Origin of the sequence: Jatrophihabitans sp., from assembly GCF_036389215.1 — a bacterium.
In the GTDB taxonomy this organism is placed as follows: domain Bacteria; phylum Actinomycetota; class Actinomycetes; order Mycobacteriales; family Jatrophihabitantaceae; genus Jatrophihabitans_A.
Window position 1 is genome coordinate 1 of the sequence record NZ_DASVQG010000144.1, and the last position, 57671, is coordinate 57671.

At 68.1% G+C, this 57671-nt stretch carries 49 protein-coding genes, 4 tRNA genes and 1 pseudogene (1 of these 54 running past the window's edge); 30 read left to right on the forward strand and 24 right to left on the reverse strand.

What is annotated here, in order from left to right; genetic code table 11:
• Positions 1-102: 102 nt before the first annotated feature.
• The 4 genes from VF542_RS06940 to VF542_RS06955 form a co-directional block, all read right to left on the reverse strand.
• Complete coding sequence (locus VF542_RS06940; RefSeq protein WP_408650971.1) at positions 103-2196, reverse strand: B12-binding domain-containing radical SAM protein; 2094 nt, start codon at positions 2194-2196, stop codon at positions 103-105.
• Between the two features lie 88 nt (positions 2197-2284).
• Positions 2285-3634 carry a TfuA-like protein gene (locus tag VF542_RS06945; RefSeq protein WP_408650972.1) on the reverse strand — a complete coding sequence of 450 codons (1350 nt, stop codon included), beginning with the start codon at positions 3632-3634 and terminating at the stop codon, positions 2285-2287.
• An 81-nt stretch (positions 3635-3715) separates the two neighbouring features.
• Positions 3716-4072: a hypothetical protein gene (locus VF542_RS06950; protein ID WP_408650973.1), complete on the reverse strand. Its 357-nt coding sequence runs from the start codon at positions 4070-4072 to the stop codon at positions 3716-3718.
• A gap of 61 nt (positions 4073-4133) precedes the next feature.
• A complete protein-coding gene (locus tag VF542_RS06955; protein ID WP_408650974.1) occupies positions 4134-5309 on the reverse strand; it encodes a YcaO-like family protein in 1176 nt (391 codons plus the stop codon).
• Between the two features lie 515 nt (positions 5310-5824).
• Between VF542_RS06955 and VF542_RS06960 the strand changes: the two genes are divergently transcribed.
• The 6 genes from VF542_RS06960 (at position 5825) to VF542_RS06985 (ending at position 16808) form a co-directional block, all read left to right on the forward strand.
• A complete protein-coding gene (locus tag VF542_RS06960; protein ID WP_408650975.1) occupies positions 5825-6781 on the forward strand; it encodes a hypothetical protein in 957 nt (318 codons plus the stop codon).
• A gap of 246 nt (positions 6782-7027) precedes the next feature.
• Positions 7028-9259, forward strand: a complete 2232-nt coding sequence (locus VF542_RS06965; protein WP_408650976.1) for a TOMM precursor leader peptide-binding protein — start codon at positions 7028-7030, stop codon at positions 9257-9259.
• A gap of 45 nt (positions 9260-9304) precedes the next feature.
• Positions 9305-10750 (forward strand): SagB family peptide dehydrogenase, encoded by a 1446-nt coding sequence (locus VF542_RS06970; RefSeq protein WP_408650977.1) that lies wholly within the window; start codon positions 9305-9307, stop codon positions 10748-10750.
• Entirely contained in the window at positions 10747-11556 is an 810-nt protein-coding gene (locus tag VF542_RS06975) for an HlyD family efflux transporter periplasmic adaptor subunit (protein WP_408650978.1), read from the forward strand. The genes VF542_RS06970 and VF542_RS06975 overlap by 4 nt, the downstream gene beginning before the upstream one ends.
• An 85-nt stretch (positions 11557-11641) precedes the next feature.
• Complete coding sequence (locus tag VF542_RS06980; RefSeq protein ID WP_408650979.1) at positions 11642-13759, forward strand: NHLP family bacteriocin export ABC transporter peptidase/permease/ATPase subunit; 2118 nt, start codon at positions 11642-11644, stop codon at positions 13757-13759.
• 16 nt (positions 13760-13775) lie between these two features.
• Positions 13776-16808, forward strand: a complete 3033-nt coding sequence (locus VF542_RS06985) for an ATP-binding cassette domain-containing protein (protein WP_408650980.1) — start codon at positions 13776-13778, stop codon at positions 16806-16808.
• Positions 16809-16873: 65 nt separating this feature from the next.
• On the opposite strand, the gene VF542_RS06990 is transcribed toward VF542_RS06985, so the two are convergent.
• Positions 16874-17632 (reverse strand): MerR family transcriptional regulator, encoded by a 759-nt coding sequence (locus VF542_RS06990; RefSeq protein WP_408650981.1) that lies wholly within the window; start codon positions 17630-17632, stop codon positions 16874-16876.
• A gap of 313 nt (positions 17633-17945) precedes the next feature.
• On the opposite strand from VF542_RS06990, the gene VF542_RS06995 reads away from it, so the two are divergent.
• On the forward strand, positions 17946-18311 hold the full coding sequence (locus tag VF542_RS06995) for a hypothetical protein (RefSeq protein ID WP_408650982.1): 366 nt from the start codon (positions 17946-17948) through the stop codon (positions 18309-18311).
• Positions 18312-18448: 137 nt separating this feature from the next.
• Here VF542_RS06995 and VF542_RS07000 read toward each other — a convergent pair.
• The 6 genes from VF542_RS07000 to VF542_RS07025 all read right to left on the reverse strand — a co-directional run bounded on the left by VF542_RS07000 (position 18449) and on the right by VF542_RS07025 (position 23904).
• Positions 18449-18522, reverse strand: a tRNA-Asp gene (locus tag VF542_RS07000).
• Between the two features lie 93 nt (positions 18523-18615).
• A tRNA-Glu gene (locus VF542_RS07005) sits at positions 18616-18688 on the reverse strand.
• Positions 18689-18782: 94 nt separating this feature from the next.
• Positions 18783-19400: a TetR/AcrR family transcriptional regulator gene (locus tag VF542_RS07010; RefSeq protein WP_408650983.1), complete on the reverse strand. Its 618-nt coding sequence runs from the start codon at positions 19398-19400 to the stop codon at positions 18783-18785.
• Positions 19401-19414: 14 nt separating this feature from the next.
• On the reverse strand, positions 19415-21838 hold the full coding sequence (locus VF542_RS07015; RefSeq protein ID WP_408650984.1) for an amino acid permease: 2424 nt from the start codon (positions 21836-21838) through the stop codon (positions 19415-19417).
• Positions 21839-21947: 109 nt separating this feature from the next.
• Entirely contained in the window at positions 21948-22898 is a 951-nt protein-coding gene (locus VF542_RS07020) for an asparaginase (RefSeq protein ID WP_408650985.1), read from the reverse strand.
• A gap of 28 nt (positions 22899-22926) precedes the next feature.
• Positions 22927-23904 carry a prephenate dehydrogenase/arogenate dehydrogenase family protein gene (locus VF542_RS07025; RefSeq protein WP_408650986.1) on the reverse strand — a complete coding sequence of 326 codons (978 nt, stop codon included), beginning with the start codon at positions 23902-23904 and terminating at the stop codon, positions 22927-22929.
• A 256-nt stretch (positions 23905-24160) separates the two neighbouring features.
• On the opposite strand from VF542_RS07025, the gene VF542_RS07030 reads away from it, so the two are divergent.
• From VF542_RS07030 to VF542_RS07050, 5 genes are all read left to right on the forward strand, one after another.
• The gene (locus VF542_RS07030; protein ID WP_408650987.1) at positions 24161-24646 is read left to right on the forward strand and encodes a tRNA adenosine deaminase-associated protein; all 486 of its coding nucleotides are present in this window, start codon (positions 24161-24163) and stop codon (positions 24644-24646) included.
• The gene (locus tag VF542_RS07035) at positions 24643-25152 is read left to right on the forward strand and encodes a tRNA adenosine deaminase-associated protein (protein ID WP_408650988.1); all 510 of its coding nucleotides are present in this window, start codon (positions 24643-24645) and stop codon (positions 25150-25152) included. Before VF542_RS07030 ends, VF542_RS07035 begins: the two co-directional genes overlap by 4 nt.
• A gap of 43 nt (positions 25153-25195) precedes the next feature.
• Positions 25196-25627, forward strand: coding sequence for a tRNA adenosine(34) deaminase TadA (gene tadA, locus VF542_RS07040; protein ID WP_408651032.1), 432 nt, complete (start codon positions 25196-25198; stop codon positions 25625-25627).
• Positions 25628-25643: 16 nt separating this feature from the next.
• Positions 25644-25731, forward strand: a tRNA-Ser gene (locus tag VF542_RS07045).
• Positions 25732-26247: 516 nt separating this feature from the next.
• The gene (locus VF542_RS07050) at positions 26248-26916 is read left to right on the forward strand and encodes a ScbR family autoregulator-binding transcription factor (protein WP_408651033.1); all 669 of its coding nucleotides are present in this window, start codon (positions 26248-26250) and stop codon (positions 26914-26916) included.
• 43 nt (positions 26917-26959) lie between these two features.
• Here VF542_RS07050 and VF542_RS07055 read toward each other — a convergent pair whose 3' ends face one another.
• The gene (locus VF542_RS07055) at positions 26960-27823 is read right to left on the reverse strand and encodes a ScbA/BarX family gamma-butyrolactone biosynthesis protein (RefSeq protein WP_408650989.1); all 864 of its coding nucleotides are present in this window, start codon (positions 27821-27823) and stop codon (positions 26960-26962) included.
• A gap of 355 nt (positions 27824-28178) precedes the next feature.
• Here VF542_RS07055 and VF542_RS07060 point away from each other — a divergent pair, with 355 nt between their 5' ends.
• Positions 28179-29231, forward strand: coding sequence for a LacI family DNA-binding transcriptional regulator (locus VF542_RS07060; RefSeq protein ID WP_408650990.1), 1053 nt, complete (start codon positions 28179-28181; stop codon positions 29229-29231).
• Here the strand turns inward: VF542_RS07060 and VF542_RS07065 are convergent.
• Positions 29209-31740, reverse strand: coding sequence for a DEAD/DEAH box helicase (locus tag VF542_RS07065; protein ID WP_408650991.1), 2532 nt, complete (start codon positions 31738-31740; stop codon positions 29209-29211). The genes VF542_RS07060 and VF542_RS07065 overlap by 23 nt on opposite strands.
• The gene (locus tag VF542_RS07070; protein ID WP_408650992.1) at positions 31737-32474 is read right to left on the reverse strand and encodes a Type 1 glutamine amidotransferase-like domain-containing protein; all 738 of its coding nucleotides are present in this window, start codon (positions 32472-32474) and stop codon (positions 31737-31739) included. Before VF542_RS07070 ends, VF542_RS07065 begins: the two co-directional genes overlap by 4 nt.
• A 53-nt stretch (positions 32475-32527) precedes the next feature.
• Here VF542_RS07070 and VF542_RS07075 point away from each other — a divergent pair, with 53 nt between their 5' ends.
• Together VF542_RS07075 and VF542_RS07080 are read left to right on the forward strand one after the other, a co-directional pair.
• The gene (locus tag VF542_RS07075) at positions 32528-32902 is read left to right on the forward strand and encodes a VOC family protein (RefSeq protein ID WP_408650993.1); all 375 of its coding nucleotides are present in this window, start codon (positions 32528-32530) and stop codon (positions 32900-32902) included.
• 5 nt (positions 32903-32907) lie between these two features.
• Entirely contained in the window at positions 32908-33468 is a 561-nt protein-coding gene (locus tag VF542_RS07080; protein WP_408650994.1) for a GrpB family protein, read from the forward strand.
• A 22-nt stretch (positions 33469-33490) separates the two neighbouring features.
• Here the strand turns inward: VF542_RS07080 and VF542_RS07085 are convergent, their stop codons facing one another.
• Positions 33491-34402: a LysR family transcriptional regulator gene (locus tag VF542_RS07085; protein ID WP_408650995.1), complete on the reverse strand. Its 912-nt coding sequence runs from the start codon at positions 34400-34402 to the stop codon at positions 33491-33493.
• Between the two features lie 69 nt (positions 34403-34471).
• Here VF542_RS07085 and VF542_RS07090 point away from each other — a divergent pair, with 69 nt between their 5' ends.
• The 6 genes from VF542_RS07090 (at position 34472) to VF542_RS07115 (ending at position 42500) form a co-directional block, all read left to right on the forward strand.
• Positions 34472-35419 (forward strand): EamA family transporter, encoded by a 948-nt coding sequence (locus VF542_RS07090; protein WP_408650996.1) that lies wholly within the window; start codon positions 34472-34474, stop codon positions 35417-35419.
• An 81-nt stretch (positions 35420-35500) separates the two neighbouring features.
• A complete protein-coding gene (locus tag VF542_RS07095) occupies positions 35501-38656 on the forward strand; it encodes an FtsX-like permease family protein (RefSeq protein ID WP_408650997.1) in 3156 nt (1051 codons plus the stop codon).
• Positions 38656-39588, forward strand: coding sequence for an ABC transporter ATP-binding protein (locus VF542_RS07100; RefSeq protein ID WP_408650998.1), 933 nt, complete (start codon positions 38656-38658; stop codon positions 39586-39588). Before VF542_RS07095 ends, VF542_RS07100 begins: the two co-directional genes overlap by 1 nt.
• Positions 39585-40304, forward strand: a complete 720-nt coding sequence (locus VF542_RS07105; RefSeq protein WP_408650999.1) for an ABC transporter ATP-binding protein — start codon at positions 39585-39587, stop codon at positions 40302-40304. Before VF542_RS07100 ends, VF542_RS07105 begins: the two co-directional genes overlap by 4 nt.
• 35 nt (positions 40305-40339) lie before the next feature.
• The gene (locus VF542_RS07110) at positions 40340-40732 is read left to right on the forward strand and encodes a DUF2237 family protein (RefSeq protein ID WP_408651000.1); all 393 of its coding nucleotides are present in this window, start codon (positions 40340-40342) and stop codon (positions 40730-40732) included.
• 37 nt (positions 40733-40769) lie between these two features.
• On the forward strand, positions 40770-42500 hold the full coding sequence (locus tag VF542_RS07115; protein WP_408651001.1) for a DEAD/DEAH box helicase: 1731 nt from the start codon (positions 40770-40772) through the stop codon (positions 42498-42500).
• 92 nt (positions 42501-42592) lie between these two features.
• On the opposite strand, the gene VF542_RS07120 is transcribed toward VF542_RS07115, so the two are convergent.
• Entirely contained in the window at positions 42593-43054 is a 462-nt protein-coding gene (locus VF542_RS07120; RefSeq protein WP_408651002.1) for a hypothetical protein, read from the reverse strand.
• 176 nt (positions 43055-43230) lie between these two features.
• On the opposite strand from VF542_RS07120, the gene VF542_RS07125 reads away from it, so the two are divergent.
• From VF542_RS07125 to VF542_RS07140, 4 genes and pseudogenes are all read left to right on the forward strand, one after another.
• The gene (locus VF542_RS07125; protein WP_408651003.1) at positions 43231-44076 is read left to right on the forward strand and encodes a ZIP family metal transporter; all 846 of its coding nucleotides are present in this window, start codon (positions 43231-43233) and stop codon (positions 44074-44076) included.
• Between the two features lie 188 nt (positions 44077-44264).
• The gene (locus VF542_RS07130) at positions 44265-44885 is read left to right on the forward strand and encodes a nucleotidyltransferase domain-containing protein (protein ID WP_408651004.1); all 621 of its coding nucleotides are present in this window, start codon (positions 44265-44267) and stop codon (positions 44883-44885) included.
• Positions 44882-45295: a DNA-binding protein gene (locus VF542_RS07135; RefSeq protein WP_408651005.1), complete on the forward strand. Its 414-nt coding sequence runs from the start codon at positions 44882-44884 to the stop codon at positions 45293-45295. Before VF542_RS07130 ends, VF542_RS07135 begins: the two co-directional genes overlap by 4 nt.
• A 1026-nt stretch (positions 45296-46321) precedes the next feature.
• Positions 46322-46968 (forward strand): annotated as a pseudogene (locus VF542_RS07140) (Shedu immune nuclease family protein).
• A 17-nt stretch (positions 46969-46985) separates the two neighbouring features.
• On the opposite strand, the gene VF542_RS07145 reads toward VF542_RS07140, so the two are convergent.
• Entirely contained in the window at positions 46986-47507 is a 522-nt protein-coding gene (locus VF542_RS07145; protein ID WP_408651006.1) for a hypothetical protein, read from the reverse strand.
• A gap of 667 nt (positions 47508-48174) precedes the next feature.
• The gene (locus VF542_RS07150) at positions 48175-48921 is read right to left on the reverse strand and encodes a hypothetical protein (protein WP_408651007.1); all 747 of its coding nucleotides are present in this window, start codon (positions 48919-48921) and stop codon (positions 48175-48177) included.
• A 354-nt stretch (positions 48922-49275) separates the two neighbouring features.
• Here VF542_RS07150 and VF542_RS07155 point away from each other — a divergent pair, with 354 nt between their 5' ends.
• Positions 49276-49701, forward strand: coding sequence for a hypothetical protein (locus VF542_RS07155; RefSeq protein ID WP_408651008.1), 426 nt, complete (start codon positions 49276-49278; stop codon positions 49699-49701).
• Positions 49702-50365: 664 nt separating this feature from the next.
• Here VF542_RS07155 and VF542_RS07160 read toward each other — a convergent pair.
• Positions 50366-50453: transfer RNA gene (locus tag VF542_RS07160), tRNA-Ser, on the reverse strand.
• 50 nt (positions 50454-50503) lie between these two features.
• On the reverse strand, positions 50504-51088 hold the full coding sequence (locus VF542_RS07165) for a hypothetical protein (RefSeq protein WP_408651009.1): 585 nt from the start codon (positions 51086-51088) through the stop codon (positions 50504-50506).
• A 106-nt stretch (positions 51089-51194) separates the two neighbouring features.
• Here VF542_RS07165 and VF542_RS07170 point away from each other — a divergent pair, with 106 nt between their 5' ends.
• Genes VF542_RS07170 through VF542_RS07185 form a run of 4 tightly spaced genes read left to right on the forward strand, consistent with a single transcriptional unit; the run spans position 51195 to position 54407 of the window.
• Positions 51195-51989: a DUF1206 domain-containing protein gene (locus VF542_RS07170; RefSeq protein ID WP_408651010.1), complete on the forward strand. Its 795-nt coding sequence runs from the start codon at positions 51195-51197 to the stop codon at positions 51987-51989.
• The gene (locus tag VF542_RS07175) at positions 51986-52705 is read left to right on the forward strand and encodes a phosphatase PAP2 family protein (RefSeq protein ID WP_408651011.1); all 720 of its coding nucleotides are present in this window, start codon (positions 51986-51988) and stop codon (positions 52703-52705) included. The genes VF542_RS07170 and VF542_RS07175 overlap by 4 nt, the downstream gene beginning before the upstream one ends.
• Positions 52702-53580 carry a diacylglycerol/lipid kinase family protein gene (locus VF542_RS07180; protein ID WP_408651012.1) on the forward strand — a complete coding sequence of 293 codons (879 nt, stop codon included), beginning with the start codon at positions 52702-52704 and terminating at the stop codon, positions 53578-53580. The genes VF542_RS07175 and VF542_RS07180 overlap by 4 nt, the downstream gene beginning before the upstream one ends.
• Positions 53577-54407, forward strand: a complete 831-nt coding sequence (locus VF542_RS07185) for a phosphatase PAP2 family protein (RefSeq protein WP_408651013.1) — start codon at positions 53577-53579, stop codon at positions 54405-54407. Before VF542_RS07180 ends, VF542_RS07185 begins: the two co-directional genes overlap by 4 nt.
• A gap of 68 nt (positions 54408-54475) precedes the next feature.
• On the opposite strand, the gene VF542_RS07190 is transcribed toward VF542_RS07185, so the two are convergent.
• The 4 genes in view from VF542_RS07190 to VF542_RS07205 are tightly spaced (each overlapping or abutting the next) and all read right to left on the reverse strand, a layout consistent with a single transcriptional unit that may run on beyond the window.
• A complete protein-coding gene (locus tag VF542_RS07190) occupies positions 54476-56386 on the reverse strand; it encodes a PEP/pyruvate-binding domain-containing protein (protein WP_408651014.1) in 1911 nt (636 codons plus the stop codon).
• Positions 56383-56901, reverse strand: coding sequence for a dCTP deaminase (locus VF542_RS07195; RefSeq protein ID WP_408651015.1), 519 nt, complete (start codon positions 56899-56901; stop codon positions 56383-56385). The genes VF542_RS07190 and VF542_RS07195 overlap by 4 nt, the downstream gene beginning before the upstream one ends.
• Positions 56898-57422 carry a dCTP deaminase gene (locus tag VF542_RS07200; protein ID WP_408651016.1) on the reverse strand — a complete coding sequence of 175 codons (525 nt, stop codon included), beginning with the start codon at positions 57420-57422 and terminating at the stop codon, positions 56898-56900. The genes VF542_RS07195 and VF542_RS07200 overlap by 4 nt, the downstream gene beginning before the upstream one ends.
• A protein-coding gene (locus tag VF542_RS07205; RefSeq protein ID WP_408651017.1) for an AAA family ATPase crosses the window boundary here: on the reverse strand, positions 57413-57671 show its final stretch. The gene runs 278 nt beyond the window's last position; the window shows 259 of its 537 coding nt (coding positions 279-537); its start codon lies off the right edge, out of view; the stop codon is at positions 57413-57415. The genes VF542_RS07200 and VF542_RS07205 overlap by 10 nt, the downstream gene beginning before the upstream one ends.

The following is a 57671-nucleotide window of genomic DNA, read 5'->3' on the forward strand; positions in this document are numbered from 1 at the left end:
GGTCGCGGGTCCCGTGCGCGACCGCGACCAGTACTGGGACATCCGATCGCGTCATGTCTCGAAGCTACTGGCCAGTGGTCCTTGCCCAGCTGCCGGCCAGTGTCATGGCACCCCCGCCGGCTGCCGGTTGTCGAGATCGGCCTGTCCGCTCGGCGGCCTGATATCCGCGGGGTCCAGCACTCGGCGAATGATCCCCTGTCGAGCCAGGCTGAGCCACAATTGGGTGACGGAGGCGTCGTCCACCATCCAGGCTCGCTCTCGGGCCGCGCGAAGAGTCACCGGCATGGTGAACACCTCCAGGAACATCTTCAGCCGTTCCGGCAGCAGGAGAATGGCTCCGTCGGCTCGGCGGAAGGCGAGGCGCGACATGTCGATCTGTGTGGTCGGATCACCGTAGAGGGCCTGGTAGGAGTGCTGAACCGCCTCTGGCGGAGCCGGAATGAGTTCACCGTTGAGGACGAAGAATCGATCCAGGTCTTCCACTCCGACCGAACGAGCATCATGCAGGACACTGCGGACACCGGTTCCGAACCTGTCGTGGAAGAAGAACGAATGGGGGGTGTCGGTGCCTCCGAGCCATGGGCGCTCGTAATGCCCGCCGGGCGCTATCCGCCGTTTCTCCTTCGCCGCTTCCGGACGTGCCTCCTGGGAGATGGGCTCGTCGAACAACAACATGCGAGCGATGTCGGAGCCGGGGATCGCCCTGATGTTCGACACTCCGAACCGCCCCGGCTGCTTGGCGACGATCGCGCCTGAGGTCAGCTGGAACTCGCCCAGCCCTCCGAAGGTCCACAGTTCACGATTGTCCACCAGGAAGTCGACGCTGTCCCTGGCCTCGATGAGAGACTCCGTGGGAAATCCCGTGAACCCCATCATCTGCACGCCGATCCCCGCTCCATGCATCGCGGAGATGGTTTGTCTGACCTGGATGGGACGGGTTCCCTTGTCGATCAGATCCAGAATCCGCTGGTTACCCGACTCGAACCCGACCGAGACAGCGACGCAGCCACTGCGCCGCAGGACCTCCGCACGTTCTGCCGACCAGTATTTCTCCAACCGGATCTCGGCACCCCACCGGATGTCGAGCTGCTCTTCCACGACGCGCTCGGCGAAGCGCAGGATGGTGGCGGGAGCAAGCACATCCACCGAGAAGTAGATGAACTTTGCGAATGCCGAGATAGCGGTGACGTCACGCATCATCGTGTCGACGTGATCCTGTCGCCACGGGCTCGTTGGCCCCTCGGTGTTGAGGCCGTAATCGCAGAACGTGCACTTGTTCCAGTAGCAGCCGCGGGTAGGCGAGTAGTAGACGAAGCGTTCCGGGCTGAGGTAGAGGTCCCACGGCAGGCCGTGGTAGTCGGGAACGGGGAGGTCGTGCAACGGCTCGTAGTGCAGCAGCGTGAGCGGGCGCGGGGCTCCGTATCTGGGATGCAGCCGGACGTTGGGGTGAGAGGTCGGAAGCGTTCCGGCACCGATGCACTCGAGGATGCTGGTGTATGCGGTTTCGCCTTCACCGATGACGATGGCGTCCAGGTCGTGAAAGATCTCGAAGACGGTTGCCTTCTCCTGCGCGTACTTCCAGACGTCGGAGACCTCGGTCCCGCCGGCAATCACGAACGCCGAGGGCAGGCTTTGCCGGATGAGCCGGCTAAGCCAGAGCGCAAAGGGCAACTGCCAGGCGTAGGTGATGTTGATGCCCACGATGTCATAGCTACCCGCACGCAGCCGCGGCAGCAGCACGTCGTCGTAGTAACACTGGAACGGACGGTTCAGCCGTGCAAGGGCCCGGACGTCGGTGAGCGCCGCACGTGAGCCGATCGCGAATGCCGTCGGCAGTCTTGCCTCGAACCCGTTGTGGAACTGACCGGCGAATCCCGTCGAACCCAGGCAGTTCATCCACGCCGTCACGTCGTTGACTGCCTGCTGGTAGTAGCCGTAATCGTAGAAGAGGCCGGGGTCACGCAGCACTGTGGCGGCCCTCCGCACGGCGGCAGGGTCTGGTTCAGCCACCCGCAGCAGGCTAGCTCGAACAGTGTCCTCGGACTGGTAGGGCCGGCCGTCGGAGATGTCCTGCGACCGCAGGCACTGGTGCATCCAGTCGATGCCGGCGGCACTGTAGGAGAAGTGGAATGCTTCGATGTTGGTGTCGATCAGGTCGGCTCCCGGATGCCCTCGGGCGCGAGCATAGGAGTCCAAGTAGGACAGTGAGTGGTACCCCGAGGTCGGGTCCGTGATCGGTGGGTAGAGCAGGGCGACACTGGGCCAGGACGTCACGTGCGGGCTCCTAGGTCTCGGGTGGCAGCGGGGCTCCGGCCAGTGTCAGCAAGGCGATGTAGGGCTCGGCGACCCGGCGGAAGGCAGCGAGGCCGGGCAGGCCTCGATCCCACACGGCGGGTTCGAGCTCGTCGACGGCACAACTCCACAGGGCGGCGAAGTGCCGGTCCACCGCCTCCGCCCGAAAGGTCCGGCGTACGGTGCCGTACTCATTGGTCGTGGTGGGCATCAGGGAGTTACATCTGGCAGCCGCGGCCGCTGCCTTGCGCGCCCAGGCCTGGTGGGCCGGTGTCGTCATAGCCGGCGGAACGCAGGCCGAGTTCAGCAGGTGGGCAGGCCAGGTCCCGAAGGCGCGGACAAGCAATCTGGCCGTCGCCTCCTCGACCGGTAGCCGCGACTCCCAGGGCGCCAGCCAACCCGCCGGCAAGCTCAGTGCTTCGCGGTCTATTCCCCGTTGGGAAGCAGCGCACACAGCGCGGGCCTCAGCGGTCGGATCATCGGAGGGAACACCGGCGATGGACGCCAGAACCTGTTGGCGGTGCTCGGCGACATAGTTGGGATGCAGCAACATCGTCACGATGGTGGTATCGAGATCGCTGACCCAGTGCCCGGCTGTCTGACGTCCGTGAAAGCGTTGGGCCCAGGCTCGGGTGAGGTGAGTGCCGGTATTGGTGACGGGTGTGTCGCCGTCGCCCGCCGGGCGGAGTTCCGGGTGGCCGGCAGCAGCCATAGCCAGCAGCAACCGGGCGTCCTCGGCCTTCTGGTCCTTCCCGTTAGCCCGGGCCCACGCACTGAATCGCTCGACAGTGTCGGCGGCCATCTCCTGCCTGGCCTGAACATCCAGCGCGCGGAGACTGCGGGATCGAAACGGTATTCGCTGGGCGATGGAGAGTAATGAAGCACTGTCCGCTTCGGTCAGAACGCCGGCGCGGACAGCCTCGCGCAGAACCACCCTGATCGACACCAGCGGTTCACTGAGCGCCCGGTATTCCTCTTCGGCTGAGCAATGGATGATCGCGACCTCGTCATCACCGGTTACGACCTCGTCGCGGTAGAGCCTGAATACCTCCCCGACACCGCGCATGCCGTACCTCCACAGCTCGGCAGCGCGCAGCGCGCCCATGCTGCTGCTACCGGCGACCGTGACGCCTCGCTCGAGGACCATCAGGATTTCCTTGTGCCGCACCGGTGCTGCTTGCAGGAAGAGACCGTCGATGATGAGCACCCGATCTCCCGGTTCGGGGTCCAGCCCGAGCAGGTCCCCGTGTCGCACCGGCGGCAGGATGGTGGCGGCAGGAAGAACCTGCCTTACCTCATCCTTGGGCAGGCTCGGCCCGATGAATACGAAATCCTGCGCCATGGCGGTCGATCCTTCGAGTCGGTACCCGCGGTGTAATGATCCGCTGCGCGCCCCCCTGACGAGCGCGCAGCGGACCGGTCCTCAGAGGATGACGATGAAGATGATGTTGTTCGTTCCGGCACCGACGGCATCCAGCTCGGCCTCGGTCAGTTCGTTGACGTCGACCAATGGCGTCGCCGGGATGTGCAGCACGTGCATGCCGGGTGTCTTGGTCCACGCCTCGACGATCTCGTCGCGGGTGAAGAGGGTGGCCGGCTGGGATCGGTCCAGGCGTACCGTCGACCCCGGCGCGACCGGCAGACCCTTCTCGATCGCGTAGCCGGTCGGGTCGGCAACCACCCGGCGTTCCTCCTCCTCATTGGTCCACACATCGGTCATGACCTGTGAGTAGGTGCGGACGAAGGCGGTGCCGAATTCATTGCCGTTCTCATTGCTCATCGCTTGCTCCTTTATCGATAGGGCAGGTTTACGTGCGGATGGAGCGATCGACGACTGCGGTTCATCTCCTTCCTTGCGGGTCGCCGGAACTGTTCTCGATCGCCTCGTGCTCGAAGAGGCGTAGGCCAGGGGCGTAGGCCTTGCAGACCGCTACTCCGATGTCGGGATGTGTCAGGTCGAGCGTGAACGGCTCCACTCCGGTGACGGCGGCGATCCGTTCGGCGCAGTGATGCACCACAGTCGCCAGATCGGCGTTCTGCATCCAGGCAGGTACCGAGCGCTCGGTCAGTGAGTCGGCGGTGCCGCGGACCGGCTCGATCAAGGGCCGGCCGGGCTGGTAGGCGTTTGCATCGATGTCGTCGCGGGCACCGGATACCACGCCCAACCGGGACTGTGCGGCCTCGGCCAGCGCACGACCAGCGGCGAGGTCAGCCTCGACGTGGCAGCCGAATCCCCCGCTGCGTATCGGCACGTCGCTGGACCAGATCTCAGCGGCATAGCACGGTATCCCGACACGGTTGGTGATATCGCAGAGGATGATCCGGCAACCGGCACCTCGCAGTGCCGTGTACACCGCCCTGGCATCCGGATCTCGAATGGTGGAGGGGTCCACGTAGCGGCGGTCACCCGGTGAACTCAGGCTGTGGTCCGTTATGCAGTCGCGCTCGATCAACTCCAGCAGGGCGTGGAGGACGGCCTCCTCGGTGTTGTTCCCGCTGGCCAGCCCATTGCTGGTCGTGTTGAACAGCCTGCGTCCCCAACCATCAGGCCTCGTGAAGTCAAGGGTGACGGTGTCGAACGGCACCAGGTGCGCCGAGCCGGTCAGGACGCCGTAGCCGGTGACCCAGTCCAGCACAGTGGCGGCGGTCAGCGGGGAGCGCGGGGCGAGGTTGAGAGTCCGGGGATCGTAGTGCAAGGCAAGATCGCGGCTTGCCGCGCGGAACTCACTGGTGCAGATGGGGTTCTCGGCGTGCCATACCTCGATGCTTTCCATGATGGCACTCACCCGAGCTTCGACCAGGCGCAGGCCCGTGCCGATGCTGACAGCATATGTAGAACCGACCGGTCGGTATGCTATGGCGACCGGCAGGCCGATCTCGTCCAAGCCGGTGATCTCAGCGACGCGGGTGATCCCGAATCGCTCGCACAGCGGGTATACCCGTTCCCAGGTGAACTCCGGGCTCACCGCCCTGTACGAGCCCGAACGGCGGGCAACCCGATCGGTTACTGAGGTCATTGATGGTCCTCGGCTGAAGAGAGAGATGACCAGTGACAAGGCTGGACATGCCGGGAGCGATCGCCGAAGCTGATGCGCAGATTCGGCTTGCCCCCGGTTGCTTGGACTAGACGCTACGAACACCAGGTTGGCTCGGCAATACCGGCGCTTCCATGGCATGAAACTCGGCCGTCAGAGCGTGAGAGCTGACCAGCTGTACGGGAAGGTTGGTGCGAAGCCGACATCGGCCCCAGCTCGCGCACCACCAGCGGGTCCGCGTTCAGGGCACGAGATCTGTTCGCTGCCACCAGCTGATGTGATGGTCGCAGTAATGACGCCATGAGGTGCTGCCGTACCTGACGCCGTTGCGGCAGGAATACCCGCCGAGGCTCCGCGCTCGGATGCCGAGCACCCAGACTGGTGAGACGACAAGGACGGGGTCCGGTACCCAGCGCCGTCCGAGGTTGTAGCGCGGGGGAAGGGGCGCCATGGTGGCTACCAAGCGGTGGCAACTGGGGTTGTCAGCCTGTCTGGTAATGGCTGCTACAGCGATGGCCGGTTGCGCCGATCGGTCGCCGGCCATTTCTCGTGTCAGTGCCAGCTCCAGCGTCCCCGGCCTGATTGCGGCCAAGGCATCGACGATCCTCAGTTCCTTCGACGCCGCCGACTCGGCCGCCACGGTCTCGGGAGATATCGAGGCGCTGCGAAGTCAGGAGACAAATCCGGCGCTGCAGTCCAGCATTGCCGCAGCACGGCGAAATGCGGCGGCGAAGCGGGTGCAACCCGGTTACCGGCACACCAACCCCACCTTTGCCACGCCGACCGGAGATGCCTCCTGCTTCATGGTCGCGGCCACCCTGCAATCAACGGGCACCGAATTGGGAGTCACGGATTTCAGTCAGTTCGTGGCTACTCCTGACGGGTCCTGGCGCCTCAGCCACAACGTCCACATCGGTCAGGAGGCAACGGCCGAGGTGCACGCCATCGGGTCGAAGCCGGCCATCCAGCTGCCTGGTCCGATACCCGCGGAGCGGTTGGACCAGGTGGCAGCCGAGATCTTCAACCGGAGTACCGGCAGCACAGCTCACGTGCGGACGCTGGTTGCCGAGAGTCCGGTACTGGACAAGCAGCTCGCCGTCGGGTGGCAGATCTACCAGCAGCAGATGAACAACTTCGGAATGAAGGTGACGCGAACCCGGAGCAGCGCGACCTGGTCGAGGTGCACAGCCCAGGCCGACGACGCTTACCTGAGGTTCCTCACGATGCAGATGACGGACACCGTCACGCCGGTATCCGGTGGGCAGGCGAAGGTGACGCTCAGCCCGCGCAGTCCGGACCTTGCAGCACTCGGGCGTTCGGTTCCGGTCAGCGGTACCCAGATCAGCATCGCCCGGGTGGAGGCATTCCTGGTGTCCCTGCCTGCCTCGAACGGCCCGGCCACCGTGCTCGGGCTGATGGACGCGCCGATAGCGCTCAGCAGCACCACCTCCTGAATATGGGCAGACCTATCTGAGAGCGCAGCTGCCGGCCGCACGTCACGCGAGGCGTAGAAGTCACTGCCCCGGCGGATGCGCAATGGGCACAACGGTGCGGATCGATGCAATCGTCGGCTCCTCGCCCCCAGGGACCGGACAATCATCGGCAGCACAACCGCACAGATGGGAAGACCGATGTTTCGTCCGCGGCTGAGATCGGACTACACATCGGTATGCCTGGATTCCCCGGACGGCATTTCCGTGTTGATCACGGGAGAAGCTCGTACCCTGCTCATCGAGGGCGCGGTCACCGCGGATCTGCTGGAATTACTGGACGGCACCCGGCACACCCACGAGCTCGTACAGCAGTTGAGCGAGCGGTATCCGCCGAGAGCGGTCGGCGGGGCGATACGCAGGCTGACCGAACTCGGAGTTCTCGCCAGTGGCGGCACTGCCCAGGACTCGAGGACAGCGGCTGCCTGGGATGCCCGCGGCACCGATCCAGATCTGGCAGAGGCCTGGCTGCGCAACGGCCGGGTCACCCTGATCGATGCGGGGGCGCCGACCGCGGCGGTCATCGCTCGAGCCCTGGCTGACGCCGGCCTGGCGGTGGACCGGATCGAGTCGCACGCGATCACTGCCAGCCGGCTCGCCGCGGCCGATCCGGGCAGTGAACTGGTGGTGCTGCCCCGGTCCTACGTCGATCCGATCCTGGCGGGGATCAACCAGGTCTGCCTCGACCTCCAACGGCCGTGGACGCTGGCCCGCCCCCATGGGCTCACCCTCCTGCTGGGCCCCCACCTGGTTCCCGGCCGCACCGGCTGCTGGCAGTGTTTACTCCAGCGGTGGCAGGAGAATGAGCAGCTGGAGAACTATGTTGCCGCGCAACGGCCACAACTGCCGCGGCTGGATTCAGCCAGGGCCGCGCACGCCTCGACGGCGTCGGTGCTGGCGGGCCTGCTTCTGGCTGAACTGCCGGTGCTGGCTGTGAACCGTAGCTCACCTCGGATCACCGGACGCATGATCGCGCTCGACACGCGTGATCTGACGGCGAGCGAGCATGTCCTCGTGCATCAACCCCAGTGCCCGGCCTGCGGAAGCCCTGAGCTGGTGCGGCAAGCCACCGGGCGCGTGGTGATCTCCTCGGCCGCGAGCACCAGCGACGACAGGGAACCGTCACGGACCCTGAGCCTGGCCGAGACCTGGGACCGGCTGCAGCATCACGTCAGCCGGTATTTCGGCGTGGTTTCCAGGCTTGCGCCGGTAGCGATGGCCGGTGCTGCCGGTACTCATACCTACAGTGCTGTGCACAACTTCGCACTTGCGCGAAGTGCCACGACCCTGCGCATGAATCTGCGTGGTCAGAGTGGTGGAAAGGGTCGCACGGACCTGCAGGCCCGGGTGGGCGCCGTCTGCGAGGCGGTAGAGCGTTATTGCGGCCTGTGGCGGGGTGAGCTACCCACCCGGCAGGCAAGCTATCTCGAACTGGGACCCGAGGAGGCGGTGAACCTCCGCCAGCTACTGCACTATTCCGATGACCAGTACGACCAGCGGGAGAAGTTGAATTCCTCGCTGGCTCATTTCCACCGAATTCCACGCCGCGCCCCGGACGACCTGGTGATGAGCTGGACCACCGGGTGGTCGCTGACCCACCAGGTGGCCCGGGCGATCCCGGCGGCATATTGCTGGTACGGCCATCCCGAACTCGAGAGCCTGGGCGTGACCGGCGCGGACTCCAATGGTTGCGCGGCGGGCAACACCCTTGCCGAAGCGGTGTTGCACGGTTTCTGCGAGCTGGTCGAGCGGGACAGCGTGGCGTTGTGGTGGCACCATCGATCCAGGGTTCCTGGCGTCGACCTGGACTCGTTCGCCGACCCCTGGATCACGCAGTTGCGTCGCCGCTACGAGCAGGACCACCATCGGGACCTGTGGGCGCTGGACCTCACCGCGGACCTGGGCATTCCCGCGTTCGCGGCTGTGTCGGCATGCCGGGCTCGGCCGACCGAGGACGTCCTGGTCGGCTTCGGCGCCGACCTCGATGCCGGGGTTGCGCTCAGCCGGGCGATGGCCGAGGTCGATCAGTTCCTGCCGGCGGTTTCCCGATACGAGGCGGGGTCGACCCGGTACGGATTGTCGGAGCCCGAGGCGCTCCGGTGGTTCATCTCGGTCCGGGTGGCCGAGCATCCCTGGTTGGTTCCGGACCCGGACGTGCCCGCCACCACCGCCGACCGGCACCCCGACCGGACGTCGCTGGAGGTAGCCGACGGTGTCGCGCACTGTGTCCGCATCGCTGCTGCCGCAGGGCACGAGGTCATCGTGGTCGACCAGTCACGTCCCGACATCGAGCTGTCGGTCGCCCGGGTGATCGTGCCGGGGCTTCGCCATTTCTGGCGCCGCCTCGGGCCGGGGAGGCTGTGGACGATTCCAGGCCTGCTCGGCAGGGAGCCACTCGCGGCGTCCGAGCATGAGGTGAATCCGATGAACGTCTTCTTCTGAAACCAGGTGCCACCCATGGTCGTACCACTACCCAGGATCGAGCCAGTGGAACCGTCGGCGGGCGAGGCCGTCGGCGTGCGGGAACTGTTCCGGCTGCGGCCTGATGCTCGACTTGTCAGCGGGGCCGATGGAACCCTTGCGCTTCGGCAGAGCCGGTTCGAGGTGGTGGTGGATCCCTCCAGCATCGCGCGGCGCGCCCTCCTGCTCCGCCTTGCCGAGACGTGGCTGGACGAAGAGGAACTCGATCGGCTGCTGGTCTCCAGCGCCGGCGAACAGGGCGTCCTGCAGGGCCAGGTCCTGCTCCGGCGGCTGGCCGCGCATTCATGGCTCTGCCGGCGGCTGCAGACGGGTGAGCGTCCGCTGCTCGACGTCGTTCCGCAGGGCCTCGGCGCCACCAGTCGGATGTCGGCCGAGGCAGCCCAGCCGGGGGTCAGTTACCGGTTCTCCCGGTTCACGGCGGCTCTGAGCGGGCCGAACGGTCTGAGCCTGCGCAACCCGCTTGCGAACGTGACGATCGAACTCGCCGAGCCCGCGCTCGGCTGGGCAGTTGCGCTGGCCGCTTCCACGGGCTGTGACCAGCAGGACATCGAGCGCACCGCGAACCTGGAGGGCAGCGCGGCAGCCGGCGTCCTCGATGAGCTGATCCGGGCGCGGGTCCTGGTCCGGCCGCTGGAACTGAAGGCTGAGCAGAGCGGGCCGCCACAGGTGTTCTGGGAGCCTGAGGAACTCGCCGTCCACCACAGGTCGCGGGCCGGCAGGCATGTGCTGCCGGTGGGCGGCACGTACCGCTTCCGGGATCGGCTTCCTCCCGAATCGCTCGGCAGCGGGAACCCGGAGGCCGCGGGGATCGCCCTCCCGGTGCCGGATCTGGCCGAGATCTCGGCTGCGGAGCCGAGCCTGAGCGCGGTGGTGGCGGCTCGGCGCACGCTTCGCGAACATGATGAGTCGCTGCCTATCACCGTCGAGGAACTGGCGCAGTTCCTCTACCGGGTGCAACGCACCTGGGACGTGCGCGAGGTCGAGGGCATGCAGGTCGGGCGGCGTCCGTACCCGAGCGCGGGCCAGGTCTGTGAACTGGAGATCTATCCGCTGGTGAGTAGCTGCGCCGGACTGGCGCCCGGGCTGTATCACTACGACTCACTCGGCCATGCGCTGGTACGGGTGGCGGACCCGAACGGGCACGCCGTCAGAGTCCTGAACTTTGCCAAGGCGGCTTCAGGCGCGTCGGGTACTCCGCAGGTACTGATGGTGGTGACCGCCCGGGTACCCCGTTTGCTGTGGAAGTACGAGGGACTTGGCTACTCGCTGATGCAGAAGGACGCCGGGGTATTGATCGAGTTGATGTATCTGGTGGCCACCGCGATGAAGCTGGCGCCGTGCGCACTGGGCTCCGGTGACTCGGAGGGTTTCGCGGCGTTGTCAGGCCTGGATCCGCTTGCCGAGCCGAGTATCGCCGACTTCATGCTCGGCTCGGTGTTGGAGGAGGTGTGAGATTCCGGCAGCAGGCGCTGCGCAAACTCGAAGGTCCCGAGCAACTCGATCAGGTGGTTCGGCTGGCCAGCGCTCCTTCCTGGCTACTCGCCGGCCTGTTGAGCGTCATCGTGCTGACCGCGGCGGTGTGGGCATCGGTGAGCACCGTGGCACGCACCGTACGGGCGACTGGGGTGCTGATCCACTCCAATGGTGTTTCCGACCTCGACGCGACCAAGAGCGGTGGGGTGGTCAAGGTCTGGGCGCAGCCCAACCAGCTGATCACCGCAGGCGCCCCGCTTTACACCCTGCAGCGCACCGAGGGCTCGCTCGAGACGATCAATTCACCCTGGGATGCCTACGTCGTCGGAATCCTCGTCTCGGAGGGCCAGCTGGTCCAGCCCGGCAGCAGGATCGCCTCCCTGGAGCGCGTCGATACCCCCGGTGACGCCTTGCGGGCCGTGGTATTCGTCTCCGCCGCGGCTGCGCCGATGTTGCGGGCCGGCTTTCCGGCCGACATCTCGGCCAAGTCGGTTCCCACCGCGGTGTTCGGCACGCTCAGCGGCACCGTGGCCTCGGTAGGAGCCTTTCCCGAGACCCAGGAATCGCTCCGGGCCTTTCTCGGTGGCGGAGTCGACTCGTCGGCGATCCTGTCCCATGGCAGCGTGATCCGGGTGACGGTCACCCTGGCGACGGTGGCCGGCTCGTCGACGACCCTGCGCTGGTCCAAGACCGCACCACCGTTCCAGTTGAACTCCGAGAGTTCGGTGACCGCCCTGTTCACGGTGGCCGAGGAGCATCCGATGAATTGGGTGCTCGGGCGATGAGGCCCCGGCGCGCGAGGCGAGTTCGCCCATGAACGTCATGGAGCTTCGGACCAGTCGACCTGACGGCCTTGCCCGGCGTAAGCGGGTGCGCACGCCCACGGTGATCCAGATGGAGGCCGTGGAATGTGGTGCTGCGGCGCTGGGAATAGTGCTGGCCCACCACGGCCGCCACATCCCCCTGGAGGAGCTGCGGCGAACCTGCGGTGTCAGCAGGGACGGGTCCACCGCCTCCAGCGTGCTGAAGGCAGCGCGCAGCTACGGCTTGTCCGCGCGCGGTTTCCAGATGGATGTCGCCAACCTGGGAGAGCTGGCACTGCCGGCCATCCTGTTCTGGAAGTTCTCCCACTTCGTAGTTCTGGAAGGCTACGGCCGCACCGTCCGCTTGAACGACCCGGCGATCGGCCCCAGGTCGGTCAGCTGGGAGGAGTTCGACGGCTCCTTCACCGGCATCGTGCTCACCCTGGAACCGGGACCGGACTTCCGTTCCGGGGGCAGGCCCTACCGGGTGCTGTCCGCTCTGGCCGGTCGGCGTCCCCAATTCAGTTCGGTGCTGCCGTTGGCCGTGCTGCTCGGCGTGCTCATCGCGGTCGCCGGGTTCACGATGCCGGCTCTCACCAGGATGTTCGTGGACCGGGTGCTGCTCAGCGGTGGGGAGGGGGAGCTGGCCGGGCTGATCGCCGCCACCGGGTTGGCCGCCGCGGTCACCCTCGCCGCCGCGGTGCTGCAACAGCGACTTCTGGTGCGGACCGAAGCGACGTTCGCCCTCGGCACCGCCGCGCGCTTCTTCCGGCATCTGTTGCGACTGCCGCTGGAATTCTTCGACCAGCGCCAGGCAGCCGATCTCACCAACCGGGTGCGTAGCAACGACGTCGTCGTCGACATCATGGTCCGGAGGCTGGCCTCGACGGTGGTGGACTTTGCGCTGGTCCTCACCTACGGCGTGTTGTTGTGTATGTACGACGTCACCCTCGGCCTGCTCGCCATGTTCTTCTCGGGCCTGAACGTCGTCGTATTGCGTTACGTGTCCACGATCAGGTCCAGCGCCGTGGCCGGCTTGCAGGCCGATCGGGGCAAGCTGTTCACCGCCGTCTTCACCACGATCCAGATGATCGAGACGCTCAAGGCCAGCGGCGAGGAGCAGGCGGGTTATCAGCGCTTCGCCGGCCGGGCCGCGGCAGTGACGTCGGCCCAGCAAAGGCTGGGTGTTCCGGCTGCCATGATGGCAGCAGTCCCCGCCTTTCTGGCAGCGGTCAACGCAGCACTGGTGCTGTGGCTGGGTAGTTTCCGGGCTGTCGAGGGTGCCCTGAGCATCGGCGTCCTGGTAGCGATGCAGGGCCTGATCACCTCGATGAATCGGCCGATCACCAACCTCACGCTGCTCGGCACTCGCCTCCAGGAGATGAGCGCGGATCTGAGCCGCCTGCGAGATGTCGAGCGCTATCCCCGGCGAACCCACGCCGAACCGACCACTCGGGTGCCGGAGATCGATGGCCATCTGCGGATCGACCGAGTGACTTTCGGCTACAACCCGCTGGCCGCTCCGCTGCTGGAGGACTTCTTCCTGGATCTGCCCGCGGGTAGCCGGGTGGCACTGGTCGGCGGATCGGGGAGCGGTAAGTCAACCGTCGGGCGTTTGGTGGCCGGGCTGTATGAGCCCTGGTCCGGCTCGGTCACCCTGGACGGCAGGCGGCGGCAGGAGATAGGCCGCGAACTATGGGCAGCAACCTTCGCCATGGTCGACCAGGACCAGCTGTTCTTCGAGGCCAGTGTCAGGGACAACGTCACATTGTGGGACCACTCGGTGCCCGACGAGGACATCGTCTGCGCTCTCACCGACGCCGCGATCTATTCCGAGATCTCCCGGCGGCCCGGCGGACTGGCCAGCATGGTGTCCGAAGGTGGCCGGAACTTCTCCGGAGGCCAGCGGCAACGGCTGGAGATCGCACGCGCGCTGGTGCGCAACCCGTCGGTGCTGGTGCTCGACGAGGCCACCAGCGCGCTCGACGCCGAGACTGAGCGGCTGATCGACCGCAACCTGCGCCGGCGGGGGGCGACGTGCCTGATCGTGGCGCATCGGCTCTCGACGATTCGCGACTGCGACCTGATCGTCGTGCTCAAGGCGGGGCGGGAGATAGAGCGCGGCACCCATGACGAACTCATAGCCGCGGACGGGCACTACGCCCAACTCGTTCGCCAGCAGTGAAGGATCAGTGGTTCGGATGCCGACGACGGTCGAGGACAGCGGCTGGGCGACCCTGCACGAACTCGCCCAGGAGCCGGTAACCGGGCCCGTCTGGCTCGACGGTGACGCCGGTGCGTATCTCGTGTCCGGCGGACCGGCGGACCTGTTCGCGGTTCGGCGTACTCGACCGGGTGTGCGTGCGCGCCGGCACTTCGTGGCTCGGGTGCCGGAGTTCAGCGTCGTTCCCGCTACCCGGAGCATCGGGTCGTGGCGACTGGAACTGGTCGGGTTGCCGGAAACCGAGGTGCGAGCCTGCGCGCGATCACCGGTAGCGGAGTCCGAAGCCGCCGTCGCCGCCGCGCTGACCCAGCCGGACCCGCCACGTGAGCTGACGGCGCTGCAGCAGGCGGTGGTGACCGGGCTGGATCACGCGCTACTGGCGATCGCGGACTCCGTTCGGGACGGCCAAGCCCCGCGGAACTCGATCGCGCTGCAGCCGCGGCAGATATTGTCCGTGAGTGCTGGCAGCGCGATAACCGGAAACGCCCGGGTGTGGTGGGTCCGGGCGATCGGCGGGGTGCTCACCCGCAACGAGGGCGCCGCGGCAGAGACCGTGGCCGACGGAGAACTCACCCTGTTCGCCGGCCGCGACTGGCTGGTGGCAGGTTCGGACTGCACCGTCGAGGCGGTCTCCACCGCCGACCTGCTGAGCAGCGGTCAACTGGGCGTGTCGCTCGAGCACTTCGGTGCCGCCCTGCTCACCACGGTGGCGGCGCGGGCGGGACGGGAAAGGTCCCGCAACGAGGCAGCCCTGGCCGCCCGTAAGCGGGCGGACGCCGCTGCCGTTGCCGGAGCTGCCCGTTCAGCGGTGGGCGTGCTCGGCGCCCGGCTCCACCGGATCGAGCCCGATCACGATGCCAGGCAGCGGCTCGACCTCTACCGTTACGCACGCGCGGTGCTGACGATCGTCACCGAGCGAGGTCCCGTCCGGGTGAGATTGACCGAGCCGCCGGACCGGCGCAATCGGGCGACGACGCACCCGGACGCGATTCGAGCGATCTGCCTCAGCTCCGGCTTGCACATCCGCGAGGTGAAGTTGCCTCCGCGATGGTGGCGAGAAGACCTCGGCCCGCTGATCGGATGGCGCCGACACGGCGCCGACACCCCCGTTCGCGCGGTCGCACTGGTGTTCAAGCACGGCAGCTATGTCGAGGTGGATCCCGAGACCCGCAGCTCACGGCGGATAGAACAAGGGCCTGCCGCCGAGTTCGAAGGCACAGCCACCCAGGTGCAGGTGCCACTTCCGATCGGATCGACGTTGCGCCAGGCCCTGACCCATGGCCTGGCCGGCAGCCGGGCCGACATACGGGGCACCGTGGTAGCCGGGCTGATCACAGCAACGCTGGGTCTGGCAACGCCGGTGATCAGCGGAATCCTGCTCGGGGACCTCGCTCAGAACGGTTCGGTGCGTGGCCTTCGCACATTCCTTCCCTTGCTGTTGTGCTCCGCCTTCATCTCCGCTGGTGCCCTCATCGTGCAGAACCTGCACGTCCTGCGGCTGGAAGGACGCGCTGAGGCCGGCACCCAACTCGCGCTGTGGGACCGCATCATGCGACTGCCCGTGCGATTCTTCCGTTCGATGACCAGCGGTGAACTGGCCAATGCCGTCCTCGGCATCTCCTTCGTCCGGGAATCGATCAGCGGGATCTTCGTGCCGTGCGTGGGAGCATCCTTCGCGATCCTCGGCGACCTCACGCTGATCTTCGTCGTTGCCCCGATCCTCGGATTCTTCGCCCTGGGACTGATCGCGGCCTGTGCCGCGCTGGTAGCGGTACTCGGGCGGCTCGTCATCAGGCGGGCGCGGTCGGCGTTGCCGCAGGAGCACCATGCGACTGCCCTGACCAACCAACTTCTCGGCGGCATCACCAAGATCAAGCTGGCCGCGGCCGAGGACCGGGCATTCGCCCAGTGGTCTGAAGCGCATACCGGCGCGCGCGGCATCCTGCTGCCGGTGCGGCGGGTACAGGCGATCGTGCTGGCTTGGACCGCGGTGCTGCCGATCCTGGGCCAATTGCTGTTCTTCCTCACGCTGGCCGGCCCCCTCGAGCACAGGGTGAGCATCAGCAACTTCTTCGTGGTCAACGTGGCGTTCTCGCTGCTGCTCGGCGCGATGCTGGTTCTGGTTGCGGCGAGCATCGAGATCGTCGCGGTGGTCCCGCGACTGGAGATCCTGCAACCCATAATCTCGGCGGAGTCCGAGCAGCGCAGTGATCTCATCTCCCCCGGGGATCTCAGCGGTGACATCACGCTGGCAAGCGTCTCCTTCGGCTACCTGCCGGACGATCCGCCGGTCATCGAGGACGTGTCACTGCACATCCGTCCCGGCGCATTCGTCGCCATCGTCGGGCCCAGCGGATGCGGCAAGTCGACCCTTCTCCGCCTGCTCCTCGGATTCGACGCGCCACGCTCGGGCTCGGTTCACTACGACGATCAGGACCTGGAGGAGTTGGACGTCCAAGCCGTGCGGCGGCAGTGCGGCGTGGTGCTGCAGGACGGCCAACTGTTCGCGGGCAGCCTTCGCGAGAACATTTCCGGTGCCGGCAATTTCACGCTGGAAGAGGCATGGGAGGCAGCCGCCTTGGCGGGAATCTCGGAGGACATAGAAGCCTTCCCGATGGGAATGGCAACCATGGTGCCGGTCGGTGGCGGGACCCTGTCGGTGGGACAGCGGCAACGCGTCCTGATCGCCAGAGCCCTGATACACCGGCCGCGCATCCTGTTCTTCGACGAGGCCACCAGCTCGTTGGACAATCGGACCCAGGAGATCGTGACAGCAAGCACGAAGAAGCTGGCCGCGACGAGAATCGTCATAGCCCATCGGCTGTCTACCATCATCGACGCCGATCAGATCGTGGTGATGGATCATGGCCGCATCGTTCAGACGGGCGATTACCAGAGCCTCATGAGTGATCGGGACGGGTTGTTCGCCAAGCTGGCGGTGCGTCAACTGATCGAGCTGCCGGGCAGCTGGTCGGCCGATGGGGAGTTCCGGCCGGATCAGCCGGCCTGACTCCGAAGGGCGAACTCGACCTGACGGCGCGCTCGACCTGGCGGCGCACGCGACCTCAGGGTGGGTCAGCCGACATCGATGGCGGCGGCCGACTGGTCCATCGGAAAGCTGACACCTGAGTGCTGCGCTATCAGATCGGGCACCCGCGCCTGCCCGCTGCGTTCCACCGTCGACTGAAATGCCTCGGCGAGCAGGATGGTGATGCCTTGGGTGAGTGCGGTGGTCTCCCGGTCGAGATCCTCCCAGGAGGTGAAGCTGGCTCCTTCGATCGACGGCAAGGTGGTGACCAGGCGCAGCCCGACCTCATGTACCAGCTCATCGGCCTGCGTCTGGACGTGGTCCAGGATCTCCACCAGGGCCTGCAGTGCCACGCTGGGGGCTACGCCGGCCCGGCGCAGGGTGAAAGCTGCGCGGAGCAGGCGCGGGCGCGTGGTACGTACGGTGCCGTCATTTCCTCGGGACAGCACGCCGTGCCGAAGCAGGCCGTTCGTCAGGGCAGGATGGTCCACCCAGAACCGATCGAGGTTCGCGCTGCAGGTCTCGCCCTGCTCCGAGCCGTCGCGCACGCCGAGAATCGACGCTATCGAGACGAGATTGAACCCCTGGCGCTGGAGATTCTTGATCGCCTCGATGCGCCTGATGTGTTGTCCGTCGTAATAGGCCACCCGGCCGATGCGAGTGGGTTGGGCAAGCAGCCCACGCGCCTGGTGTGCGCGGATGTTGCGGGCGGACATGCCTACCCGGTGTGCGAACTCTTCCACCGTGAGCCGAATTCCCGGATCGGACAGCTCGGGACTGACTCCGGATGGCAGAGGAGCAGTCATCAAACCTACCTAAACAAATGCGCCTGCTGATCGAGCCGACTACGCAGCGGATTCATCGCGTCGCTGTCTGCAGCGGCAGACTCTACCGCCGAATCAGTTAAATGCATATACGACTCCTGCTGTCTGTTTCGTGGGTTCTGACGGTAAGCGGTGACCTTTGCACGGATCGAAGCTCGCGCCGGCGAGTGGAGCGGCGGCGGCCGGTGTAATCGGGACCGGTTCCTAGCCAGTGCATCCCTGCACAGCGACGATGGCCAGCAGCAGCTCGCGGCGGCAGCCACTCGGCTCCGGCGCATCTTCGGAGGAGACCACCATGGAACCCAGCAGCAGGTCCAAATTCGTCACGGCTTACAGCCGCCTGGTCGCAGATGTGTGGGCCGAGCCGGACAAGGAACGACAATTGGAAGCAGATCCGCGCGGGTTTATCGCCGGGTACGGGTTGGAGGTCCCGGACGGGGTGAAAGTGACGTTGCTCCGCGATGTCGGCGATGCCGAACCGGACCTTGACCAGCAGGTCCAGACCTGGCTCCAAGCACCGGAAACCGGGGAACTCATCCTGGTCGTCCCGGCCCTGGACCCGGTGGCGGAGTCCGAGCTCGACGAGCACGAGCTCGACGCCGTGGTGGCCGGACTGGATCTGAGCTGCGCCTGCTGCTGTCCATGCTGCTGTACGACCTGAGGCCACCAGTCCCGGCCCGGCACAGCAACAGCTGAGACAGCACAGCGAGGACAGCAACAGCGAGGACAGCAACAGCGAGGACAGAAATGGCCAGGACAAAGCAAGAGGCCCGTCGCCTGGGCGAACGGACCTGCTTGCGACCCCGACGGGACTCGAACCCGCGACCTCCGCCGTGACAGGGCGGCGCGCTAACCAACTGCGCTACGGGGCCTAGAAGGAACCTCTAGACCTGCGTGCTCACCGGCAACTTTCCGGACGAGCCTGCGAAACCATACTACGTGCAGCACCGATCGTGCCTGCCGCGTACCCCCAACGGGATTCGAACCCGTGCTACCGCCGTGAAAGGGCGGCGTCCTAGGCCACTAGACGATAGGGGCTTGCTCGAACAGCCGTCCCAGTTTAGCGAGGCCGCCAAGCTCGCCCGGCACAGGGCCGCGGAGCCGGTCGTGCCGGTGCCGCGTGCGCACCGGCTCAGTGCGGCGCCAGCCCGGTCAGCACCAGCTGCACCACCGTCTCGGGCAGGTTGACCCGGTCAGCCCGGCCGGGCCGGTACCACTCGGTGAGCGAGTTGATCATGCCGAAGATCAGCCGGGTGGCGACGGCGGCGTCGAGCCGGGAGTCCACGTCGCCGTCGCGCTGGGCCTGCAATACCAGATTGGCCACCAGCTGGTCGAACTCCCGCCGCCGGCCCAGCGCGGCCAGCTCGGTGGGGCTGTTGCCCCGCACCCGCAGCAGCAAGGTGACGTAGGGCAGCTCGTCGAGCAGCACCGCGACGGTGCCCCGCAGGACATGGGTCAACCGGTCCACGGCCGGCCCGGTGGTCGCCCCGGGCTGGGTCAGCACCGCGAACAGCCCGTCCAGCGCCCGGTCCAGGGCCAGCGCGAGCAGTTGCTGCTTGCCCTGCACGTGGTGATAGATCGAGGACTTGCTCAGCCCCGCGGCGGCAGCCAGGTCCTCCATCGAGGTGCCCTCGTAGCCACGGCTGGTGAACACCGTCACCGCCACGTCCAGCAGCGTCTCGGTGGTGTAGGCGGGGCGGTTGCCGCGCATCCGCTGGTGCTTGACCTGCTGGCCGCCCGGTTCCGGCATCGCACCCGCCGCCCTCAGTGCGACTTGGCGTCGGCCGGCAGCAACTCATAACGCGGATTGGCCAGCGCAAGGTGACCCTTGTATTCCCCCACAGTGCCGGTCACCCGGACCATCGAGCCCGGCTCGATCCCGGGAATCCGGGTGCGGCCGAAGAACAGCAGCCGCATGCCCCCGGTGGAGTCGAAGACCTGGGCCTCCAGCGACTTGCCGGCCGTGGTGCCCACCTGCACGATCTTGATCCGCCCCTCGATGGTGACCCGCTGCTTCCACTTCACCGCCGCGATCGGCAGCACGCCGTTCTCGTCCGGCTCGGCCGCCAGCTCTGAGCCGGGGTCCGCGTCCTTGCCCGCGGTCACTGCCCGCAGGGGGTGGTCCTCGGCCAGTACCGGTTCGGCGCTCAGGGCGGGCCGTTCCTTGGCCTTGGCGCGCTGGCGTTCGAGCTCCTGTTCCTGCGCCTCGTTCAGGGTGGTGTCGAAGGGCACGATGGTCGCCGAGACGTGTGGCAACTTGGCCATGGCGCCGGCGATCCGGTCGGCCGTGCGGTCGTGCAGGATCCGCTGCGAGACCCGCCGGAACGTCCGGCGCGGCAGCAGCACGGTGACCTCGGCCCGATCGCCCACCACCACGCTCATCGCGGTCTCGGCGACCGCCCGGATCAGCCGGCGGTCGGCGCACTCGACCACTTCGAGCGGAACCCGGTCACCGAGCCCGCGCTCGATCCAGGACCGCTCCAGGTCCGCGGCCCGGTCCCCGTCGAGGGAGATGTGCACCGCTCGCAGATCGGTCGGGCGCAGGCTGCCGGCATACCGCAGTCCCCGCACCACGGCCAGATCGAGCCGGTCCACCAGCACCAGCACGACGTGGCGGGGATAGTTCGGCAGCGACGCCCCCTTGCCCAGCGCGTTCGTCACCAGGTTCAACGCACGCGCCTCGTCACGGTACTGCTGGTTCAACCGCATCAGGACCAGCCACATGATCGGCGCCAGCACCAGTACCAGCCAGGCGCCCTCGGTGAACTTCACCACCGCCGTGATCAGCACGATGGTCAGGGACAGCCCACCGCCGGAGGCGTTGATCCACCACTTGTGCTGCCAGCCCGGTTCCTTGTGGATGGTGTGGTATTTCGCCATTCCGAAGCCGGCCAGCGTGAAGCCGGTGAACACCCCGAGCGAGTAGAACGGCACCAGCTTGTCGACGTTGGCCTTGCCCGCCACCAGCAGCGCGATCGACAGCAGGGTCAGGATGAAGATGCCGTTGCTGAAGGCCAGCCGGTGGCCGCGCCGGGTCAGTTGCCGCGGCAGGAACGAGTCCTCGGCGACGAAGTTGGCCAGGAACGGAAAGCCGGTGAACGGAGTGTTGGCACCGGTGATGAGGATCAGGGCGGTCGCGATCTGCACGACGACGAATCCGGTGTCGCCGAGCCCTCCGTTGCCGAAGGCGGCCCGGGCGACCTGGGAGATGACGGTCGGGCTGCCGCCTTCGAACGGGGCGGCGTGGGTCTCCATCGACAGCCAGCCGACGCCGCACACCAGGAATGCCAGCATCGCCGACATGATCCCCAGGGTTCGGCGGGCATTCGGCCCGGCCGGGGACTTGAAGGCGCTGACCCCGTCCGAGATCGCCTCCAGGCCGGTCAGCGACGCACCACCGTTGGCGAAGGCCTTGAGCAGGTAGAAGATCGCCAGCGAGGAGAAGATGGCGTGCCCCTGGTCGTGGATCGGGAGCTGGTTCTCGCCACCGATCACCCGGTCGGTGCCGTACTTCGGCAGCTCACCGAGCAGCTCGCGGACCACGCCGATGACGATGACGATCGTCACCGAAGTGAAGAAGAAGTAGGTCGGGAACGCGAAGGCCTTGCCTGCCTCCCGGATACCGCGCAGGTTGCCGTAGGCCAGCAGCAGGATGACCACGATGCACAGCTCGACCTTGTACTGGCTCAGCTCGTGCACGGTGGAGGTGATCGCGGCCACCGCGGCGGCGACCTGCACCGCCACCGTCACGATGTAGTCGATCAGCAGGGCGACCGCGGCGATCTGGGCAGTCTTGTACCCGAAGTTCTCCCGGCAGACGACGTAGCTGCCGCCGGCCCGGGTGTAGACCATGACGACCTCGCGGTAGGAGAGCGTCATCAGGGTCAGGATGATCAGGATGACCGCCGTCATCGGCGCCAGGATGTGGAAGCCGGCCAGCCCGAACACCCCGAGCAGGACGATCAGCATCTCTTCGGTGCCGTAGGCGGAGGATGAGATGCAGTCCGAGGACAACACCCCGAGCGCCGTCTTCTTCGACAGCTTCTCCTCGTGCAACTGCGAGGACACCAGCGGCGGCCCGAGCAGCACCCGCTTGACCCGGTAACCCAGCCGCTCCGGAACCGAGACGCTGGCGGCAAGGGCCGGCGCCGCAGCCTGATCGGTCCGAGTGGACGGGACATGGGTCATGGCCAGAAGGCTACGACGTCCTGTATGTGGGCGTGCCTCCAGGCGCGCGGAGTGCGCTTAGCCCGTCCAGGCGCGCGGAGTGCGCCCAGCCCGTCCAGAAGCGGGACGATCAACCGACCACCGGCCGCAGCCACCCCACCGGGTGCCCGCCACCGAGCACCGGCCGGGTGCCGAGCTCGTCCAGGGCGGCTCCGCCGACACCGAGCTGGCGCAGGCCGATGACTACGGCCAGCTCCGCCGCCCGGGCGGCGCCGTCGTCGATCTTGAGCGCCACCGCTGCGCCGTCGGGCAGCGCCGCGACGAAGACTCCCTCCGCGCCGTCCTTGGCGATCAGGCCGGGGACGGCCTGCATCAGCCGGGTCACGCTCCGCCCGGTGCCGCCCAGCAGTTCGGGGTGGCCGCGCATCGCCTCCGAGAGCCGGCGCAGTTCGGCCGTACCGGTGGCGATCCGGCTGAACGCGCCGGCGAGGGCGGTCAGGCTGGTGGCGAACAGTGGCGCGCCGCAGCCGTCCACACCGGTCGCGGCGATCGGCTCACCGGTCAGTTCGGCGACGGTGCCGGCCAGCAGTTGCTGTAAGGGATGGGCCGGGGCCAGGTAGCCCGATACCGGCCAGCCGTTGTGCAGGCAGGCCAGCAGCATCCCGGCGTGCTTGCCGGAACAGTTCATCGCCAGCCTGGACTCGGCGTGCCCTGCCGTCAGGTAGGCGCGGCGCTCGGCCTCGCCCAGCGGCAGGTCCGGCGGGCACTCCAGGTCGTCCTCGGTCAGCCCGGCAGCCTGCAACTCGTTCGCGATCAGCTGCAGGTGCTGAGGCGATCCGGAGTGCGAGGACGCCGCCAGCGCCAGCTCGAGAGGCCCGAAGTCGACTCCGGCGCGCAGCATTCCGACTGCCTGCAGCGGCTTGAGCGAGGATCGGCCGTAGACCGGCTGGGCCGGATCGCCGGCGGCGAACCGGACCCGGCCATCGGGGGCCAGCACGACGAGGTGGCCGGTGTGCACCGACTCCACCACGCCACTGCGCTCGAGCTCTATCAGGGGCACGCCGGTGCGGAGTCTGATCACGCCCCGATTGTGGCCGACTCCGCCCCGATCAGCGCACCGGGCGCATGCCCAGCAGTCTCAACTCGCCGAGGTCCGGGCCGTCCTTCTCGACCACCGCGGTGATCCAGCCGCCGTCGCGACCGTGCTGGCGCAGCGCCTCGGCGTCGACGGGCAGGTCGACCGGGCCGAACTCGCGATGTTCCCACTCCATCCGCGCCCGGTGGCCGGCCTCGGCCAACGACCGCACAGAGCCGCCACCGGCCAGGACGTCGCGGCTGGAGGTCAGCCAGGCGATGGCATCGTCGAGCGCGGCGACCAGGCCGGGGTTGCCGTCGCACCAGGTGGCGACCAGGTCCGGCCGGGTCCGGGCGACCCGGCTGCCGGAGGTGTAGGAGCCCGCGGCCAGCGAAAGGCCCAGCTCGCCGCCGCGCAGGCCGGTCAGCGCCAGGGCCTCGGCCAGCATGTGGGGCAGGCCGATCACCCTCGCGATGGCGACATCCTGTTCGACCGCGGTGGTCGGCACCGGCCTGGCACCGAGGTCACACAGCAACACCGCCAGCGACAGCCACGCCTGCAGGTCGGTGTCGGGTTCCAGGGCCAGTGCCCAGGGCGCGTCCCGGAACAGCAACGGGTGGCCGGCCAGGAAGCCGGACTCCTCGGTCCCGGCCAGCGGGTGCCCGCCGACGAATCGGGCGCCCGGCAGGCGCCTGCGCACCGCCTGCAGCACCGGCACCTTCAGGGTGCCGACGTCGGTGAGGACGGTGTTCGGGGCAACCCAGGGGCCGATCTCGACCAGGGCGGCCTCCAGGCGCGGCAGCGGCATCGCCAGCACGATCAGGTCAGCACCGGCCACGGCCTCCGGCGCGCTGGCGGCCACGGTGTAGCCGGCGCCCCGGGCGGCGCTCGCTTCGGCCGGGGCGGGGTCGTATCCGCTGACCACGTACCCGCCCCGCGCGAGCGCTCGAAGGATGGAACCGCCGATCAGGCCGAGCCCCAGCACGGCGATGCGGTCGAACGAATCTGGCACCATTCGAACGTATAACCGGCAGCGGTCGGATAGTTACCGTTGGTAGCGCAGCGTAACCGTACCGATGCCAGGCCGACACCCGATAGGAACGAACCGGCCGCCGGGTGATCTACCCGCCGTCGGGGACCGCCCGGCCGTACCCGGGCGGCCGTGGGCTTTGTTGCGCACCCGATCCGTGCCAGGATCTTCCAAGGTCAGTTCGCTACTACGTCGGCTCGACACCGTTTGGTACAAAAGCGTGCGGAGGGGCTGGGTCATGGGAGAAGGCAGTTACGCCGTAGCGGCATTCCGCGAGGGTGGGGTGTGGCGCTGCGACGCACTTCCCTCGGCCGTCCTGGGTGATCTGAGCGTGCTGCTGTCGGCACTGCGCAGCCAGCCTCCCGAGGGCGGCCCGTTCGTGGTCGCCAACGTCGATGACGAGTTCTTCCTGATCGCCCGCTCGCACGGGCCCCGGATCGATCTGCTGCTGTCGGACCTGACCGCCTCGGTCGAGTTCCCGCTCGCAGCCCAGGTGCTCAGCCGGCTGGGCGAGGACCCGCCGGAGGACGACGAGCTCGACGAGGTCTGGCCGATCGGCGAGCTGGACCTGTTCAGCGACCTGGAACTGGGTGAGGACGAGATGGAATCGATTCTCGACGACCTGGACGCCTATCCCGAAGACATGCTTGACGCCGTGATCCGCCGGATCGGGTTGGAGGACGAATTCCGCAGGGCTCGCTCGGCCGGACGGGTGGCACTGTGAGCTACTTCGCGCTCGCCCTGCTGGCCAAGGACCAGGCGCGGTCCGGGTGGCTGCTGGAAGAGGTCGACCTCGACGGGTGCGAGTCGATCGACGACGTCTGCGACGTGTTGCGTGACTTCGAGCATCCGGTGCGGCTGCTGGCACTGGAGCAGGACGACGAGTACGCCGTGCTCGCCAGGTTGGATGTTGCCGCTGACCGTGCCGCGGAGCCGATCCGGGTCTTCCTGTCCAATGGCCACGCCGCCGATGACTACCCGCTGGCGCAGCTGTTCGCCGACGGGCTGCCCGAGGTGGGTGGCGATCCGCTGGACGGTGACGAGGACGCCCCGACCGGTGTGCACGACGCCGCGCCGTTCGGAGATCCGCAGGTGTTGGCCGACCTCGGGGTGCCCTCGGCCGAGCTGATCGAGCTGGCGGTGCACGAGGGCACCCTGCCGGCGGACCTGATCGAGACGGTGTGCGAGCGGCTGGGCTGCCTGAGCGAGTTCGAGGCCGTCCGCGGGTGAGCTGGGCCGGTTGAGCGCACCCGAGACCGACTATCACGAGGCGATGGGCGTCGCCCTGCTCGAGGCCGGGTCGGCGCTGGCAGCGGGCGATGTGCCGGTCGGGGCGGTGGTCCTGTCTGCCGAGGGCACGGTGCTGGCCACCGGGCACAACCTGCGCCGGGCGAGCGCGGACCCCACGGCCCACGCCGAGGTACTGGCGCTGCGGCGGGCCGGTGAGGTGTTGGGGGACTGGCAGCTGACCGGGTGCACCCTGGTGGTGACCCTGGAGCCGTGCACGATGTGCGCGGGTGCCGTGGTGCTGGCGCGGATCCGGCGGCTGGTGTTCGGCGCCTGGGACGACAAGGCAGGCGCGGTGGGCTCGCTGTGGGACGTGGTACGCGATCGGCGGCTCAACCACCGCCCGGAGGTGGTGGCCGGCATCCGGCAGGACGAGTGCGCCCAGTTGCTGACCCGCTTCTTCGCCGACCGCCGGTGACTGTATTGTCGTCGGCGGTGGCGTGTCCGAGCGGCCGAAGGAGCACGCCTCGAAAGCGTGTGAGGTGAAAGCCTCCGTGGGTTCAAATCCCACCGCCACCGCCATCGATCACCTGTGATGACCACGTGCGTGATGACCACCGTGCCGCTCAGCACCGTGGTCCTGCGTCAAGCACGAGATAGGGCCGGCCGGAGTGGAGTCAGGTATCGCTGCCGACAATTCGCCAGCGTAAAGTTTCATTCCTAAACTAAGCACCGCATCGAACCGGAATGATCTGTCTGATCGGGGAACGTGTGTGACACGCCGCGGAATCGCCACAAACAGCCAAGAAACCGTCCGGTCGACATTCAGGTTAGTGGGCAGAACGCTCACGAACGACGGGGCCGGCTCTGGTAAGCAGCGCCTGGAGTGTCAAAGTTGGCGCGGCGCTGCAGGAGTTGACCTGACTCCGCGCGCCGCTGGGTGAAGAGTAGCGTGACCTCTACCCAAAAGTAAACCGACCAGCCGGTCTTTTATCAGCCCGACTCCTGTCAATCCAGGCAAACCGGGGGAAGCAGCGGCTGAAGCCGGGGCGGATACACTTCACGACTTTCAAGATCAAGGAGAATGTGCCGGTGGCGATGCAGCAGCGAGCGGTCCTGACTCGCGGACGGGTCCTGATCGCCGCTGCGGAGGTTTTCGCTCGGACCGGTTTCCTGGCAGCCAGCATGAACGACATCGTGGAAGCCGCCGGGGTCACCAAGGGCGCCGTGTACTTCCACTTCCCCAGCAAAGAGGCGCTCGCCGTCGCGGTCGTCGAGGAGCAGTTCGCACAGTGGCCGCCCTTGGTGGCCGGGATCATCGAGCACTCACCCGACGCGCTGACCAGCATCGTCGCGCTGACCTATGAGGTGGGCAGCAGGTTCCGGGACGACGTCCTGATCACGGCCGGCGTCCGGCTGTCCTTCGAACGGGAGCTGGTGCATGCCGCAATGCCCACGCCGTTCGTGGGGTGGGTCGCCATCCTGCAGGATCTGTTCAGCCAGGCCCGACGCGAGGGCCACCTGCGGGCCGGGCTGGTGCCGGCCGCTACCGCCCGGGCACTGGTCGGTGGCTTCTTCGGCATCCAGCACGTGTCGGAGGTGTTGACGAACCGGGTGGATCTGGAATCCCGGCTCGACGAGTTCTGGAAGGTCTTTCTGGTCGGGGTGGCCGCCGAGCCTGATTGGGCAGGCACCCAGCGCGCGGTGCGGCGGGTTCGGGCCACGGTTCGCCGGACACCGAGCGCGGCGGAGCCCGAGTTCGAGTAGACCGCTGGGTCCGGCTGTTCCGCCCGCGGGGCGACATGCAGGCTCAGGGTGCCGTTCGCAGGAACCCCGATGCGGTATCACGGCCTCGCTGTTGCACCACGAACTCGGTGGTGTCACTGGAGATCCGCCGCAGCACGATGTCAGTCTCCGGGCCCAGTTCGGTGAACGCCGAGCAGTCCAGCATGCAGCCGATCAGCCGGGCTCCGTCGCCCCGCTGCTCCGTCACGGCCTGCCAGGCGGCGTCGATGATCAGCATGCCGGGCGCGTGATCCAACGGGTGGTCGAAGTAGACCGGGTGATCCAGGGGCACGACCAGCCGTCGCCGGCTACCCGGCCGCGTTTCGGGGCTGAGCAGGACGTCCTCAGCGGCCCGAACCGAGGAGGCCCTTCGCGCTGGGATGGCGTTGCGCCACCGCAGTTCCTCCCAGTTGAGCCTGATTCCGCTGCGAGCTCGCAGGGCGGCGTAACTCTGCGCCGAGATCCACCGGACGGTCCCCCGCCCGGTGGCAAAGGGCAGCCCATCGGCGGCGAAGGACAGCTCGATGGTCATACCGCGCAGCCGCCCGGTCCGCATGATCAGGTCCCGGCAATCGACGGTGATGGCGATGTTGGTCGCCGACCGAAGCGCTCGCGGTTCGCAGCGCTGATCAAGGACGAAACTGACATCTCGCATCACCGACTGCTGGTCGAAGCCGACATCGAAGGCGAAGTGCGAGACGGCCAGACCGGTCTGCCTGATCGATTCCAGGATCAGCATCGGATCATGGCGCCCCTCGTGGTCCGGGCGGTACACCCGATGGGATCGGGGCCACTGGGCCGCTACCAGCAGTTGCGTCTCGCCCAGCCTGATGAGGTCGGTGAGCAGCACCTCCGCGATCGAATCCCGGTGCACCAGGGCGCGGTTCACGGTGTGTTCCCATTGCAGGGTTCTGTGGGTCTGCAGAGCCGTATCGGTCGTAAGCAACGAACCTCCCCCGGTTAGCAGATGGTTGTTTGACGGTCGTAACCGCTGGTAATTATCTGCAGACCACTTTACGCCGGTTAAACATAAAGCTGTGTATATCAAGGTTTTGCGCGGCCAATCTGCTGCCCAATCCTGCTTTTATTACGGGCAAAGCGTTCTAAATACCCAGGCGTACTCGGCGGCACGCTATGCGGATGAGCCGCGGACGGCCGCCTGCTATGGATAACGCCCAGGTACCTTGCAGGAATCGGCTCGCTCGGTTCAGATTTGACCGCGGCGACAGCGAGGGAGAGTTGCCATGGCCGCCAGCATGAAAGACGTGGCACGGCTGGCCGGCGTATCGATCAAGACCGTGTCCAACGTCGTCAACGACTACCCGTTCGTCAGCGCCGACACCAGATCGCGGGTGCGGGCGGCACTGGACACGCTCGATTACCGGCCCAACACCTCAGCCCGGGGCTTGCGTACCGGCCGGACGGACCTCATCGCGCTGGCGATTCCGGCCCTGGACGAGCCGTACTTCGCCGAAATGGCCAGCCTGATCGTGGACGCGGCCGAGCAGCGCGGTTGGACGGTGTTGATCGACCCGACCGGCGGCGACCGCAGTCGGGAGAAACTGGCAGCCGGCGGCTCCCGCTCCAACCGGATCGACGGGTCGATCACCAGCCCGTTGGCGCTGACCGGAAACGATGTCGCCGGGCTGGCGCGGCAGCGGCCGATGGTGCTGCTCGGTGAGCGGTTCGCCAATGCCACCACCGACCACGTCGCGATCGACAGCGTGCGGGCGGCGCACGAGGCGACCCGGCACCTGATCGACCTGGGCCGGCGGCGGATCGCCTTCCTCGGGGCGCACACCCGGATGCGCACGGCCGTGGTCCGGTTGTCGGGCTACCAGGCCGCCCTGGCCGAGGCGGGCCGGCACCTGGACCAGGACTTGATCGTCCGGGCCAGTCCGTTCGGCCGTGCCCAGGGCGCGGCGGCGATGGCCCGGCTGCTCACCGCGAGGAAGCCGCCGGATGCGGTGTTCTGCGTCAATGACCTGCTGGCCATAGGCGCCATCCGGATGCTGCTGTCCAGCGGGCTGCGAGTACCCGAAGACGTCGCGGTCGTCGGCTTCGACGACATCGAGGAGGCCAGGTTCAGCACCCCCAACCTGACCAGCATCGCGCCGGACAAGCGGGAGATCGCCGAGGTGTCGGTCGATCTGCTGTGCCGCCGGATCCGCGACGGTGCGACCGGGCCGCCGGTGGACGTGGTCGCCGGGCATCGCCTGCAGGTGCGGGAATCAACCACCGGCACCGCCCCGCTCACCACCGGCACCGCCCCGCTCACCAGCGGTCCACCCGGGTGATCCGCAGCACCGCCTCGCCGGCCTCGTCGCTGGCGGCGAGGTCGACCTCGGCGCTGATCCCCCAGTCATGGTCGGCATTCGGATCCTGGAAGGTCTGCCGGACCAGCCAGCGCCCTGGCTCGACAGTGACTCCGAACAGGCCCGGGCCGCGGGCATCCTGGCCGGTGCCGATCCGGTCGTACTCGCTGAAGTACTCCTCCAGTGCGTCCTGCCAGGCCTCGGCATCCCAGCCCGCGCCGGCATCCAGTTCGGCCAGTTCGGCGTAGCGGCGTCGGGCGGCCAGCTCGACCCGGCGAAACATGGCGTTGCGCACCAGCACCGTGAATGCTCGGGTATTGGCGGTCAGCGGCCGGGTCGGCGCCGTCAGCACACCGGCGGCCTCGGTGGCCGCCATCGGGTTGGTCAGCTCCTCCCATTCGTCGAGCAGGCTCGAGTCCACCTGGTGCACCAGCTCACCCAGCCAGCTGGTCAGGTCCTCGACCGCCTCGGTCCGGGCAGCGTGCGGAACGCCGGCTCGCAGGGCTCGATAGGCGTCACTGAGGTAGCGCAGCACCAGGCCCTCGGAGCGGGTCAGGCCGTAATAGGAGACGTACTCGGAGAAGCTCATGGCGCGTTCCCACAGATCGCGCACCACCGACTTCGGGGAGAGCTGATGGTCGATCAACCAGGGATGGCCCTTCAGGTACATCTGGTAGGCGGCCTCCAGCAGCTCCGCCAGCGGGCGGGGGTGGGTCACCTCCTCCAGCAGGACCATCCGCTCCTCGTACTCCACGCCCTCGGCCTTGAGCTGGGCGACCACTTCGCCTCGGGCCTTGGACTGCTGGGCGTACAGCACCTGTCGCGGGTCTTCCAGCGTCGCCTCGATCACCGACAGCACATCCAGGGCGAAGGTGTCGGAGTCGACGTCGAGCAGTTCGATGGCGGCCAGGGCGAAGGTGGACAGCGGTTGGTTCAGCGCGAAGTTCGGCGGCAGGTCGACCGTGAGCCGGACCGTCCGGCCGGTGTCGTCGGGCGCTTCCAGCCGCTCGATCACCCCGGCCCGCAGCAGCGACCGGTAGGCCTGGATCGCTGCCCGGACGTGCCGTCGTTGGGCCGTCCGCGGCTCGTGGTTGTCCAGCAGCAGTGACCGCATCGCGGCAACGGGGTCGCCGGGGCGGGCGATGACGTTCAGCAGCATCGAGTGCGAGACCTGGAAGTGCGAGCTCAGCGATTCCGGCTCGGCGGCGATCAGCCGATCGTGGGTCGCCTTCGACCAGGACACGAACCCCTCCGGCGCCTTCTTGCGCTGCACCCGGCGGCGTTTCTTCTCATCATCGCCTGCCTTTGCCAGCAACCTGGCGTTCTCGACCTCGTGCTCGGGCGCCTGCACCACCACCGTTCCGGCGGTGTCATAGCCGGCCCGGCCGGCCCGGCCGGCGATCTGGTGGAACTCCCGGGCCTGCAGCTGCCGGCTCCGGCGGCCGTCGTACTTGCTCAGCGAGGTGAGCACCACGGTGCGGATCGGAACGTTGATGCCGACCCCGAGGGTGTCGGTGCCACAGATGACCTTGAGCAACCCCGCCTGGGCCAGCTGCTCGACCAGCCGCCGGTACCTGGGCAGCATGCCGGCATGGTGCACCCCGATGCCATGGCGCACCAGCCGGGACAGCGTCTTGCCGAAGCCGGAGCTGAACCGGAAGTTCCCGATCGCGGCGGCGATCAGGTCCTTCTCCGCGCGGGTGCAGACATTGATGCTGGTCAGCGCCTGGGCCTGTTCCAGCGCCGAGGCCTGGGTGAAGTGCACGATGTAGACGGGGGATTGCCGAGTGCCGAGCAACTCGGTGATCGTCTCGTGCAGCGGGGTGGTGACGTAGTAGTGAAACAGCGGCACCGGGCGCTGTGCCGAACTCACCACCGCGGTGGGCCGTCCGGTGCGCCGGCTGAGATCTTCGGAGAAGAAGCTGACCGATCCCAGGGTCGCCGACATCAGCAGGAACTGCGCCCGGTGCAGTTCCAGCAGTGGAACCTGCCAGGCCCAGCCCCGGTCGGAGTCGCCGTAGTAGTGGAACTCGTCCATCACCACCAGGCCGATGTCGGCCACGCTGCCCATCCGCAGGGCCAGGTTGGCCAGCACCTCGGCGGTGCAGCAGATGATCTCGGCCTGGCCGTTGACGCTGGCATCGCCGGTCATCATGCCGACCCGGGAGGAGCCGAAGATATCGCACAGCGCGAAGAACTTCTCGCTCACCAGCGCCTTGATCGGGGCGGTGTAGAAGCTGCGCCGGTTGTTGAGGAGCGCAGCCAGGTGGGCTCCGGTGGCGACCAGCGACTTGCCCGAACCGGTGGGCGTGGACAGGATCACGTTGGATCCCGACAGCAGCTCGATCAGAGCCTCGGACTGGGCCGGGTACAGCTCGAGCCCCTGCCCCGCGGCCCAGCCGGTGAACACGTCGTACACAGCGTCGGGATCGGCGCCGGTCAAGGCGCCGGAGTCCAGCAACGCGGCCAGCGACTGCCCGGGTGGCGTCATGGCGCTCTCAGCAGGCGGGTGTCCAGCGGCTGCTCGGTGACCGTGCCGTCGGGTGACCGGCTGACGTAGTAGGCGGTCTTGCCCTCCGTCTCGGTCACCGCCTCGACGAAGTCGCTGCCGCGGTAGAGCACGCCGGTGCCGTCTTCGGTGGCATATCCGGACGCCAGCGTGCCGTCGGCGATCAGCGAGTGGTACACCGGCCGGCGCTGCTCCTCGGAGTCGTAGTGCACGCCGTTGGAGAACGGAACCAGCGCAAGCCCATTGGTCACCGGGCGCAGCCGGGACCCGAACGAGTCGGTGGTGCCCCCGCTGTGCCAGCAGATCGACCCGGCCGAGACGCCGGTCAGCACCACGCCGGCCTGCCAGGCCTCGCGCATCGCCAGGTCGATCCCGTGCAGCCGCCACATCGCCAGCAACCCGGCCACGCTGCCGCCGAACACCCAGATCACGTCCTGGCTCAGCAGCAGTTCCCGGGGGTCCTCGACGTTGGGCATCGGGAACAGCGCCAGGTGGCTGGGGGAGAAGCCGCGCTGCACGGCGGCGTCATAGAAGCACGTGACCTGCTCGGAGTTGTCCCCCATCGCGGTGGCCAGGAAGCACACCCTGGGCGCCCGCCCGGTGACCCCGGCCAGTTCGACGGCGTAGTCGGTGAGCGGGCCGACCTCCCAGCGCAGCCGGGGCGATGGCACCAGGCCGCCGGAGGTGGCGAGGATGGTCGGAACGGCAGCCGTCATGGCCGCAATCTAATCGACCGGCCGGCCTTGATCGATAGGCGCATCATGGCGTTATGGACATCCTGAGCAGCCGGTTGCTGCTGCACCCCCGTGACCTGGCGGCCAGCCAGCGGTTCTACCGCGACATCCTGGGACTGGCGGTGTACCGGGAGTTCGCTGCCGGGTTGGTGTTCTTCCTGGGCAACGGGTTGCTGGAAGTGTCCGGCCACGGGTCCGAGGGATCACCGGGCGGCCTGGAGCTGTGGCTGCAGGTCCGCGACGTCGGGGCCGAGCACACCCGGTTGGCGGCGCTCGGGGTGCCGGTGCTGCGCGCCCCTCAACTGGAGCCCTGGGGGTTGATCGAGATGTGGATCGCGGACCCCGACGGCGTCCGGATCGTGCTGGTGCAGGTGCCGCCGGACCACCCGCTGCGAAGGGACCAGCGCTGACCACCATGCCGACACCGGATCCGGACTGGCCCAGCTGGGCGAGCGAACCTGTCGAGCTGGTGGCACCCGACCCGACCTGGCTGGCGCGTGGGCGCCGGGCCGGGCAGTCGCTGGACGAGGCGCTGGGCGCACTGCTGGTATGCCCCGTGGAGCACGTCGGCTCCACCGCGATCCCGGGACTGCCGGCCAAGCCGATCCTGGACCTGCTGGCCGAGGTGAGCGACCTGGCCGTCGCCGAGCAGGTCGCCGGCCTGCTGGCGCCCCAGGGCTGGCACTACGTGCCGCCGGAGTTGGACGGCCGGCCCTACGAGCGGTTCTTCGTCCAGGTCCTCGACGGCCACCGGGTCGCTCACCTGCATCTGCTGCGGGCCGGTTCGCCGCAGCGGACAGACCTGGTGCGCTTCCGCGATCTGCTGCGCGGCAACCGGCACCTGGCCGCCGACTATGCGGCGCTCAAGGCAGGGCTCGCCGCCGCGCATCGCGATGACCGGGAGCGCTACAGCGCGGCCAAGCACGGCTTCGTCACCGACGTCCTGCGCGGGCAGCATTCGCGCGGCGCCGGCTGATCAGCGGCTGATCAGCGGCTGGTCACCCCGGCACGACGGCTCGCATCCGGGCCGCGGCGATCGCCACGATCGCCTGGCTGGCCGGTGACAGGGTGGCGCCCTGGCGATGCACGATCGCGAACTCGTCGTAGATCCGCGGCCGCAGCGGTGCCCACCGCAGCTGGGGTGAGAGCCGGTCGCCCAGCAGGTGCAGCAGGCCCCGGGCGGTGACCGTGTCGGCGAGGCCGAGCGCCGCCACCTCCAGAGCGGTCTCGATGTCCTCCACCTCGATCCGTGGCCTGAGCGTCGAGCCGGTCGACTGAACCGCCCGGGCCAGCTGCCGCCGGGTGGAGTCCTCGTTGCCCCAGCTGGCCTCTGACAGCACCAGTGTTGCCGCCGCGAGCTCAGCCGCCGTCACCGGCTTGCGGACCCGCAGCGGATCAGCGCTGACATAGACGACCTCGTCACGGATCAGCGGCTGGACCTGCAGCCCTTCATCAGCGATCGGCAAGGCGATCATGGCCGCCTCCAGCCTGCCGTGCCGCAGGTCCCGCAGCACGTCCATCGAGTTCTGGCCGATCAGTTCCAGCCGCACCCGGGGATGCGCGCGCAGCACATCGGCCACCAGCGCGCTGCCCAGGTACAGCCGGGCGGTTCCGAACACCCCGAACCGGATGGTCCCCTCCAGGACCTCGCGCACCGAGGCGACCGCCCGGCTGGCTTCGGCGACCGCGGTCAGTGCCCGCTCGGCGTGCGGCCGCAGCACCCGGGCCGCCTCGGTCGGCAGCAGCCCACGGCCGACCCGGTCGAACAGCGGCGCGTTGAGCCCCTGTTCCAGCAGCCGGACCTGCTCGGAGATCGACGGTTGCGCAAGGCCCAGCTCGGCTGCCGCCGCGGTGAACGAGCCATGCTCCAAGGTCGCCAGGAAGCACCGCAACTGGTGAAGTGATATCAAGGAAATGCCTTTGAGAAGGAAAGGAAGCCAAGGCTACCTCGATTGGTGGCTCGCTCGTACGGTAAGCCGGTGAGCCAGACCGCCCTTGCCGCTTCGGTGCCGGCGCCGACCGTCCAGCCGGCGACCGGCCGGCCGGCGTCCGTTCGCGGAGTCGGGCTGTGCCTGCTCTCGGCGGTGGCCTTCGGCCTGGCCGCGTTGTTCGGCAAGCAGTGCTTCGCCGCCGGGTTCAGCGTCAGCTCGATGCTGGCCGCGCGGTTCGGCATCGCGGCGCTGGTGTTCTGGCTGATCGTGGGGATCCGCCGGCCGGCGCTGCCCGGGCCGCGGCTGCTGCTGAGCTGTCTGGCCCTGGGCGGGGTCGGCTACGCCGTGCAGGCCGCCTGCTATTTCAGTGCCCTCACCAGGATCGATGCCTCACTGGTCGGGCAGATCCTCTACGTGTACCCGGCGATGGTCATGGTGCTGGGGTTGGCGTTGCGACGCGAGACTGCCAGCCGGCGGAAGTTCGCCGCCCTCGGCTGTTCGATCGCGGGCCTGGGCCTGCTGCTCGGCTACGCCGGTTCCAACGGCCCGGTGGCTCCGGCCGGGGCGCTGCTGGCCTTCTGCTCCGCCATCGCCTACGCCCTCTACATCACCGCGGCCAACGGGCTGCCCGAGGACTTCGACGTGTACCTGCTCTCGGCGCTGGTGTGCAGCAGCGCGGCGGTCAGCGTGGCCGCGTTCGGGCTGACCACCGGCTCGCTGCGGCTACCGGCGCAGCCGACCGGGTGGCTGTGGCTGCTGCCGATAGCGCTGGTGTCCAGCGTGATCTCGATCGGCTGCTTCCTCGCAGGGCTCCGGCTGGTCGGCGCCTCGACAGCCGCGATCCTGTCCTGCCTGGAGCCGGTGGTCACCGCGGCCTCGGCGATCGTGGTGTTCGGTGACCGGTTCAATGCCGGGCAGGTGGCCGGGGCGGCGGTCGTGCTGGCGGCGGTGATACTGCTGCGCCCGGCCGCCGGCACGCGCCCGGTCAGTAGCTGACTCCCAGCTGGTAGGTGGTAGCCGTCGAGGAGTAGCGGTTTCACGCGGATGTCGACGCCACGGCCCGCTAGCCTGACGCCCATGAACGGCGGCTGGTTGGGTTTGCGCTCGCTGCGCCACCGGGCCGGCCAGTCCGTCCTGGTCGCCCTGCTCTCGATGACCGCCATCGCCGCCTGCGCCGCGGGGCCGATGTACGAGCGGGCCGTCGAGCAGGCCGCGATCCGCTCCCAGCTCAGCCACACCGGCACCGCCGAACGGGGCGTCACGATCACCGCTGGCTCGGCCGGTGAAGTCCGGTCCTATCTGCCGGTCGGAGCGGAGCAGGCGCTGTTCACGACGCCGGTGATGGGTTTCCAGACCGCCGTCTCGGTAACGGCGGCGCATTCGAGCTTCGACGCGATCGCCGCCGGCCGCGATGACCTGTGCGGCAGGCTGCGGATCACCGCCGGCCGGTGCCCGGCAACCGGGTTGGAAGTTCTGGTCAGCAGCTCCAGCAGCCGGGCGCTGAACGTCGGCGTCGGCGACCGGCTGCAGCTGATCGGCCGGGGTGGCTCCGCGGCCTATGAGATCGGAACCGCCCGGGTGTCCGGGCTCTACGAGCCCTTCGACCCGGCCACCGACTACTGGTTCGACCGGGCCTACTCGACGGCAGCCGGGGTGGTGCGCGAGCCGCGCGGAGACATACCGGATCTGCTGCACTCCGATGCCCTGCTGCTGACACCGGCCGGCATCTCGGCGTTCGAGGCGGCGCGCCGCTCGGCGACGGCCGGCAGCAGCACGCCGTTCAGCTACTTCGCCGACCTTCCGGTGCCGGCGGGCCGGATCGGCATTGACACCAGCCGGCGGCTGCTGCAGGCGATCGACGCGATCACCGCCAGGATCGATGCCGCGCATCCGGCCGGCGATCCCAACCGCGGCAGCGTGCGGTCAAGGCTCGTGCCGTTGCTGGAACAGGCCGATGCTGGCCGGCGCCAGAGCCGGGCGATCATCCCCACGCTGGCGGTTCAACTGGCGCTGGTGGTGCTGGTGGTGCTCGGACTGGTGGTGGCGGTCGGCGTCGACCAGCGCCGTCCCGAGCTGGCACTGGCCCGATTGCGCGGCCAGAGCAAGCGGGACGCGGCCGGCCCTTACCTCGGCGAGATCGCGGTGCTGGTCACGGGCACCCTGGTTCCAGGGCTCGGGCTGGCCTGGTTGGGGTGCTGGCTGCTCTGCCGGTGGTGGCTGCCCGCGGGTGTCACGCCCGAGTGGCGCTGGCCGGTGCTGCTCGGCGGAGTCGCGGTGGCCCTGGTGGAGGTGGCGCTGGCGGTGCTGCTGGCCCGCCGGGCGACCGCCCAACCGATCGCGCAGCTACTGCGGACGGTCGCACCGACAGCGACCGGCCGCGGTGCCGGCGCGGCCGAGCTGGCTCTGGCGGTGGCCGCCGTAGCCGGTGTGACGGTGGCCCTGACCGGTGATCGCAACAGCGCGATCTCACTCCTCACACCCGGCTTGATCGCGATCCTGGCGGGACTGCTGCTCGGCAGGCTGGCACTGTGGGGGGCCCGGATAGCCGGGCACCGAGCCCTCTGGCAGGGCCGGCTGGCGGTTGCCGTGGCCGGCCTGCAGGCGGCCCGCCGGCCAAGCTTTCGCCGGGTGCTCACCCTGGTGTGCGTGGCGGTCGCGCTGCTGGTGTCCAGCGTCGACCAGTGGCAGGTCTCGGCGGTCAACCGGACGGCCCGGGCCGGCGCCGAGGTCGGCGCGGCGGTGGTCCTGGACGTCCGGGCGCCGACGGCGGCCAAGCTCCGGTCGGTGGTCGCCGACGCCGATCCGGCCGGTGACTACGCGATGGCGGTCATCACGCAGCGCCCGGACGGTGACTCCAGCCCGGTGCTGGCGGTGGGCCGCCGGCGGCTGAACGTGATCGCCGACTGGGGCTTTGCGCGCGATATCCCGTCGCAGGCGCTGCTGGACCGGCTGGTGCCCGCGAACCGGCCGGCTCCCATCGTGTTCACCGGCCGCCAGCTACGGCTGCGATTGGGCTCCGCCCAGGTGGTCAGCGACGACCCGACCTCACCCGAGTCGCCCCAGCCGGTCTCGCTCCGGCTGCGCCTGCGGCGCCCGGACGGCTCGCTGACCACCACCCGGCTGCCGGTCCGCGCCGGCACGGTCCCCGGCACCGCGCTCGGCGGCTGCGAGCAGGGTTGCACGCTCAGTCAGATCGAGCTGGTCCGGACGGTGGGCGACTTCCTCGCCGTCAAGGTGGCCATCCAGCTGCTTGGCCTGGATGTCAGCTCGAGCGCAGCAGGCAGCTGGCGGCCGGTGCCGCTCGGTGGCGCCCAGGACTGGCGCAATGCCGAGGAGGCGGCGGCTGCGGCCGGCACCGCGGCCACCACCTCGTTCACCGCCGGGCCGGCCGGCGGCCTGGTCCTGCACGCGGTCAGCCATGGGTCCGAGGCGACACTGCAGCACCTGGACGTCCCGGTGAACCTGCCCTGCCTGCTCGCCGGTCCCGGCGCCGGGACCAGCGGTGACAGCGATGATGGCGCTGCCGCGGTCCTGACCCACGGCATCGACGGAGAGTCGGCCAGTTGCCAGCCGGTCGGGTCGCTGGCCTTCCTGCCCCGGGTCGGCACCGGTGCGCTGCTGGTGGACCTCGACCTGGCGATCGCTGCCAGCCAGTCCGAGCTCACCAACAGCACCGCCAGCATCTGGCTGCGCACGGTCGACCCGGCCCGCGAGCGCCGGCTGACCGAGGCCCTGACCGCTGCCGGTATACCGGTGAGCGCGCGGTCGACGGCCGCCGAGCGGCGATCGGTCTATGACCAGTCCCCGCCGGCCTGGTCGATCCGGGCGGCGCTGGCCGCCGGGCTGGTCGCGGTCCTGCTGGCGGCCCTGATGATCGTCATCGTCGCCATGACCTCGCGGCGCTCACGCGGCTATGACCTCGCGGCGTTGCGGCTGCTCGGCTTGCCGCTACGCCTGCTGCGCCGCGCGGTGCTGATCGAGCAGCTGCTCGGCGTGCTGGCCGGCGTGCTGGCCGGCGCCGCGGTGGGGGTGGCCGGCGCCCGGCTGGCACTGCCCGCGCTGGCCCTGTTCGTCAGCCCGTCGACGGTGCCGCTGCCCAGTTACCGCACCGCGTGGCCGGCCGTCCTGCTGGTGGCCTGCGGCGCGCTGGCATTGCTGTGTTGCGCCGCGGTGCTGGCAACGGTCCTGGTGCTTCGCGCCGTCTCGCCGGCCGTCCTGCGGGAGGGGCAGTGATGGCCGGGGTGAGAAGGGGGCTGTCGGTCTCCGCGCACGGCCTGGTGCACATCTACCGGCTGGAAGGCAACGACGTGGTGGCGCTGACCAGCGTCGACCTGGAGGTGCCGGCGGGCCAGCTGGTCGGGCTGCTCGGGCCGTCCGGCTCGGGCAAGTCCACCCTCATCACGCTGCTGGCCGGAGTGCAGCGGCCCAGCGCCGGCCGGCTGCGGGTGGGCGAGCACGACCTGGCCGTGATGGAGGATGCCGACCTCGACCGGCTGCGCGCGATCGAGGTGGGGGCGGTGCTGCAGGGCGCGGTGCGCAACCTGCTGAGCTACGCCTCGCCCGCGCAGAACGTTGCCTTCGCCCAGAAGGCTGCCCGCCGGCTGGGCGCCTGGGAGCTGCCCAGGCCCACCGAGGTGCTGGACCTGCTGTCGCTGGCCGACTGCGCCCACCACCGGTTGGTGGAACTGACCCCGGGCCAGCTGCAGCGACTGGCGGTCGCGGTCGGAATGGCGACCTTGCCGGGGCTGCTGCTGACCGACGAGCCGACCAGCCAGCTCGATCATCGCTACCGCGACGAGGTGCTGCAGGCCATCGGCTCGGTGAACCGGTCGGTCGGCACCACGGTGATCACGGTGACCCATGATCCCGAGGTGGCCGCCCGGATGCCGCGCACCATCACCATCCGGGACGGCCGGATCGGGGCCGAGGGGCACGGCGGTGAGGACTTCGCGGTCCTCGGCCGGGACGGGTCGCTGCAACTGCCGCCCGACGTCCGGGAACAGATCCCCCCGGGAACCCTGCTGCGGGTGCAGCTCAATCCGGACGGCACGGTGCTGCTGGACCCCCGTCCCGGCCGGGATCCCCGTCCCGGCCGGGATCCCCGTCCAGACCGGGACCCCCGTCCAGGCCGGCCCGCCGGTGGCCTGCCAGGTGCCGCGCCATGACCGCCGCGACCGGCGGCGCGACGGGCGGCGCGATGGACGGCGTCCTGCGCGCCACCGGCATCGAGGTCCGCTATGGGATGGTGGTCGCCGTCCGGCCGGCCGATCTCGTGCTCGGCCCGGGGCAGCTGGTCGCCGTCACCGGCCCGTCCGGGGCGGGCAAGAGCTCGCTGCTGGCTGCCCTCGCCGGGCTGACCCCGCCGTCCGCCGGCACGCTGAGCGTGGCCGGTCAGCCGATCACCGGCCGCGATCAGGCCGTCGCGGCCGGAATCGTGGTGATACCGCAGGGCAATGCACTCCTGCGGATCCTGACCGCGATCGAGAACGTGGCGGTGCCGCTGGTCGCGGCGAGGCTTCCCGACGCCCGGGACCGGGCTGAGGCGGCGCTGCTGGCACTGGGCCTGGACGAGGCCGCCGACCAGTTGCTGGAGGAGCTGTCCGGAGGGCAGCAGCAGCGGGTCGCGGTCGCCCGCGGGCTGGCCGAGCGGGGTTCCTACCTGCTCGCCGACGAGCCGACCAGCGAACTCGACGCGGGAAATCGAAGCCGGGTGATGGCGTTGTTGCGGGGCGAGGCGCGACGCGGAGCCGGGGTGCTGGTGGCCACCCACGATCCGGAGGCGGCCGCGATGTGTGACGCCGAGCTCCGGCTGGACGAGGGCCGTTCCACCTGGGTGCGCGAGGACCGCCCGAATCCGGCCGCAACCGAGCACGGCGGCTAACCTCCACTACGCCCGACCGGTGCCAAACTTGCGGTGTGAGCGAGAGCCGGAACGTGCTGGGTACCGAACTCGAGGAGTGCGGAACCGATCCAGTCACCGGTTTCTACCGGGACGGCTTCTGCACCTCCGGTCCGGAGGACGTCGGCAGCCACACCGTCTGCGTGGTGCTGACCGTGGAGTTCCTGCAACACCAGCGCCAGATCGGCAACGACCTGATGACGCCCCGGCCGGAATACCACTTCGCGGGCCTGGGCCCGGGCGAGCGCTGGTGCGTGGTGGCAATGCGGTGGCTGCAGTCCTACCGGGCGGGGGTTGCGGCGCCGGTGGTGCTGGCGGCGACCAATGCCCTGGCGCTGGAGATCATCCCGCTGGAGCTGCTGCGCGAGCACGCGATCGACGTGCCGGCGGACCCCCGCTCACTGACCTGATCTTCTGCTGCGTCCCGCTCCACTAGATTGGACGCTGATGAGCACCGCTGAGGACCACTCCCACGTAACCTTCGCTGACCTGGACATCGACGAGCGGGTGCTGCGAGCGCTGGCTGATGTCGGCTATGAGAACCCGTCGCCGATCCAGGCCGCCACCATCCCGGCGCTCATGACCGGCCGGCACGTCGTCGGCCTGGCCCAGACCGGCACCGGCAAGACCGCCGCGTTCGCGGTGCCGATCCTGTCCCGGATCGACCTGAGCCAGCGGGCGCCGCAGGCGCTGGTCCTGGCGCCGACCCGCGAGCTGGCGCTGCAGGTGTCCGAGGCGATCGGCAAGTACGCCCATTACCTGCCCGGCCTGAACGTGCTGCCCATCTACGGCGGGTCGAGCTACGGCGTGCAGCTGTCGGGCCTGCGCCGCGGCGCGCACGTGGTGGTCGGCACCCCGGGCCGGGTGATCGACCACCTGGAGAAGAAGACCCTGGACCTGACCCAGCTGCGCTTCCTGGTGCTGGACGAGGCCGACGAGATGCTGAACATGGGCTTCGCCGAGGACGTCGAGACGATCCTGAAGGACACCCCGGCCGACAAGCAGGTGGCGCTGTTCTCGGCGACCATGCCGGCCCAGATCAGGCGGATCGCCAAGCGGTACCTCACCGACGCCGCCGAGATCACCGTCAAGACCAAGACCGTCACGGCGGCCAATACCCGCCAGCGTTACCTGCAGGTGGCCAACCCGCAGAAGATGGACGCCCTGACCCGGATCCTGGAGATCGAGCCGTTCGAGGCGATGATCGTCTTCGTCCGCACCAAGCAGGCCACCGAGGAGCTGGCCGAGCGGTTGCGGGCCCGGGGCTTCTCGGCGGCGGCCATCAACGGCGACCTGGTGCAGGCGCAGCGCGAGCGCACCATCGCCCAGCTCCGCAGCGGCGCCCTGGACATCCTGGTGGCCACCGACGTGGCGGCCCGCGGGCTGGACGTCGAGCGGATCAGCCACGTGCTGAACTACGACATCCCCACCGACACCGAGTCCTACATCCACCGGATCGGGCGCACCGGCCGGGCCGGCCGGACCGGCGAGGCGCTGCTGTTCATGACCCACCGGGAACGGCACCTGCTCAGCGCGATCGAGCGGGCCACCCGGCAGCCGCTGACCGAGATGGCGCTGCCGACCGTCGAGGACGTCAACAGCACCCGGGTCGCGAAGTTCGCCGACTCCATCACGGCGAACCTGGCCTCGCCGCAACTGGGGTTCTTCCGGGGCCTGGTCGAGGATTACGTGCGCGAGCACGACGTGCCGATGGCCGATGTCGCGGCGGCGCTGGCGGTGCTGTCCCAGGACGGCGAGTCTTTCCTGATGGCTCCCGAAGCTCCGGTGGTGCGAAGGAAGAACGAGTTCGGTTCTGCGGGGGACCGGGCCTTCGACCGGGATCGGGACCGGGACCGGCCGGCGGTCCGGGTGGCCGGGCAGCGCCGCACCAAGTCCGACGGCCGGCTGGCCACCTACCGGATCCGGGTCGGCAAGCGGCACAAGGTGCAGCCGGGAGCGATCGTGGGCGCCATCGCCAACGAGGGCGGCCTGAGCCGGCAGGACTTCGGCCACATCGATATCAAGGTCGACCACAGCCTGGTCGAGTTACCGGCGGACCTGCCACCCCGGACGCTGGACGCGCTGAGCCGGACCCGGATCTCGGGCCAGCTGATCGAGCTGACCCGCGAGGACGGCGAGCGGCCCGGTCGGGTCAAGAAGCCGCGTCACAGGGGCTGACGCTGGGGCGCTGCGTTTCGTAAGCCGGCTCGCCAGGCCGGTTCGCCAGGCCGGTTCGTCAGGCCGGTTCAGCGGCTTGTCAGGCCGGTTCGTCAGGCCGCCAGTGGCGCCGCGCCGGCCACGAAGTCCTCCATGATCAGGATGCTGGCCGCCCGCAGCGGCTGCTCGGCGGCCCAGCTCACCTCGTCGGCTGCGAGCGCCGAGCCGAGCATCGGCGGCCGGTGCGGCCGGGCCTGCAGCACCGCACCCAGCGCCCGGACCAGCAAGGGTGCCTGCCGGGCGAGGATGACGTGCGAGGTGACCAGTGCCCAGGCCGGCCCGTCGCCGTCGGGCACCAGCCCGAGCAGCCGGGTGTCCAGGCGCCGCCGGCGCGCGTCGGCCAGGCTCAGCTCGGCCAGCAGCGGCTGCGGCCAGCCGCGCTCCTCGGCGTCGGTGCAGAACGCCACCCGGACCAGCTCCGGACCGAACTCCGCTGCCAGCGCTCCGCAGGTGTAGGCCGCAGCCAGGTTGCCGTACACCGACGAGTACTCGAAGGTCAGGGGTTGTGCCGCCATCTTCTCCGCCTTCCGCGCGACCCGATGGCCCATTCCAGTGCCCCACTGTGACAACCGGATGACGCCGGCATGACGGCAACGACATTTCGCTGGCGACCGCGATCACAGCCTCTGGACACCGGCCTCTCTGCTGATTAGGGTCGCCTAACCTAACAACCCCGGCAAAGGAGGACGACGTGACCGGTGGTGAGATCGTCGCCCTGGGAGCGATCGCAGGCGGCACGATAGTGCTCGGACTGCCGGTCGCCCGCTCCCGTGGCCTGTCGCGGGGCACCCGCTCGCTGCTGAACGCGGTGGCGATCGGCATCCTGCTGTTCCTGTTCTGGGACATCCTCAGCCACGCGGTGGAACCGGTCGAGGACGCGCTGATGTCGGCCCACGCCGGCGAGGCGAGCTGGCTGCGGTTCGGCTGGCTGGCCGCGGTGCTGGCGGCCGGGGTGACCGCGGGGCTGGTGCCGCTCGGTTACTACGACCGCTGGATGGCCGGCCGGCGCACCAGGTTCGGTCCGGGCGCGATGGCGGTGAACGAGCCGGCCACCAGAGCCGAGACCGGGCTGCTGGCCCATCCGACGTTCCGGTTGGCGTTGCTGATCGCGATCGGCATCGGACTGCACAACTTCTCCGAGGGCCTGGCGATCGGGCAGTCGGCGGCCGGCGGCGAGATCGGGCTGGCAGTGCTTCTGGTGATCGGATTCGCGCTGCACAACGCGACCGAGGGGTTCGGGATCACGGCGCCGTTCGCGGCCGCCGAGGTCCGGCCCAGCTGGTCGGTGCTCGGGCTGCTCGGGCTGATCGGCGGTGGGCCGACCTTCCTCGGAACGCTGATCGGCCAGTCGTTCAGCAACGACGCGGTGTCCATCCTGTTCCTTGCTCTGGCCGCCGGGTCGATCCTGTTCGTGGTGATCGAGCTGGTCGGGGTGGCGCTGCGGATGGGCGGCAAGCACGTCCTGTACTGGGGGCTGATGATCGGCCTGGTCGCGGGCTTCGCCACCGACTTCCTGATCACGGTGGCGGGCGTCTGAGGCCGCTTCATCCGGCGTATTGCCGAGAAGGACCGCGTTGCTCCAAGCCAGGCCGCCCGTCAGGGCGCTGGGTCACCGGAGAATCGGCATCCCTAGTATATTGGGGATATCCGTAGTTTACTACGGACGTCCTCGTAACTACTGACCCGAAGGCCTGCATGAACGTCTCCGTGCCCTCTGAGGCAGTCGTGCCGACCCTGGACGGCGCCGTGCTGGTCACCTTGGCCAAGCTATTGACGCCGGTCACGGGACGCCAGGTACACCAGCTGACCGGCATGGGCTCCGAAGCAGGCGTCCGCAACGTACTCAACCGCTTGGTGCACCAGGGCATCGTGCGAGCCAGTCCCGCCGGCAGCGCCTGGCTGTACGTGGCTAACCGTGAGCACGTCGCCTGGATAGCCGTGGAAGCGCTGGCCGCACTGCGTACCGAGCTGTTGTCGCGGCTCCGGTCCGAAGTCGGCATGTGGAAGTTGGCCGCACGGTCCGCGGCGATGTTCGGCTCGGCCGCGCGTGGCGACGGCGACGCTGACAGCGATATTGACATTCTGCTGGTGCACACCGCCGGCGCCGACGAGAGTCCGGACACCTGGCAGGCGCAGGTGGACCGGCTGCGCGAGCTAGTGCCGGTGTGGACCGGTAACGCCTGCCAGGTCTACGACATCCACGAGGATGAGATCCTGCGGCTCATCGCCGAGCGCGACCCCGTCCTAGCCGAATGGCGGCGGGACGCTATTCCGCTCGCCGGCACGGGTATCCGCAACCTGTTGCGCGATCTCGGCTACCGGATGAGCCTGGAACGTGAGGCGTGACCGTCCGGGCTGGGCGCACCCAGACTTGTGGCAAGAGCGAGGCTCGCACCCGGCTGGAGCACGCCCGCGCGTTCGCCGACACTGCCGAGCTGGCGCTGGACACCGAGAATGACGCCAGCCTGAACGTCTCCGCGTCGCTGGCGGTACTGGCCGGTATCGCATCCTCCGATGCTGTCTGCTGCGCCGTGCTGGGCAACCGGGCACGGGGCCAGAACCACCGGGAAGCCGTAGACCTGCTGTCCGGTGTCGCAGCCGTCGGTGCCGAGATGAGCAAGAACCTCGCCCGCCTGCTTGATCTGAAGGACAACGCGCATTACGGCGTCTTCTTTCTCAGCGAGACGAAGGCACGGCAGGCGGTGAAGTGGGCTCAGCGGATGGTGACCGCCGCGGAGACGGCCGTGCTGGGATGATCAGCAACTGCGGCCAGTCCAGGATGTCGCGAGACATCAGATGGCGGAGGTGATCTTTGCCTACTCGAACTTCCGGCTTCCGGAGCTGCCGGGGAGGAGCACAGGCGGCCCTAGCTCGGAAGAACCCGGCTTGCTGGACCAATCGGCTTGCCGGGCACCTCTGCTGCTATCGCGCGATGACGGACCGCCGCCTGACACCTCTTGGCGGATCACAGAGCAGCAGCGAGCCGAGGTTCGCCGCCTTCATGCCGCAGGCCTTTCCATGACCAAGATCGCTCAGCAGACAGGAATGGCTTGGGCAACCGCTCGGTTGATCATCGATGCAGCAGCTGACTCGGTGGAGGCAGGTTAGTAGCTAAGTCGTCCTATGGCACCGACCGGATGCGCAGACCTGTCCCTCCTTGGGTGCATACTCGAAATGAACGAGTATGTGAGGAGTAGGAGTGACGGTCTTCGAGGAGGACGGCTTCGGCCGCGCCGATGACTTTGGTGAGGACATGACCGAGACCGGATTTGCACGAGAGCGGAAGGCGGACAGGACGTACCTGTCAAAGACGTTCCATATTGACCGAGAGACCTCCTCCGATTTCCGTCAGCCCGCCAGGATCATCCACAAGGTATTCGACTGTTACCGAGTTGCGCTTCGACGGCGAGGAGTGGACCGTCTACGAATCCGAGGCGGGAAGGGTTCAGCTGAAGTTGCTCGTGGTGCGCGAGCAAGGTCGCGTCAAGGAGCTCTGGGTACAGAAAGTGCCTTCTCCAGGTGTAGTGGGCAAGACGAAGATCATCCTCAACCTGCGTGAACCAAACGTCACCAAGCTCATCGATTTGATACGCGGCCTTGACTACATAAAACTCGAAGGTGGAGCGACGGTACGTGTAGATGATTCGCTGATCCGGCAGGTCTTCGATGATCCGTTAGCTCTGGACCAGGCATATGCCAAGGACCGGGAGAAGTTCAAGAAGCTGATCCAAAACGACGTCGCTGCAAAGGACGTCATCGCACTGGCGCACCGTCGCGAGCAAGTGGCGCTCTTCCGCCGGTACATTCAGGATCAGAAGTACTTTGAGTCAGTACGCGAGAACACGCCGGGTAAGTCTGCCGAGAAGGTCTGGCAGCTTCTGTTCGAGGCCAACCCGTGGATCTTGGGGCTGGGCCTCGGTACCAGGTTACTAACGTCCTGGGATGACGATCGCCTTGAACAGATAGTCGCTGGCTCCAATGTCGCGGGTGCCGGCAAACGTGTCGATGCGTTCATGCAGACCGCTGGCCGAATCAGATCCATGGTGTTCGCTGAAATAAAGACGCATGCTACACCTTGTTACAGAAGGACTTCTACCGCTCAGGATGCTGGGCACCAACCGACGAAATGGCTGGTGAAGTTGCCCAGGTTCAGGGAACCGTCCACCGGGCTTCTATGCAGCTCAATGAACGGATCAGCCAGAAAGATGAGACTGGAGCTGAGGTTCCAGGTGAGTTTGGCTATTTATTAAAGCCGAAGTCGTTTCTTATAGTTGGTCAACTCAACGAGTTCGTGGGACCTGCAGGTGGACATAATGTTGACAAGGTTAGGTCGTTCGAGCTCTACCGACGCAATCTAGGCGAGCCTGAAATTATCACATTCGACGAACTCTTGGCGCGTGCTAATTGGATCGTTGAGTCCAACATCTAGACCCTTGCCCTTAACTCCTACTTCTTAAACGCTGATGCCGCTGCTATTGCTGCCGCTGCCGCAGCGACGCCTGTCGCAAGGAACGAGACTAATGCGGTTAGGCTTTCACGCGTTTGGAAGCTGAGGCCAAACGCACCGAACTCAAGCGTCAGATCATTTTCGCTAGATTCACGTGGATGCTCTTGAACATTGACGTTTTCGAGCGGCGCTGCAAGCGAACAGGTAGCTACAGAATCGACTAGTGCAGATACAGTAAGGGTCCCGCCATGGCGCAGCAGGCCCGGACCGACAAGGACGGTGTTACCGCTCAGACGAACCGGCAACAGGCCGTCTTTTTCCGTCGCCTCAGGTTCGAGTAGAGCGAGTACATTCGCGTTGAACGACAGAACGACGGGCCTACCTCCGTCAAAGGAAACCGTGCCAATGTCGGTCTTGCTGGCGTTTTCAAGACGCACCGTAGCGATGGCTGGGTGATCGACTGGATTGCCCTGCCACGTGACGACGAGTTCTCCCGTCAGACGATGGTCATTACGAACCATTGGGACTACTGTTTGACTCCACCGAAGCGTGCGCCGGTTCCTGGCGATTACAAGCGTTCGCCACGCAAACCAACCAAGCGCGAGCGTTACGATTACGAGGGCGACTGTTAGCCAGAACGTCCCGGAGACATATAGGTGGTCACTCGAACTTGACTCCTTCGGCGTGGTTGTCACGGAGTCCAGTGTCGACTATTGCCACCACGCGGGCCAAGCGAGGGTCACGGGCATGTGGCGCACGGTTGTGCTCGTGTGGCGTGGACAAGGAGGTTCCTCGCGCATACAGAGGCCTCCGCGTGGATTGTGCACGCGCTGGGGGCCGAGCGGCGCGACCGTTTCCGTCGCCACGCTCCGCCCAAGCCAGGTCGTATTGGCCAATGGAACCAAGCAGCGTGCGGGCACCGTTGTTCCACTTGCGACGACGGACCAACACCGGACTCCTGCTCGCGCATCACGGAGCACCACCGTGCCGCCGGTTCGCCAGCTTCACGCCCCAGGCCTTTCCACCACCAAGCTCGCCAAGCTGACTGGGATGGCATGGTCTACTGCTCAGCTGATCATCGAGGCAGCAGCAGACTCGATGAGGGTTAGTAACGGTCCACTCCCCATAGCGACTGCCATCCTGCGCAACTCCCTTATGCAACTGCCTGCGTCCAGGCAGCGTGGCAGTCTAGGCGCCTAACAGGCGCGCCAACACAGACGCAAGGACGCTGGCACCGACGTTGGAGCCGAAGGAGCCGACGGCCTCAAGGATCCGACGTGCCGTCGATCGCTGCTCGTCGGGCCGATTGGGGTCATTCGCTACCTCCTGCAGAGCGTTGATCAGCGCATAGACGGCGGTCTCCGCTGAGGGCCATGCGCCCGCGCGGCGACGGCCCTCGCCGGAGACCGCATCTATCAGCCATGCGTTGCTGTTGGCGCCACGCCGGACACCAACAAGCAAACCATCGTTCTCTAGGGCGCGAATCCCGACCTGAACAGTTCCGAGGTCGAAACCCGTCAGTTGGGCGATGTCCTCGGGGGCGATGTCTGGCGCACTTGGGTCCGCCTCATGCAGTTGGAGTGCCGCCCGCAAAATCCGTAGGTCCCGTCTGATCCAGGTCTCGTCGTCGACGTTACCCATCACCATCGCCGAACCCGGTGTTGCAGCGCGTGGCGGATCGCAGTGTTCGATCCGAAGGTCAATATTCGCGAGTGACCCGCCTGGATAGACGGTTACGTCTCGCACGACCCAGTGCTCGACATTTCCATTCGCCAGTGTCGCGCGCAAGATATCGCCGCGTTGTACATCGGTGGTATCACCGGAGATGTGTGCTCGATCCCGATCTAGGAGCGCCCGGACCATGCCGTGGGGATGCAGGCTTTCAGACGGCCGGATGAGCTCTACGTCGGTCCCGTGAGTCTGAAAAAGGTCCACGTGGCAAGCATGCCAGGGCACCCCAACAGCATGCGGACTGGGACGCCTTGACCATCCGCTGGTCATCATCGAGGCTGCAATTGATCCGGCGGAGGAGGTTCGTACGAGATTGATCAGGTGCCCCTGACCGAACAGCTTACGAACGAGCAATTCGGTAAAAATAACATAAAGCTTTCAGGGCTCCGAGACCAGAATCGGGCGGTCGTGGGCGAAGGCTGAGTGTGTCAATGTGGGTGCGGTACAAGGATTGCCGCCAAACGCTGTTTCGTCGATCCGGCTCATTATGACGCTTGGCGGTCGCGCTCAGACCTACGGTGACCGTAGAGCAGGCGAGGGCAGCGCCAGATCACCTGCATGAAACAGGAGTCGCCGCCGGATGCTGCCTCTGACAGCCACAGTTGCCCCACTCGAACCCTGTCCAGGAAAGAGCAATGCGTGCTCGACAGTCGCCTGGTCCACCCAGCGCGCCGCCAGGCTGAATGCTGCCAACTGCTCAAGGGCAAGCTGCTCCTCGCCACCGTCGGCGAGTGGGCGGTTTGTGCATCCGGTGTTGCGGACGGCCCAATACAGGCCTCTCCCAGCTCTGGCCCCCTGATGCACGTTCTTAAGGTTGTCGCTTCCATCGTTTGGCATGAGGCGCAGGCGCGGGTGATCGGCCTGTGGGTCGTTGAGGGAGAACGCTTGCTGGAACAGCTTCGCCTCACCTGGATGGGTCAGCCTCAGCTTGGCCTACGTGTCGGCGGTCACGGGCTGGGCCGCGCGGCCATGACGGCCTGGTGATGTGACTGGGTAGCGCAGATCGAGCAGGCGGTGGCCAGCCACTACCGAACGGTGACCTTGCCGGTCGACCTGCGGCAGGAACTCGCCGCCGGGTTTGACAAGGCCGCCGAGGATCATCAGAACCAAGACGCCAGCCATAAGGTGCACTTGCGCAAACGACTGGCCGAGCTTGACCGCCAAGAGGACCGCTACATCGAACTTGCCGCCGATCCCGACTGGCCGAAGGCCAAGCTCACCCAGAAGCTACGTGACATCCGCGACGAGCGAGCCCGACTCGAAGGGCGCCTGAACCAAACCACCGCACAGCTCGATCAAGGCCAGGCGAACGCACGGCTCTTGCTGGACTACCCCTACGAGCTGTACCTCGGGTCAGAAGTTCAGGACCGCACGAAGCTCAACCGGCTGCTGTTCAAGAAGGTCAAAATCGACGTAACTGAGGGTCATAACCCCCAAGTCACCAGTGATGAGATGCTTGAACCGTTCGCCTCGGTCGTCTACTTCCGCCGCCAGCATGAGACGCCGACGGACAGCGGGCTGGGCACCGTCTACCTACGCGAAGCAGGCGGCGCTCCACTGAGGAGCCCCGCCTGCGACAACCATCTGCTGTCCCTACTCGAACGGGCCCTCAGCGGCGAGCCTCTCAAGGGTTCAAGTAAGAACACAATGGCGGAGGATAGGGGATTCGAACCCCTGAGGGCGTTAACCCAACACGCTTTCCAAGCGTGCGCACTAGGCCACTATGCGAATCCTCCGTCGAAGAGGATACGGGTTGGCTCAGGTCGTCGTGCCGAGTGGGTCGCCGTCAGCGCCGCCGGCCGCGAAACCGCCCCCGCCGCTCACCGGACAGCAGGATCAGCCGCCGCTCGGCGACGTCCTGGCTGTGGAATGCCAGCCAGAAGCACAGCGTGGCCAGCGGCAGCTCGGCGAGCACCGACATCGCGACCGCTTCGGCCAGATCCCAGCCACCGGGCGAGGTGAGCACGTCGAACCAGGCATCGGCGACCAGCAGCGCCCCGGTGGCCGCCGCGGCGATGGTCAGCCGGCGCGATCGGCGCAGCGCGCTGACCGCCGTCCACACCAGCCCGATCAGCAACCCCACGTCATAGCCCGCCCAGGCCACGTCGTAGTTCTGCGACAGCTGGTGGGACGGCAGCGTGACCGCGGCGATCACGATCCAGGGCACCAGGACCACCGCACAGCCGAGGAACACCGGAGCGGCCCACCGGACCAGCCGGGCGTTGTCGGGCAGCACCCGGTTGCCGACCTCGTCGCTGACCGGAACCAGCTCGTCCAGCCGATCGGCCACCCGCTCGACAGCCTGCAGAGGCGCCGGGTCACCGGAGCGCCCCGGTACGCCCGGTACCGAACTTTCCTCCGGTGATGTCATCGAGGTGAGACTCCTGGCAAGAACGGGGGCCTGCGGTGGAGTGAACCGTAGTACTCTTCGCCGAACTCCTGGGGGCAGAATGACAGCAGGCACGAGTGCGCGACGAGTGGCCCGTAGCGACGGGTTCAAGGGTCTGGCCAAGTTGGGCTTCGCGGCCCGGGGCACCATCTACCTGCTTCTGGGCTTCTTCACCCTGCTGCTGGTGCTGGGCGAGCGTGCCCCGGAAGCGGATCAGCGGGGCGCGATGCAGGAGGTCGCCCGGCACAACGGTGGCTTCCTGCTGCTGTGGGTGATCGCGATCGGGTTCGTCGGCTATGCGCTCTGGCGCTTCTCCGAGGTGGCCTTCGGGGTGGTCGGCAAGGGCGACAAGGCCCGCGACGTCGGTCCGCGGCTGCAGTCGCTGATCCGGGGCGTGATCTATGCCGGCTTGGCCTTCAGCGCCTTCAACCTGCTGGCGCACGCTCGCAGCAAGAGCCAAGCCAGCCAGCAGCAGCTGCTGACCACCAAGGTGATGCAACACTCCGCAGGCCGGTGGCTGGTCGGTATCGCCGGCCTCGTGGTGATCGGCGTCGGCCTGGGACTCATCTACGAGGGCGTCGCCCGAAAGTTCAAGGACCACTTCGCCTTGTCGGACATGCCGACGGCCAGCCGGCGGATCGTCTGGTTCCTCGGCACCTTCGGCATCACGGCGCGGGGCGTGGTGTTCAGCCTGGTCGGGTACTTCCTGATCCAGGCTGCTCTCGACTACGACCCGAAGAAGGCCCGAGGCCTGGACGGGGCGCTGCGCCGCACCGTCGCCGAGTCCGACACCGGCCGGCTGCTGGTCGGCGTCTGCGCGATCGGCCTGATCGCCTTCGGCCTGTACGCCTACGCCGAGGCCGCCTGGCGGCGTACCGAATGAGCCGACTGCAGCAGCAACCGGACCGGCAGCCGTCGCAGCGGCAGCCGGACCGGGGGCGGCAGCATCCTGGCTGGCTGGCCTCGGCGCTCTGGCTGCTCGCCGCGGCCGTGCTGATCTGGCTGGTGCTGGTGCTCATCGGGCACCTGCTCGGCCACCAGTGGAAGGACAGCGCCCTGGTCCGTTGGGACGCCTCGGTGGACCGGAACCTGGCCGCCCATCGCCGGGAACCATGGACCGAGATCACCCACCTGGCCACCTTCCTCGCCGAGACGATCACCGTCATCGCGGCCGGGCTGGTGGCCTTCGTGCTGCTGCGGCTGGCGCTCAAGCGCTGGCGTGAGCCGCTGTTCCTGGCGGTGTCCCTGATCGGCGAGGTGACGATCTTCGTCAGCACCACGCTGCTGGTCGACCGGGCCCGGCCACCGGTGAAGCACCTGGACAGCGCCCCGCCTACGTCGAGCTTCCCGTCCGGGCACACGGCCGCCTCGGTAGCGCTGTACGGCGGGCTGGCGGTGATCGCCTGGCGGGTGGGAGCCGCCGCGTGGCTGCGGACGATAGCCACCGTGCTGGCGGTGCTGGTGCCGGTACTGGTAGCGGTGTCGCGGATGTATCGGGGCATGCACTACCCCACGGACGTGATCGCCGGAGCGCTGCTGGCCTGCTGCTGGCTCGCCGTCACCAGCACCGTGATCCTGGGGCGGCGGCCAGCCTCGTGAGCGGCGTCGCCGCGGTGCTCAACCCCGCCAAGATCGAGGACCTGCCGGCGTTGAAGGCGGCCATCACCGAGCACTGCGGCGGCACCGAACCCGCCTGGTACGAGACCACCGAAGCCGATACCGGCGCCGGCCAGGCGAGCGCCGCGGTCGAGGCGGGCGCCCGGCTGGTGCTGGTCTGCGGCGGGGACGGCACGGTCGCGGCCTGCGCCGGGACGCTGGCCGGCACCGGGGTGGCGATGGCAATCGTGCCGGTGGGTACCGGCAACCTGCTGGCCCGCAACCTCGGCATACCGCTGGAGCTGCCGGAGGCACTCGACGTCGCCTTCGGCACCGCCGAGTGGGTGATCGACGTGCTGGAGGCAGCGGAGCAGCGGTTCGTGGTGATGGCCGGACTGGGTTTCGACGCCGCCCTGATCCGCGACACCGATGACGATCTCAAGGAGCGGCTCGGCTGGTTCGCCTACGTGGGCGGCCTGGCCCGGGCGCTGCGGCGCAGCCCGCATGCCCGGTTCACCATCACCATCGACGACGAGCTGCCGGTGAGCACCGAGGCGATCGGCGTGCTGGTCGGCAATGTCGGCCAGCTCGAGGCAGGCATCACGCTGATGCCCGAGGCAAGCCCCGATGACGGCGAACTCGATGTCCTGGTACTCGCTCCGCGCAGGGCGAAGGACTGGCCGGTGCTGGTCTGGCGGATCCTGCGCCGCCGTCCGGACGCCGGGCCGCAGGCCGACATCCGGCGCGGCAAGCGGGTCCGGATCTCCTCCGCCGTCGCCGTCCCGGTGGAATTCGACGGTGACTTTCGCGGTGAGGCTACCGAGCTACGGGTCGAGGTCCTGGCCGCGGCACTCACCGTGCGATGCTTGCGGCCGTGACGGCTCGGGAGGAGAACGCGGCCGACGGCCGAGGAAAGGCCGGCGAGGCCGTGCCCCCGGGAAAGGCCGCGCCGACCGACGAGACGGCGCCGACCGACGAGCGGGAGAACGCCGGCCGTCGCCGGTTCGCCGGCCGGGCGGTGGTGGTCTTCCTGGTCGCCTTCGCCGCGGCCGTGCTGTTCCTGACGGTGCTGCTGCTGGTCACCTCGTCATCGGAGGTGCTGCTGCGGCTGGACCGCGCCACCGCCAGTGACCTGCACCGCTACGCGCTCCGCCATCCCGGGTTCACCTCGGCGATGCGAGGGCTCAGCAACTCGGGCAAGACGGTGGTCTGGTTCCTGGTGATGGCCCTGGTCGCCGGCTGGCTGCTCCGGCGCCGGCTGCGGCGGCTGGCGATCTTCGTCGTGGTGACCGTGGTGGGCAGCTCGTTGCTCAACAACGTGGTGAAGCTGGCGGTCAACCGGGCCCGGCCGCACCTGAGCGACCCGGTCGCGGTCGCGGCCGGCAAGTCCTTTCCCAGCGGGCACGCCCAGGCCGCGATCGTGGGTTACGGCGTGCTAGTGGCAGTCTTCCTGCCGATCATTAGCCGGCGCTGGCGGCCTGCGGCCATCGCCGGGGCGGCAGTGCTGGTGCTGCTGATCGGCTTCTCCCGGATCTCGCTCGGCGTGCACTACCTGTCCGACGTGATCGGGGCGTACCTGATCGGGACCGTATGGCTGATCGGCATGATCAGCGCGTTCCGCACCTGGCGGCGCGAGGAAGGCAAGCCGGTCGCCGACCTGGACGAGGGACTGGAACCAGAACATCGCGAGCAGCTCGCGCCCTGAGCCTTCGCCCTCCTCGCTACGCCCTCTCGTCGCCCTGCCTCGGCCCTGCCGGTCCGGGCTCAGTGGGCTCAGCCACCCGCCGGCGAATGAGCCGGGTGAGCATCGTCGGTGACGGCCAGCACGGTGCCGTGCACGATCTCGACGAAGCTGCCCTCCGGTGGCAGGTTGCCGGTGCCGACGATCGCGGCCGGCACGCCGGCTTCGCGTAACAGGATGCCGAGGTGGCTCAGCAGCGCGCCTTCTTCGAACAGGAAGCCGTCCACCACTCCGAGCAGCATCGACAGCACGGCGATCGGCCGGGACACCGCGATGATCACCCCGGTGCCGTCCAGGCTGAGCCGCTGGCGCAGGTGGCTCAACAGCAGCGCCTCGTTCTCGGCCGAGACCGGCTGGGCGATGCTGATGATCGGCGCGATGCTCGACTCGGTGAGGATGTCGTCGATGCTCAGCACCTGCACCCGCCCGCTGGCCACGCCGGCGCTGAGCACCCGCGCGCCGGTCACGCCGTGTCCACCCTTCGGCGCGGCGGGCCCGGTGACCGGTGCGGAGTAGTCGACGAAGAGCAGGCTGCCGTCCTCAACCACCCACTCCAGGGTGGCTCGCGGGTGGATCCGCCGGGCATGCTCGCGCGTCGTGCCCTCCAGCGCCCTGGCCTGCTCCGGCCCCAGCAGCGCGTTCAACGCCTCGCCGGTGATCGGGTGCGCGCTGCCGAAACCGCGGTTGAGGGCCAGCAAGCCCTCCTCGGACGCCTCGACGTACACCGAGCCGTCGGTGGCCACGGTCGACAGCAGCGCCGTCTCGCCCCTGATGTACTCGCGGCACAGGAACGCGAAGTCACCCTCTCCGGGCGCGGCGTCGGCCAGCCGCCGGACCGTGTCGGCCAGCTCGGCACTGCCGATGATGTACTGGCGCTCCGTCGGGCTGGAGTCGATGACCAGGCGGCCGGGTAGCTGCTTGCTCCAGGCGGTCAGCGGCTCGACAGGCCCCGTCCGGTCCCAGTTGGCCAGCCAGCCGCCGGGCACCCGGGCGCCCTGTGAGATCGCGATCGCCCGCGCGAGCCGGCGCTTGGCGCGAATCCTGGTGTACTCACCGGCGCACTCGCCCAGGACCAGGTCGTGCAGGTCGCCTTCGTAGAGCGGGGTGATCCGCACGCCGTCGGGGGCCGGCTGCCCGGTCAGGCCCGCGGTACGGGGCCGCACCTGCACTATCCACAGCAGCCGGCCGTCCCAGGCCCACTCGACGTCGTGCCCACCGCCGCCTTCGGACAGCGCCGCCAGCGCCGTCCGCAGCTGCTGCCGCCAGCCGTCGGCGGCCGAGGACCGGCTGAGGCGCTCACCGGTCGGCACCGCCAGGCCGGCGACCAGCCCGCTCGCGTGCCCGGGGGTCCATTCGAGGTAGCAGTCCCCGGACGGCTCGCTGAAGGCGACGCCCGCGACCTGCGGGGCGATCGCCCGCTGCACCAGCACGCTCATGTGGTCCGTGGCCGGCGGCCGGCCGATCCTTCGGTACTGCGCCAGCGCCTGGCGGCTGAACCCTGATCGCCAGACCTGCTCTACGGCCCGCACCAGATCGGGCTCGTCGACGTCGACCACGCTGTCGAAGACCCCGGCGAAGCTCAGCGATGAGCCGTCCTCGTCCGCCGAACTGCTGCGCACGACGAGAACCGGGCCCAGCCTCAGCCGGTGTGCCAGGGCATGCAGTTGCCGCACCTGGCCGGCGCTGAACCGCACCCGGTCCAGCACCGCCTCGAGCCTTGTCAGCAGCGCCTCCAGCGCGTTCCGGGGCTGGCTGGTCAGTTCGGCGAGCAGCCCGTCGAGCTCTGACCGAAGTCCGGGCTGCATGCCCTGGCAGATCCAGCTGCCGGGTATGACGAAACCGGGTGGCACCGCGACGTGCCCGTACTCGCGGGCCAGGCCGGCGGCCTTGTTGCCGTAGCTGCCGGCCATCCGAGCTTCAGCCAGTTCGGTGAGGGCAGTCACCGGAAGTTCCGGAACAGCATGGACGCCCTGGGGCCGTTGGCGTGCTGGTACTTGCCGTCGTACAGCGCGATCTCCCCGACCGTGGTCCACCACATCATCTGGCCGATCTTCATGCCCTCGTACACGATCACGTCGTGCGTCGCGTAGAGCTGCAGCGTCCATTGCCCGATGAAGCCGATGTCACCCAGCGGCGCCGACAGGTTGATGAACAGGCCGAGCCGTGCCACCGACGAGCGCGCCGCGAACGTGGGAACGTAGTGCTCGCTTCCCATCACCTCCCGAGTCGCGGCCAGGTACAGCCTGTTCGCCTTCAGCTGCAAGCCCTCGGGCGGGATCCGGATCTCCTCGGTGAGGTTCTCGCGGCTGGCGTCCAGCAGCTCGTCGGAGTACACGATCAGGTGGTCCGACAGCGTGAAGTTGTAGCTGTTGGGGTTCACCGCGCTCTCGTCGAACGGATCGATGATGATGCGGCCGGCCTCTCGCTCGCGGGCGATCTGCAGCCCGGACAGGATCACGATGCGACCTCGGTGCAGAGCCGGCTCTCGGTGACCGCGACCGAGTTGGCATACCGGCCGTTGTACTGCACCACGTCACCGTTGACGCTCCAGAACGCGACCTTGCCGATGCGCATCCCGCGGTGCAGCCGGATCGGCTGGGACACCCGGATCTCCAGCGTCCATCGGACGATCGCACCGGTGTGACCCAGCGGCGCGCTCACCTGGATCCAGACGCCCAGCGCCGCGATCGACAGGTTGCCGTACAGCTCGCACGCGTAGCGGGTGCTGCCGATGATCTCCAGCGTCTCCCCGAGATACAGCCGGTTGGGATACAGCAGCACGCCCTCGGCGGGAATCTCGACCGGTGCTATCCGTTCCAGCGGCCGGTGGGCGTCGTAGACCTCGTCGTCACAGCTGAGCAGCCGGTGCCCCAGCCGGAAGCCGTAACTGTTCTGCTCGACCTGGTCGGCCGTGAAGGGCTCGATGGCGATGACGCCGTTGCGGCGCTGCCGCGTGATCTCGGCACCGGTCAGCAACATAGGACACCGGTCAGCAACTCGGCGCAGAACTCGCGCACGTGCTCGATCCCGTCGCGATTGTTGTCGAACTCGACGTCCCAGCCGATGTTGTCCAGCTGGAAGACCTGCTCGTCGTCGACGATGCTCAGGTCGTTGCGCGCGCGCAGCCGCTGATGGCGCACCGAGCGATCGCATCGAACACGTATGAAGTAGAAGCCCAACTCGCGCAGCCGGGGCGCGTCGACGACGTGGTCACGCAGGTCGGCATTG

Excerpts from the sequence above, each read along its gene's own strand:
- VF542_RS07070 (WP_408650992.1), bottom strand. The coding sequence starts at position 32,474 with ATGACGGCTGCCGTTCCGACCATCCTCGCCACCTCCGGCGGCCTGGTG.
- VF542_RS07100 (WP_408650998.1), top strand. The coding sequence starts at position 38,656 with ATGGCCGGGGTGAGAAGGGGGCTGTCGGTCTCCGCGCACGGCCTGGTG.
- VF542_RS06995 (WP_408650982.1), top strand. The coding sequence starts at position 17,946 with ATGGAACCCAGCAGCAGGTCCAAATTCGTCACGGCTTACAGCCGCCTG.
- VF542_RS07115 (WP_408651001.1), top strand. The coding sequence starts at position 40,770 with ATGAGCACCGCTGAGGACCACTCCCACGTAACCTTCGCTGACCTGGAC.
- VF542_RS06950 (WP_408650973.1), bottom strand. The coding sequence starts at position 4,072 with ATGAGCAATGAGAACGGCAATGAATTCGGCACCGCCTTCGTCCGCACC.
- VF542_RS07155 (WP_408651008.1), top strand. The coding sequence starts at position 49,276 with ATGAAACAGGAGTCGCCGCCGGATGCTGCCTCTGACAGCCACAGTTGC.
- VF542_RS07095 (WP_408650997.1), top strand. The coding sequence starts at position 35,501 with ATGAACGGCGGCTGGTTGGGTTTGCGCTCGCTGCGCCACCGGGCCGGC.
- VF542_RS06945 (WP_408650972.1), bottom strand. The coding sequence starts at position 3,634 with ATGGCGCAGGATTTCGTATTCATCGGGCCGAGCCTGCCCAAGGATGAG.
- VF542_RS07175 (WP_408651011.1), top strand. The coding sequence starts at position 51,986 with ATGAGCCGACTGCAGCAGCAACCGGACCGGCAGCCGTCGCAGCGGCAG.
- VF542_RS07015 (WP_408650984.1), bottom strand. The coding sequence starts at position 21,838 with ATGACCCATGTCCCGTCCACTCGGACCGATCAGGCTGCGGCGCCGGCC.
- VF542_RS07105 (WP_408650999.1), top strand. The coding sequence starts at position 39,585 with ATGACCGCCGCGACCGGCGGCGCGACGGGCGGCGCGATGGACGGCGTC.
- tadA (WP_408651032.1), top strand. The coding sequence starts at position 25,196 with ATGGGCGTCGCCCTGCTCGAGGCCGGGTCGGCGCTGGCAGCGGGCGAT.
- VF542_RS07165 (WP_408651009.1), bottom strand. The coding sequence starts at position 51,088 with ATGACATCACCGGAGGAAAGTTCGGTACCGGGCGTACCGGGGCGCTCC.
- VF542_RS07065 (WP_408650991.1), bottom strand. The coding sequence starts at position 31,740 with ATGACGCCACCCGGGCAGTCGCTGGCCGCGTTGCTGGACTCCGGCGCC.
- VF542_RS06955 (WP_408650974.1), bottom strand. The coding sequence starts at position 5,309 with ATGACCTCAGTAACCGATCGGGTTGCCCGCCGTTCGGGCTCGTACAGG.
- VF542_RS06985 (WP_408650980.1), top strand. The coding sequence starts at position 13,776 with ATGCCGACGACGGTCGAGGACAGCGGCTGGGCGACCCTGCACGAACTC.
- VF542_RS07050 (WP_408651033.1), top strand. The coding sequence starts at position 26,248 with ATGCAGCAGCGAGCGGTCCTGACTCGCGGACGGGTCCTGATCGCCGCT.
- VF542_RS07080 (WP_408650994.1), top strand. The coding sequence starts at position 32,908 with ATGCCGACACCGGATCCGGACTGGCCCAGCTGGGCGAGCGAACCTGTC.
- VF542_RS07030 (WP_408650987.1), top strand. The coding sequence starts at position 24,161 with ATGGGAGAAGGCAGTTACGCCGTAGCGGCATTCCGCGAGGGTGGGGTG.
- VF542_RS07010 (WP_408650983.1), bottom strand. The coding sequence starts at position 19,400 with ATGCCGGAACCGGGCGGCCAGCAGGTCAAGCACCAGCGGATGCGCGGC.
- VF542_RS07060 (WP_408650990.1), top strand. The coding sequence starts at position 28,179 with ATGGCCGCCAGCATGAAAGACGTGGCACGGCTGGCCGGCGTATCGATC.
- VF542_RS06960 (WP_408650975.1), top strand. The coding sequence starts at position 5,825 with ATGGCTGCTACAGCGATGGCCGGTTGCGCCGATCGGTCGCCGGCCATT.
- VF542_RS07075 (WP_408650993.1), top strand. The coding sequence starts at position 32,528 with ATGGACATCCTGAGCAGCCGGTTGCTGCTGCACCCCCGTGACCTGGCG.
- VF542_RS07120 (WP_408651002.1), bottom strand. The coding sequence starts at position 43,054 with ATGGCGGCACAACCCCTGACCTTCGAGTACTCGTCGGTGTACGGCAAC.
- VF542_RS06990 (WP_408650981.1), bottom strand. The coding sequence starts at position 17,632 with ATGACTGCTCCTCTGCCATCCGGAGTCAGTCCCGAGCTGTCCGATCCG.
- VF542_RS07200 (WP_408651016.1), bottom strand. The coding sequence starts at position 57,422 with ATGTTGCTGACCGGTGCCGAGATCACGCGGCAGCGCCGCAACGGCGTC.
- VF542_RS07145 (WP_408651006.1), bottom strand. The coding sequence starts at position 47,507 with ATGGTTCGTAATGACCATCGTCTGACGGGAGAACTCGTCGTCACGTGG.